Origin of the sequence: Kutzneria sp. NPDC051319 (assembly GCF_040682195.1) — a bacterium.
Classification (GTDB): domain Bacteria; phylum Actinomycetota; class Actinomycetes; order Mycobacteriales; family Pseudonocardiaceae; genus Kutzneria.
The window spans coordinates 1-56,516 of record NZ_JBFBAM010000006.1; the positions used below are offsets into that span (position 1 = coordinate 1).

The 56,516-nt window shown below is 69.3% G+C and carries 53 protein-coding genes and 1 pseudogene; 23 read left to right on the top strand and 31 right to left on the bottom strand.

Annotated elements, in window-relative coordinates; translation table 11 throughout:
* Window positions 1–92: 92 nt before the first annotated feature.
* Entirely contained in the window at window positions 93–386 is a 294-nt protein-coding gene (locus AB0M73_RS07355; RefSeq protein ID WP_363888052.1) for an MGMT family protein, read from the bottom strand.
* A gap of 87 nt (window positions 387–473) precedes the next feature.
* On the opposite strand from AB0M73_RS07355, the gene AB0M73_RS07360 reads away from it, so the two are divergent.
* Window positions 474–1,916, top strand: a complete 1,443-nt coding sequence (locus AB0M73_RS07360) for a M1 family metallopeptidase (protein ID WP_363888053.1) — start codon at window positions 474–476, stop codon at window positions 1,914–1,916.
* A gap of 38 nt (window positions 1,917–1,954) precedes the next feature.
* On the opposite strand, the gene AB0M73_RS07365 is transcribed toward AB0M73_RS07360, so the two are convergent.
* A complete protein-coding gene (locus AB0M73_RS07365) occupies window positions 1,955–4,204 on the bottom strand; it encodes a M64 family metallopeptidase (RefSeq protein WP_363888056.1) in 2,250 nt (749 codons plus the stop codon).
* A gap of 125 nt (window positions 4,205–4,329) precedes the next feature.
* Between AB0M73_RS07365 and AB0M73_RS07370 the strand changes: the two genes are divergently transcribed.
* Entirely contained in the window at window positions 4,330–5,196 is an 867-nt protein-coding gene (locus tag AB0M73_RS07370) for a GNAT family N-acetyltransferase (RefSeq protein WP_363888058.1), read from the top strand.
* A 15-nt stretch (window positions 5,197–5,211) separates the two neighbouring features.
* Window positions 5,212–6,927, top strand: a complete 1,716-nt coding sequence (locus tag AB0M73_RS07375) for a prolyl oligopeptidase family serine peptidase (RefSeq protein ID WP_363888060.1) — start codon at window positions 5,212–5,214, stop codon at window positions 6,925–6,927.
* Here AB0M73_RS07375 and AB0M73_RS07380 read toward each other — a convergent pair.
* Together AB0M73_RS07380 and AB0M73_RS07385 are read right to left on the bottom strand one after the other, a co-directional pair.
* Window positions 6,924–7,439, bottom strand: coding sequence for a protein phosphatase (locus AB0M73_RS07380; protein ID WP_363888063.1), 516 nt, complete (start codon window positions 7,437–7,439; stop codon window positions 6,924–6,926). The two genes, AB0M73_RS07375 and AB0M73_RS07380, sit on opposite strands and share 4 nt — an antisense overlap.
* A gap of 32 nt (window positions 7,440–7,471) precedes the next feature.
* Window positions 7,472–8,365, bottom strand: coding sequence for an SDR family NAD(P)-dependent oxidoreductase (locus AB0M73_RS07385; RefSeq protein WP_363888065.1), 894 nt, complete (start codon window positions 8,363–8,365; stop codon window positions 7,472–7,474).
* A 64-nt stretch (window positions 8,366–8,429) separates the two neighbouring features.
* Between AB0M73_RS07385 and AB0M73_RS07390 the strand changes: the two genes are divergently transcribed.
* On the top strand, window positions 8,430–8,990 hold the full coding sequence (locus AB0M73_RS07390) for a TetR family transcriptional regulator (RefSeq protein WP_363888068.1): 561 nt from the start codon (window positions 8,430–8,432) through the stop codon (window positions 8,988–8,990).
* A gap of 1 nt (window position 8,991) precedes the next feature.
* Entirely contained in the window at window positions 8,992–10,293 is a 1,302-nt protein-coding gene (locus AB0M73_RS07395) for a bifunctional 3-(3-hydroxy-phenyl)propionate/3-hydroxycinnamic acid hydroxylase (protein ID WP_363888070.1), read from the top strand.
* Here AB0M73_RS07395 and AB0M73_RS07400 read toward each other — a convergent pair.
* Complete coding sequence (locus AB0M73_RS07400; protein WP_363888073.1) at window positions 10,275–10,862, bottom strand: SDR family NAD(P)-dependent oxidoreductase; 588 nt, start codon at window positions 10,860–10,862, stop codon at window positions 10,275–10,277. The two genes, AB0M73_RS07395 and AB0M73_RS07400, sit on opposite strands and share 19 nt — an antisense overlap.
* On the opposite strand from AB0M73_RS07400, the gene AB0M73_RS07405 reads away from it, so the two are divergent.
* Entirely contained in the window at window positions 10,843–11,193 is a 351-nt protein-coding gene (locus AB0M73_RS07405) for a LysR substrate-binding domain-containing protein (RefSeq protein WP_363888076.1), read from the top strand. The genes AB0M73_RS07400 and AB0M73_RS07405 overlap by 20 nt on opposite strands.
* Window positions 11,194–11,224: 31 nt before the next feature.
* Window positions 11,225–11,431: an HTH domain-containing protein gene (locus AB0M73_RS07410; RefSeq protein ID WP_043725848.1), complete on the top strand. Its 207-nt coding sequence runs from the start codon at window positions 11,225–11,227 to the stop codon at window positions 11,429–11,431.
* On the opposite strand, the gene AB0M73_RS07415 is transcribed toward AB0M73_RS07410, so the two are convergent.
* Window positions 11,394–12,173: a S1 RNA-binding domain-containing protein gene (locus AB0M73_RS07415; protein ID WP_363888079.1), complete on the bottom strand. Its 780-nt coding sequence runs from the start codon at window positions 12,171–12,173 to the stop codon at window positions 11,394–11,396. The two genes, AB0M73_RS07410 and AB0M73_RS07415, sit on opposite strands and share 38 nt — an antisense overlap.
* Window positions 12,174–12,262: 89 nt before the next feature.
* Here AB0M73_RS07415 and AB0M73_RS07420 point away from each other — a divergent pair, with 89 nt between their 5' ends.
* Window positions 12,263–13,033, top strand: a complete 771-nt coding sequence (locus AB0M73_RS07420; RefSeq protein ID WP_363888081.1) for an SDR family oxidoreductase — start codon at window positions 12,263–12,265, stop codon at window positions 13,031–13,033.
* On the opposite strand, the gene AB0M73_RS07425 is transcribed toward AB0M73_RS07420, so the two are convergent.
* The 9 genes from AB0M73_RS07425 to AB0M73_RS07465 form a co-directional block, all read right to left on the bottom strand.
* Entirely contained in the window at window positions 13,030–14,193 is a 1,164-nt protein-coding gene (locus AB0M73_RS07425) for an acyl-CoA dehydrogenase family protein (protein ID WP_363888084.1), read from the bottom strand. The genes AB0M73_RS07420 and AB0M73_RS07425 overlap by 4 nt on opposite strands.
* Before the next feature lie 14 nt (window positions 14,194–14,207).
* Window positions 14,208–15,260: a hypothetical protein gene (locus tag AB0M73_RS07430; RefSeq protein ID WP_363888086.1), complete on the bottom strand. Its 1,053-nt coding sequence runs from the start codon at window positions 15,258–15,260 to the stop codon at window positions 14,208–14,210.
* Between the two features lie 44 nt (window positions 15,261–15,304).
* Window positions 15,305–16,963 (bottom strand): glycosyltransferase family 39 protein, encoded by a 1,659-nt coding sequence (locus tag AB0M73_RS07435; RefSeq protein ID WP_363888088.1) that lies wholly within the window; start codon window positions 16,961–16,963, stop codon window positions 15,305–15,307.
* A 181-nt stretch (window positions 16,964–17,144) separates the two neighbouring features.
* The gene (locus AB0M73_RS07440) at window positions 17,145–18,098 is read right to left on the bottom strand and encodes a PHB depolymerase family esterase (RefSeq protein ID WP_363888091.1); all 954 of its coding nucleotides are present in this window, start codon (window positions 18,096–18,098) and stop codon (window positions 17,145–17,147) included.
* Entirely contained in the window at window positions 18,098–18,862 is a 765-nt protein-coding gene (locus AB0M73_RS07445; RefSeq protein ID WP_363888094.1) for an amino acid ABC transporter ATP-binding protein, read from the bottom strand. Before AB0M73_RS07445 ends, AB0M73_RS07440 begins: the two co-directional genes overlap by 1 nt.
* On the bottom strand, window positions 18,859–19,599 hold the full coding sequence (locus tag AB0M73_RS07450) for an amino acid ABC transporter permease (protein ID WP_363888097.1): 741 nt from the start codon (window positions 19,597–19,599) through the stop codon (window positions 18,859–18,861). The genes AB0M73_RS07445 and AB0M73_RS07450 overlap by 4 nt, the downstream gene beginning before the upstream one ends.
* Window positions 19,599–20,450 (bottom strand): transporter substrate-binding domain-containing protein, encoded by an 852-nt coding sequence (locus tag AB0M73_RS07455; protein WP_363888099.1) that lies wholly within the window; start codon window positions 20,448–20,450, stop codon window positions 19,599–19,601. The genes AB0M73_RS07450 and AB0M73_RS07455 overlap by 1 nt, the downstream gene beginning before the upstream one ends.
* The gene (locus tag AB0M73_RS07460; RefSeq protein ID WP_363888102.1) at window positions 20,447–21,274 is read right to left on the bottom strand and encodes a creatininase family protein; all 828 of its coding nucleotides are present in this window, start codon (window positions 21,272–21,274) and stop codon (window positions 20,447–20,449) included. The genes AB0M73_RS07455 and AB0M73_RS07460 overlap by 4 nt, the downstream gene beginning before the upstream one ends.
* Entirely contained in the window at window positions 21,271–21,957 is a 687-nt protein-coding gene (locus tag AB0M73_RS07465) for an FCD domain-containing protein (RefSeq protein ID WP_363888105.1), read from the bottom strand. The genes AB0M73_RS07460 and AB0M73_RS07465 overlap by 4 nt, the downstream gene beginning before the upstream one ends.
* Before the next feature lie 73 nt (window positions 21,958–22,030).
* On the opposite strand from AB0M73_RS07465, the gene AB0M73_RS07470 reads away from it, so the two are divergent.
* Together AB0M73_RS07470 and AB0M73_RS07475 are read left to right on the top strand one after the other, a co-directional pair.
* The gene (locus tag AB0M73_RS07470) at window positions 22,031–22,984 is read left to right on the top strand and encodes an aldo/keto reductase (protein ID WP_363888108.1); all 954 of its coding nucleotides are present in this window, start codon (window positions 22,031–22,033) and stop codon (window positions 22,982–22,984) included.
* Between the two features lie 51 nt (window positions 22,985–23,035).
* Window positions 23,036–23,629 carry an RraA family protein gene (locus AB0M73_RS07475; RefSeq protein WP_363888112.1) on the top strand — a complete coding sequence of 198 codons (594 nt, stop codon included), beginning with the start codon at window positions 23,036–23,038 and terminating at the stop codon, window positions 23,627–23,629.
* Here AB0M73_RS07475 and AB0M73_RS07480 read toward each other — a convergent pair whose 3' ends face one another.
* Genes AB0M73_RS07480 through AB0M73_RS07500 form a run of 5 tightly spaced genes read right to left on the bottom strand, consistent with a single transcriptional unit; the run spans window position 23,630 to window position 30,171 of the window.
* Window positions 23,630–24,121 (bottom strand): hypothetical protein, encoded by a 492-nt coding sequence (locus AB0M73_RS07480; protein WP_363888115.1) that lies wholly within the window; start codon window positions 24,119–24,121, stop codon window positions 23,630–23,632. It lies immediately after the preceding gene.
* A 17-nt stretch (window positions 24,122–24,138) separates the two neighbouring features.
* Window positions 24,139–25,635 (bottom strand): glucoamylase family protein, encoded by a 1,497-nt coding sequence (locus AB0M73_RS07485; RefSeq protein WP_363888118.1) that lies wholly within the window; start codon window positions 25,633–25,635, stop codon window positions 24,139–24,141.
* Complete coding sequence (locus tag AB0M73_RS07490) at window positions 25,632–27,602, bottom strand: glycosyltransferase family 2 protein (protein WP_363888121.1); 1,971 nt, start codon at window positions 27,600–27,602, stop codon at window positions 25,632–25,634. The genes AB0M73_RS07485 and AB0M73_RS07490 overlap by 4 nt, the downstream gene beginning before the upstream one ends.
* On the bottom strand, window positions 27,599–28,945 hold the full coding sequence (locus AB0M73_RS07495; RefSeq protein WP_363888124.1) for an HlyD family efflux transporter periplasmic adaptor subunit: 1,347 nt from the start codon (window positions 28,943–28,945) through the stop codon (window positions 27,599–27,601). The genes AB0M73_RS07490 and AB0M73_RS07495 overlap by 4 nt, the downstream gene beginning before the upstream one ends.
* The gene (locus AB0M73_RS07500) at window positions 28,945–30,171 is read right to left on the bottom strand and encodes an NAD-dependent epimerase/dehydratase family protein (protein ID WP_363888127.1); all 1,227 of its coding nucleotides are present in this window, start codon (window positions 30,169–30,171) and stop codon (window positions 28,945–28,947) included. The genes AB0M73_RS07495 and AB0M73_RS07500 overlap by 1 nt, the downstream gene beginning before the upstream one ends.
* Before the next feature lie 374 nt (window positions 30,172–30,545).
* Between AB0M73_RS07500 and AB0M73_RS07505 the strand changes: the two genes are divergently transcribed.
* The 10 genes from AB0M73_RS07505 to AB0M73_RS07550 all read left to right on the top strand — a co-directional run bounded on the left by AB0M73_RS07505 (window position 30,546) and on the right by AB0M73_RS07550 (window position 41,437).
* On the top strand, window positions 30,546–31,253 hold the full coding sequence (locus tag AB0M73_RS07505; protein WP_363888130.1) for a phosphoadenylyl-sulfate reductase: 708 nt from the start codon (window positions 30,546–30,548) through the stop codon (window positions 31,251–31,253).
* A gap of 53 nt (window positions 31,254–31,306) precedes the next feature.
* Window positions 31,307–32,224 (top strand): sulfate adenylyltransferase subunit CysD, encoded by a 918-nt coding sequence (cysD, locus tag AB0M73_RS07510; RefSeq protein ID WP_363888133.1) that lies wholly within the window; start codon window positions 31,307–31,309, stop codon window positions 32,222–32,224.
* Entirely contained in the window at window positions 32,224–33,489 is a 1,266-nt protein-coding gene (locus AB0M73_RS07515) for a GTP-binding protein (protein ID WP_363888136.1), read from the top strand. The genes cysD and AB0M73_RS07515 overlap by 1 nt, the downstream gene beginning before the upstream one ends.
* Entirely contained in the window at window positions 33,486–34,511 is a 1,026-nt protein-coding gene (locus AB0M73_RS07520) for an ABC transporter substrate-binding protein (RefSeq protein ID WP_363888139.1), read from the top strand. Before AB0M73_RS07515 ends, AB0M73_RS07520 begins: the two co-directional genes overlap by 4 nt.
* Window positions 34,508–35,272 (top strand): ABC transporter ATP-binding protein, encoded by a 765-nt coding sequence (locus AB0M73_RS07525; protein ID WP_363888142.1) that lies wholly within the window; start codon window positions 34,508–34,510, stop codon window positions 35,270–35,272. Before AB0M73_RS07520 ends, AB0M73_RS07525 begins: the two co-directional genes overlap by 4 nt.
* Complete coding sequence (locus AB0M73_RS07530) at window positions 35,259–36,125, top strand: ABC transporter permease (RefSeq protein WP_363888145.1); 867 nt, start codon at window positions 35,259–35,261, stop codon at window positions 36,123–36,125. Before AB0M73_RS07525 ends, AB0M73_RS07530 begins: the two co-directional genes overlap by 14 nt.
* A gap of 176 nt (window positions 36,126–36,301) precedes the next feature.
* Entirely contained in the window at window positions 36,302–37,237 is a 936-nt protein-coding gene (locus tag AB0M73_RS07535) for a ricin-type beta-trefoil lectin domain protein (RefSeq protein WP_363888148.1), read from the top strand.
* 168 nt (window positions 37,238–37,405) lie between these two features.
* Window positions 37,406–39,334 (top strand): hypothetical protein, encoded by a 1,929-nt coding sequence (locus tag AB0M73_RS07540; RefSeq protein WP_363888151.1) that lies wholly within the window; start codon window positions 37,406–37,408, stop codon window positions 39,332–39,334.
* On the top strand, window positions 39,331–40,344 hold the full coding sequence (locus AB0M73_RS07545; RefSeq protein ID WP_363888154.1) for a right-handed parallel beta-helix repeat-containing protein: 1,014 nt from the start codon (window positions 39,331–39,333) through the stop codon (window positions 40,342–40,344). Before AB0M73_RS07540 ends, AB0M73_RS07545 begins: the two co-directional genes overlap by 4 nt.
* A gap of 79 nt (window positions 40,345–40,423) precedes the next feature.
* The gene (locus AB0M73_RS07550; protein ID WP_363888156.1) at window positions 40,424–41,437 is read left to right on the top strand and encodes a right-handed parallel beta-helix repeat-containing protein; all 1,014 of its coding nucleotides are present in this window, start codon (window positions 40,424–40,426) and stop codon (window positions 41,435–41,437) included.
* 6 nt (window positions 41,438–41,443) lie between these two features.
* Here AB0M73_RS07550 and AB0M73_RS07555 read toward each other — a convergent pair whose 3' ends face one another.
* The 8 genes from AB0M73_RS07555 to AB0M73_RS07590 form a co-directional block, all read right to left on the bottom strand.
* Window positions 41,444–42,904, bottom strand: a complete 1,461-nt coding sequence (locus tag AB0M73_RS07555; RefSeq protein ID WP_363888159.1) for a serine hydrolase domain-containing protein — start codon at window positions 42,902–42,904, stop codon at window positions 41,444–41,446.
* Between the two features lie 341 nt (window positions 42,905–43,245).
* Window positions 43,246–44,346 carry a DUF222 domain-containing protein gene (locus tag AB0M73_RS07560; RefSeq protein ID WP_363888161.1) on the bottom strand — a complete coding sequence of 367 codons (1,101 nt, stop codon included), beginning with the start codon at window positions 44,344–44,346 and terminating at the stop codon, window positions 43,246–43,248.
* 203 nt (window positions 44,347–44,549) lie between these two features.
* Window positions 44,550–46,079, bottom strand: a complete 1,530-nt coding sequence (locus AB0M73_RS07565) for a bifunctional 3-(3-hydroxy-phenyl)propionate/3-hydroxycinnamic acid hydroxylase (protein ID WP_363888164.1) — start codon at window positions 46,077–46,079, stop codon at window positions 44,550–44,552.
* 14 nt (window positions 46,080–46,093) lie between these two features.
* Complete coding sequence (locus tag AB0M73_RS07570) at window positions 46,094–46,837, bottom strand: SDR family NAD(P)-dependent oxidoreductase (RefSeq protein ID WP_363888166.1); 744 nt, start codon at window positions 46,835–46,837, stop codon at window positions 46,094–46,096.
* On the bottom strand, window positions 46,834–48,132 hold the full coding sequence (gene hisD, locus AB0M73_RS07575; RefSeq protein WP_363888169.1) for a histidinol dehydrogenase: 1,299 nt from the start codon (window positions 48,130–48,132) through the stop codon (window positions 46,834–46,836). Before hisD ends, AB0M73_RS07570 begins: the two co-directional genes overlap by 4 nt.
* Window positions 48,117–48,449: an SMP-30/gluconolactonase/LRE family protein gene (locus AB0M73_RS07580; RefSeq protein WP_363888172.1), complete on the bottom strand. Its 333-nt coding sequence runs from the start codon at window positions 48,447–48,449 to the stop codon at window positions 48,117–48,119. Before AB0M73_RS07580 ends, hisD begins: the two co-directional genes overlap by 16 nt.
* Window positions 48,450–48,806: 357 nt before the next feature.
* Window positions 48,807–49,820, bottom strand: a complete 1,014-nt coding sequence (locus tag AB0M73_RS07585) for an alpha/beta hydrolase (RefSeq protein WP_363888174.1) — start codon at window positions 49,818–49,820, stop codon at window positions 48,807–48,809.
* 96 nt (window positions 49,821–49,916) lie between these two features.
* The gene (locus AB0M73_RS07590) at window positions 49,917–52,541 is read right to left on the bottom strand and encodes an AAA family ATPase (RefSeq protein ID WP_363888176.1); all 2,625 of its coding nucleotides are present in this window, start codon (window positions 52,539–52,541) and stop codon (window positions 49,917–49,919) included.
* A gap of 548 nt (window positions 52,542–53,089) precedes the next feature.
* Between AB0M73_RS07590 and AB0M73_RS07595 the strand changes: the two are divergent.
* Window positions 53,090–53,206 (top strand): annotated as a pseudogene (locus AB0M73_RS07595) (excalibur calcium-binding domain-containing protein); the annotation flags it as partial.
* Window positions 53,207–53,351: 145 nt separating this feature from the next.
* Window positions 53,352–54,212, top strand: a complete 861-nt coding sequence (gene ppk2, locus AB0M73_RS07600; RefSeq protein ID WP_363888584.1) for a polyphosphate kinase 2 — start codon at window positions 53,352–53,354, stop codon at window positions 54,210–54,212.
* Here ppk2 and AB0M73_RS07605 read toward each other — a convergent pair.
* From AB0M73_RS07605 to AB0M73_RS07615, 3 genes are all read right to left on the bottom strand, one after another.
* On the bottom strand, window positions 54,209–54,868 hold the full coding sequence (locus tag AB0M73_RS07605) for a peptidylprolyl isomerase (protein WP_363888178.1): 660 nt from the start codon (window positions 54,866–54,868) through the stop codon (window positions 54,209–54,211). The two genes, ppk2 and AB0M73_RS07605, sit on opposite strands and share 4 nt — an antisense overlap.
* A gap of 105 nt (window positions 54,869–54,973) precedes the next feature.
* Window positions 54,974–55,390 carry a DUF6194 family protein gene (locus AB0M73_RS07610; protein ID WP_363888181.1) on the bottom strand — a complete coding sequence of 139 codons (417 nt, stop codon included), beginning with the start codon at window positions 55,388–55,390 and terminating at the stop codon, window positions 54,974–54,976.
* A gap of 74 nt (window positions 55,391–55,464) precedes the next feature.
* The gene (locus tag AB0M73_RS07615; protein ID WP_363888182.1) at window positions 55,465–56,031 is read right to left on the bottom strand and encodes an isoprenylcysteine carboxylmethyltransferase family protein; all 567 of its coding nucleotides are present in this window, start codon (window positions 56,029–56,031) and stop codon (window positions 55,465–55,467) included.
* A gap of 31 nt (window positions 56,032–56,062) precedes the next feature.
* On the opposite strand from AB0M73_RS07615, the gene AB0M73_RS07620 reads away from it, so the two are divergent.
* Window positions 56,063–56,506 carry a GyrI-like domain-containing protein gene (locus AB0M73_RS07620; RefSeq protein ID WP_363888185.1) on the top strand — a complete coding sequence of 148 codons (444 nt, stop codon included), beginning with the start codon at window positions 56,063–56,065 and terminating at the stop codon, window positions 56,504–56,506.
* Window positions 56,507–56,516 lie beyond the last annotated feature (10 nt).

The window sequence follows — 56,516 nt, forward strand, 5'->3', positions numbered from 1 at the left end:
CGCGTTCGTCGTCAGTGAGCACGATCGGGACCGCTACCGGGTAAGGCATAGATCTCGTGTACCCACTGACAACGAACTAACAACTCAGGACACTAGTCCTCCGGCTGCCACCGGTACTGCCGGAGATTGACCCGCTGGCCGTCGGCCAACACACCCTCGGCCCGCAGCCGCGCCAGCTGCTCGTGCGCGATGTGCGGCGAGGGCGTGCCGTTGGCCCGCAGGATCCGGTGCCAGGGCAGGTCGTGGCCGTCCTCGGACAGCAACGCCCCCACCATGCGCGGGCTGGGCGCGCCGACCATGGCCGCGATGTCGCCGTAGGTCGACACCTTTCCCGGCGGCACGTCCTTGATCGCTTCCCGCATCCGCTCGTGCAATGCCTCGTCCATGTGCCGATTATGCCCGCCCGGTGACAGCTTCTTGACCGTTCCCCACGGCGACGCCCTGGGCGCGTCGGCGTGGCTAGCGTCGCGGGCATGCGACGAAGCATCACGGCCGCGGCGATGTCCGCGGCACTCAGCATCGGGGTCGGCGTCCCGGCGTTCGCCAATCCCACGCCGGGGGCCGACCATCTGGGCGACCGGGTGTTCACCAACCTGGGCAACGGCGGTTACGACGTCGGGCACTACGACGTCGCCTTCGACTACCGGCCGGGCACGCCGCTGATGGACTCGGGGGTGCGGATCGACGCGACGGCGACGCAGGACCTGTCGTCCTTCAGCCTGGACTCCACCGTCCGCAAGATCAATTCGGTCCGGGTGGACGGCCGGCCCGCCCAGTTCCGGACACAGGACAGCACCGAGAAGCTGTACGTCACACCGGATCGACCGCTGGCCAAGGGAAAGCGGTTCACGGTGGAGATCTCCTACGTCTCCGACCGCACCTACGACCCGGTGTCGCCGGCCCCGGCCGATCCGCGGAACGTGCACTGGTTCGAGAAGCCGGACGGGTTCGTCACCTTCGCGCAGCCGGACCGGGCGCACGAGTTCTTCCCCGGCAACGACCATCCCAGCGACAAGGCGACGATCACCTCGCACATCACGGTTCCCAGCGACGTGCAGGCCGTGTCCAACGGCACCCTGCGGGACAAGAAGGCCGAGGGCGGCCGCACCACCTACACGTTCGGCACCAAGGACCCCATTCCCACCGACACGGCGGTGTTCGCGGTCGGCCACTTCACCGAGATCGACGCCAAGGGGCCGAACGGCCTGCCGCTGCGCAGCTACGTGGCCACAGCCCAGGCCGATGCCAGCAAGACCTTCGTGGACGACATCCCGAGCCAGGTCGCGTGGGTGGAGAAGCAGCTCGGACCGTACCCCTTCGAGACCTACGGCGTGCTCGGCGTCGACGGCGGTTACTTCGCGGCCATGGAGAACGCCACGCTGTCCACGTTCGACGCCAAGTCCGGCCTGCAGGGGGACATCGCGCTCACCGCGACGATGGTGCACGAGCTGGTGCACCAGTGGTTCGGCGACGCCGTGTCGGTGAACCGGTGGAGCGACGACATGTGGCTCAGCGAGGGCCACGCCAGCCTCTACAGCTTCCTCTACCAGGGCGACAAGGGTTTCCGGCCCACGGAGACCGGCCTCAAGCAGTGGTACGAGCAGGACAACAGCTTCCGCGCCTCGGACGGCCCGCCCGGGCGGCCGAAGGACACGATCAGCGTGCTGGGCACCACCAACAGCGCCGCGCTGATGCTGTACGGCCTGCGCACCATGGCCGGCTCCGACACGTTCCAGCGCATCGAGCAGACCTTCTTCCGGCAGTTCCGCAACCGCGCGGCGTCCACACAGGACTACGTCGACGTGGCGAACCGGGTCTCCGGCAAGGACTACACCGCGTACTTCAAGGACTGGCTGTACGGCGACCACACGCCGCCGATGCCCGGCCATCCGGACTGGGCGCCCGGCCAGGTGTGATGAGAGGGGGCGCTGCCGACCGGCGGCGCCCCCTCACGTCAGCACTGCCCGAACGAGCCGCCGCGCACGGTGTTCGGCGCGGCGATGTTGCTTGGGGCCGGCGTGTTGCCGACGCAGCTGAGCGCGCCGGCGACCGTGATACCGGCCACCACTGGCTGCCGCGATCCGGTGTGGCTGCCCGAGACGCTGAGCGCGCCGGTGACGCTGCCGCCGACGATCGTCAGGTCCTGCGCGGTGCCGGCGATGCTCGCCGCTCCGCGCACGGTGGTGTCCAGCAGTTCGACCGCGTTGGCCGCGGTCGCGGTGACGCCGCCGGTGATCGTCGAACTCGTGGCTACGAGCGAAGCACCCGGCTGCACCACGATCGCGCCGTTCAGCTGGGCGTGGTCGAGGCACGTGACGCCGTCTCGGACCACCAGTGCACCGTCGTGGCGGCCGGTGATCGTCGTCGTGCAGGCCGGCGGCGCCGGCAACAGGTTCACCTGGAAGCTCTTGGCCGCCGCGGTGTTGCCGGCCGCGTCCGTGGTGCGGTACTCGATGGTGTGCTGGCCGTAGCTCGGTGTGGCATCGTCCCAAGGGGACAGTCGCGGCTTGCCCAGCTTCCCGTAGACGAGATGGTCGATCTCGGTGCCGCTCGGCGTGAAGTGCCACGGCTGGCTGGAATCGGTCGGCCAACCGAAGTAGTTGAACCAGCCGTCCCCGTCGGTGCGGAACTCGCTGACCAGGGAGCCGGTGCGGTCGTCGGCCGCGGTCAGCTTCATGGTGAACGGTCCATTGTAGACGTACTCATTGGTGCCGTCGGCCCTGTGCACGGTCACCAGCGAGTCCGACAGCTTGTAGTCGGTGGACGGATCGGTGGCATCGACGGTCCAGCTGCGGGTCTTGCCGCCGACCTTCGCGGTGACCGTGTGCGAGCCGGTCAGCTTGAGGCCCTTGAGGTCCACGTCGTTGGCCGCGGTCGGCAACGCCTTGCCATCCAGCGCCCACTGCACCGGCACGACCTGGTTGGTCGGGTGGGTGGTGTCGGCGAAGACGACCTCGTCCCCGCCGAGCGGGCGGTCCGTCTCGGTGGTGTCCGCGAAGTCCAGCGCCGTCGTCGTCGGCGGCGTTTTCACCGTGGTGTCGACGTTCCAGCTGCGGGTGGCGGTCAGCGCCTGGCGGATCGCCGGGTCCCGCACGAAATCGGTCGGGTCGGCGACGGTCGCCGTCACCTTGTGCCTGCCCGCCTTGAGGTTCAGCTGGCGCAGGTCCAGCTGCTGGCCGTTCGCGGCGAGCGCCTTGCCGTCCACGGTCCAGGTGATGGTCAGCTGGTGGCTGTTCGGGTGCATGGGCACCACCCACACCACCCGGTCCGCGCCGATCGTCTTCGTGGTCGGCGTCGAGTCCTGGACGATGCTGGTCTTGGCCGAGATCGACTTGACCATGTCCTCGCGGCCGACCTGGTCGTAGTAGTAGCCCAGCGTCTTCATGATCGAGTGCGCGCTCGGGCGCCACACGCCGGTGCCGCTGTACATGCCGGACTCGTAGCGGCCGATCGTGCCGCCGGACTCGCTCGGCTCGCCCAGCCAGCGCCACCACTTCTTCTGCTGCTGGGTCATCTGCTGCTCGGTCAGCAGCGTGTGGTGCACCGAGTCCGGCTCGCCGTCGGTGTACGCGTCGCCGCGCACGCCCCGGGCGTAGTAGTCGTACTCGTCCTGGAGTCCGCCCAGCGAATGGCCCAGCTCGTGCGGCGTGATCAGCGACGACATCGCGTTGCCGCCCGATGCCGTCGCGTACGTGCCGCCGACGCCGCCGTACGTCGTGCTGTTGGCGATGGCCAGGATCTGCCGGTTGGACGCGGTCGTGCCCGGCACCAGGTTGGCGTAGGTGGTGGCGGCGCTGTCGTCCAGCACCAGCGCGCGCTGCACGCCCTGCGGGTCGCAGCCCTCCCAGAACGCCATGTGCAGCGGCGTGTTCCGCTTGGGCGAGGTCAGGTCCGGGTCGCAGCTCACGCCCGACTCCGGCGACGGGATCTCCACCGAGTACACGTTCATGTAGTTGCGGTACGACTTGTACGGCTCGATCGTGAACAGCACGTTCATGTGCTTGTCCACGTCCGCGCGGAACTTCGGCATGTCCGCCGCCGTGTAGCCGTCGCCGAGGATCACCAGGTTGAAGCGCTTCGCCGGGTCGCCCGTCACCCGGATCGGCACCACCGTCGCAGCGGCCGTGTCCGCCTGTGCCGTGATCGGCAGCGGCAGGAGGGCCAACGCCGACACCATGCCGGCAATGAGGATTCGTCTCAACACCGGCCTGACGCTAGGAACCGGCCATTCCACCCGCAAGGGGCCGAAAGTCGGCTTGTTTCACCGGATTTCCCGCTAATTAGCGAAAACCAGATGCCGTTGGTCGCGCGATCGTGTGTGATTGGGCCATGGGGATCACGCTGGGCCGGCCCGGGGTCGACGAGCTGGGCGAGGCCGTGGGCGCGCTGCGGGAGTGGCAGCGCGAGGGCGCGCCGATGCAGCTGCATCCGGGGGATCTCGGCTGGCACTGGCGGTTCGGTCCACAGGCGATGTCCACGTCGGTCGTGACCTGGAGCCGAAACGACCAGATCCTCGCCGTCGGGCTGCTCGACACGGCCACGATATTGCGGCTGACGATCGCGCCGGAGGCCCGCCAGGACGAGGAGCTGGCGCGTCAGCTGGTGGTGGACGTGAGCGACCCGCAGCGCGGTGTGCTCCCTGAGGGCCCGGTGAACATCGAGTCGCCGGCGGACGCGCTGTTCCGCCAACTGCTGGCAGACAAGGGTTGGGGCACCGACGAACCGTGGACGCCACTGCTGCGCGACCTCACTGAGCCGGTGCCGGATCCTGGCGTGCGGATCGAGGTGGTCGGGCCGGAGCAGGCGCGGGTGCGGGCCGCCGTCCATGCGGCGTCGTTCGGCCGGGCGACGTTGACGGCCGACAGCTGGCCGGTGATGGCTGCCGGCTTGCCGTACGCCGACGCCCGGTGCCTGGTCTCCTACGACGGACAGGACAACGCGGTGGCGGCAGTGACGGTGTGGTCGGCCGGTCCGGGCAAGCCCGGCCTGCTCGAACCGCTGGGCACACATCGGGATCACCGCGGTCACGGCCACGGCCGGGCGATGAGCATCGCTGCGGCGGCCGCGCTCCGCGAGCTGGGCTCGTCGAGCGCGCTGGTCTGCACCCCCAGCGCCAACGTCGCCGCCGTCGCCACCTACGCGTCAGCCGGCTACCGGCCCCTGCCCGAGGTCTGTGACCGACGCCGGGATGCCTAGTTAGTGTCAGCGATCGTGCTGACCGCCGAGATGATCGTCGACGCGCTGGACGCGGCCGTTCCCCGTGTGTCGCCGGACGGGCGGTGGGTGGCCTACGAGCTGCGACCGGCCGGCGAGGTGTGGCTGGCCGGCGTGGACAGCCCGCCCCGGTTCCTGACCATGGGCGCGAACCCGCGCTGGGCCGGGGATTCGGTCTACGTGGTCGTCGACGGCACGTCGCTGCACCGGGTGGAGCTGACCGGATCCGCCACGGTGGTGGTCACCTGGGCGGCCGGCATCGACGACCACCTGCCGTTGGCCGAGGGCGTGCTGTTCATCGCCCCTGACTCGGTTTCCGAGGGCATCGAGGTTCGGGGCGTTCCCCGGCCGTCACGGCTGCGTCTGATCGACTCCGACGGAATCCGTGTGCTGTACGGGGATCGGCACGTCGTCGAGGTCACCCGGCAGCCCGGCGGCGGCCCATTGGCGGTGCTCACCTGGTCCAGCCACGAGTTCGATCCCGGGCTGCTGGAGCCGGAGCTGCACGTAGTGTCGCTGGACGGCTCGGTGCGGGACCTCGGGCCGGCGGTGGCCGGGGCGCACTCGCCGGTGTGGCGCCTCAAGGGGTCGTGGCGGATCGCCTATCTGGCCTCGACGCCGCCCGGCCTCCAGTCCGGGACGGCCGTGCACGATGTGGTGGACGGCAACGTCACTTTCGGGCTGCCGGCTTGCCCGTTCGAGCTGGTGCAGACCGAGGACGGCGACCCGTTGATGGTCGTCGCCGAGGGGCTGGAGACCGCGGTGCACCGGCTCTCGGCCGGGCCGGTGTCCCGGCATACCGGCCTGGTCAAGCAGGTCAGCGTCGGCGGCGATTCCCTCGCGGCGATCATCAGCACCGCATACGAGCCGCCGAACGTGCACCTCGACGGCGTGCGGATCACCGACACCCGGCCGTGGGCCCGTGACATCGCCTGGGGCGTCCAGTCGCGGCTGCCGTATCGGGCTTCGGACGGTCTGGCGCTGGAGGGTCTGGTGGTCGTGCCGCCGACCGGGACCGGCCCGTTTCCGCTGGTCACGATCGTGCAAGGCGGTCCGTACGATCGGCACAGCGACAAGTTCTCGCTGCACTGGGCCCCGTCGGCGCAGTGGTTCGCCCTGGCCGGCTACGCCGTGTTCCTGCCCAATCCTCGCGGCGGCCAGGGCCGTGGGCACGAGTTCGCCGCGGCCGTGGCCGGTGCCGTGGGGCAGGAGGAGTGGACCGACATCCTGACCGGCATCGACCTGCTCATCGCCGACGGCGTCGCCGATCCTCAGCGGCTCGGCATCGCCGGCTGGAGCCACGGCGGCTTCATGGCCGCGTGGGCCATCGGGCACACCGACCGGTTTTCCGCTGCCGTCATGGGCGCCGGCGTCACCGACTGGGGCATGCTCGTCGGCAGCGGCGAGTACGGGCGCATCGAGGCGGCGCTGGGCGGCAGCACCGGGTGGGAGGGCGTCGGTCCGCACCGGCACGACGAGCTGAGCCCCATCTCGTACGCCTCGGCCGTGCGGACTCCCGTGCTCATCGTGCACGGCGCCGCCGACACCAACGTGCCGCTGGCCCAGTCCGAGTACTTCCACCGGGCCTTGCGGCACTACGGGGCCACGCACGAATTCGTCGTCTATCCCCGTGAGGGCCACTCCCTGCGGGAACGCGGCCACCGGCTCGATCTGCTCAACCGGATGCGGGCCTGGTTCGACCGCTGGCTCTAGATCGGCGCCTCCAGCCCGCTGAGCAGCGAGGCGACGCTCAGGCCGGTGGTCAGGTAGTCGACGAAGGTCGCGTTGTTCAGCGCCTGGTCGGAGCGGGCCCGGCGCACCATCCCGATCGCCGTGCGCGCGTCATGGCCCAGCTCGATCAGCGTCTGCGCCGTCAGCAGCCCCGACCGGTTGTGGCCCACCCGGCAGCGGACCAGCACCTTCCGTCCCGCCGTCAGCTCCTCGGCCGCCATCACCGCCAGCTCCGCCACCCGGTCGATCTGCGCCGGCAGCAGCGGCGCGTCCGGAATCTCGTGCACCACATGCCTTTGCCCCGTCCCCGGCCCGTGGTTCGGCCGAGTGAACAGGCTGAACACCACATCGAACTCGTCGGTCACCACCGCTGCTTGCAGTTCCCCGTGGTCGTCGATCCACTCGTGGCCGCCCATCCACAGCCGCTCCGCGACCTCGTTCCACGGCGCCCGTGGCGGCGGTGTGTCCCGATCTCCTTCTCGCGTCCTGCGCACCTGGCCCTCCCCTTCCAGCGACGCCCCTGACGCTACTTCAGTCCGTGGGGGCTTGGACGCCTTGCGCTGCGCATCGCCGCCCACGGATCAAGGCCGGTGAGCTCGATGCTGCGCTCCCACACCGACTTGGCCAGCTCCTCATCGGCCAGGATGCCGCGAACGGGCTCAAGCCGGGGAACGCCCCTTAGCCCGAACATCCGCGGGCCCCAGAGTTGACCGCTGTGAACTTCAGGATCCAGCACGCACCGCACGGCAGGCCAAGCCCCGGCGTCCTTGCCCTGCAAGAGAAGTCGCTGAGGGTGCGGCCCGCCGGGACGGGTGTGCACGGGTGGGCGGGAAGGCGTGAGGGTGTCGAGGGCGCCGCCGGGATGGTTGACGACGCTGACCACACCGCCCCGCCGGGCCAGCTCGAAGCCGAAGAGCATCTGGGCGAGCTTGGAACGGGCGTAGGCGCGCTTGCCCTCGTGTTCGTGGGCGGGGAACGACGCGGACTTGGCGACGAAGCTGCCGGTGGTGACGACCCGGGACGTGGGGGACAGGTACGGGGCGAGCAGGGCGGTCAGGGCGAAGTGGCCGAGGTGGTTGATCGCGAACGTGCGCTCGTCGGGATCGGGGCCCTCGATCATCACGCCGGCGTTGAGCACGACGGCGTCGAGGGGAGCCGTCAATCGATCGACGGAGCTCGGCAGCGAAGGACGGTCGGCCAGGTCCAGCGGCAGAAAGCGCAGCGACGCCGAGGGGTGGACGGAGCGGATGGCGGTCATGGCGGCTTCGGCGCGGGCGGCGTCGCGGCAGCCGAGCAGGACGGTCGCGCCGGCGCCGGCCAGCTGCTCGGCGACGAAGTAGCCGATGCCGGCGTTGCCGCCGGTGACCAGCACGGTGCGGCCGTCGGCCCGTGGCGGGTGGTGCACGTCCCAAGAAGTCATATCGACACCGTAATCGGAATGGCTCCGAGTTTGCAATGGCTTCGGTCACGGGTACGGTGGCCCCATGACGCAGGGGCGGCGTGAACGCAAGAAGGAGGCCACGCGGCGGGCGCTGGCCGACGCGGCCAGGCGCCTGTTCCTGGAGCGCGGCTTCGACAGGGTCACCGTGGCGGAGATCGCGGAGGCGGCCGACACGGCGGTCTCGACCCTGTTCGTGCACTTCCCGGCGGGCAAGGAGGCGCTGATCCTCGGCGACGGCGCGGAGCGCGAACGGTCGCTGACCGAGGCGGTGCGGGAGCGCGGCGACAAGTCCGTCCTCGACGCGTTGCGGGACTTCCTCGCCACGCGCGGCCCCTTCGAGGCCGACCCGGAGACCCAGCCCGTCGTCGACCTCGTCACCACCACGCCGGCGCTGCGGGCCTACGCCCGTCTCATGTGGACGAACAACGAGGCGGCGCTGGCCGAGGTGATCGCGGCGGAGACCGGCCGCGAAGCCGATGTGTCGCTCCGGCTGCTCGCTCGCTACGTGCTGGAGATCCCGGACCTGGCCGGCACCGCGCCGAACGCCCCGGCGGCGCTGGACATCGCGTTCGAGCACCTCAAGCGCGGCTGGCCGGGCCTCTGACATGGCGTCGGTCATCGTGGTCGGGGCGGGGCCGACGGGCCTGACCGCCGCCGCGCTGCTGGCCCGGCACGGCGTCGACTGCGTGGTGCTGGACCGTCGACCCGAGCCGCACCCGCAGCCCCGGGCCGTGCATCTCGACGACGAGGTGCACGCGATCCTGGCCGGCATCGGCGTCGACCTCGGCGCCATCTCCCGGCCGGCCCTGGGACTGCGGCTGCTCGACGCGGACCTGGGCGTCCTGGCGGAGTTTCGCCGCGGCTCGACGCCCGGCCGGCACGGCTTCCCCGAGGCCAACATGTTCGACCAGCCCGACCTGGAGCGGTTGCTGCGTGAGAAGGTCACCGTTCTCGACGACGTCGAGGTCACGGAGATCACCCAGCACGGCGATCATGTGCGGGTGAACGGCGAACGGGCCGACTACGTACTGGGTTGCGATGGCGCGAACAGCTTCGTGCGCAACGCGATCGGCGCGCGGATGCGGGATCTCGGCTTCGCGCAACGATGGCTGGTGGTCGACATCGAGACCGAGGCCGAGCTGGGGCAGTGGGAAGGCGTGCACCAGGTCTGCGACACCCGGCGCGCGGCGACGTACATGCGGGTCGGAAAGTCCCGCTACCGCTGGGAGTTCCGGCTCCGTGACGGCGAGACCGCCGCCGACTACCAGGACCTCGGCGCGGTCCGGGAGCTCATCGCGCCGTGGACCCGGATCGCGGACCTGAAGTTGCGTCGGGTCGCCGAGTACACCTTCCGGGCCCAGATCGCCGACGAATGGCGTCAGGAAAGGGTTTTCCTGCTCGGCGACGCCGCCCACCTGACGCCGCCGTTCATCGGTCAGGGCCTCGGGGCCGGCCTGCGGGACGCGGCGAACCTCGCCTGGAAGCTCGCCGCGGTCCACAAGGGAGAGTTGCCGGCTTCGGTGCTCGACACGTACCAGATCGAGCGGATGCCCCACGCGCTGACGATGATTCGCCTGGCCAAGCTGCTCGGCGCGACCATGACCGAGGGCGGCGAGCTAGGCAACCTGCTTCGCCGCGTCGTCATGCCGCGCCTGCATCTGGTACCGGGGTTGAGGAATCGGGTGCTCAGCAGCGAGACGCCCGCCCTGCACCGGTCGGAACTCGTGCAGCGGCCCCGATTCCGTCGCGGCCTGGCCGGAACCCTGTGCCCCGGCCTGATGCCCGACCGGATGACCGTCGTGACGCCCGAGACACACCCGGAACTCGCCGACTGGCTGCGTCAGGGGCGAGCGCGCGCGGCGATCGTCCGTCCTGATGGGATTGTGCTTCAGGCGTCGAGCATCTGACGCGACAGTTCCCGCAACCGGTGCGCATTCTCGGGATCCACCGCGTAACGGGCCACACCTTGCAGCCGCGCGCCGCGACGATCCAGCGTCTCGGCTTCGTTGCAGTCGGCGAAGTACCGGCCGCCGACACCCTCCAACAGGGGAGAAGTGGCCACCAGCACGGACGTCGCCGCGCCCTGCTCGACCGTCTTCACCAGCTCCGGCGGGATCGTCCCGCTGCCGCCGCCTCCGGTGTGCCGTTGGAGGTTGGTGAAGATCGCGCCGGGCATCACGGCATTGGCGGTGACGCCGTCCGCGGCCCAGCGCCGCGAGGCCTCGACCGCGAACAGCACGTTCGCGGTCTTGGACTGACCGTAGGCCAGCCACGGATCGTAGCGGCGGAACGCGAAGTCGGGGTCGTCGAAGATGAACGGCGACAACATGTGCGCGGTCGAGCTGACCACGACGATTCGCGCGTTGCCGGCGGCCTTGAGCGCCGGGTGCAGTGCGGTGGCGAGGGCGAAGTGGCCGAGGTGGTTGGTGGCCAGCTGCGTCCCCGCCTCACATCCCTTGGCCCGCAAGGACTTCATCGAACTGTCCGACCTCCACGGCCAGCCTTGGATCGCCGGTTCCGGCACCGCCATGGGCGTCTGGCCCGGCCTCGACGAGCGTCCCGTCATCGCCCACTCGGTTCGCGACTGGTTGGCCAAGCTGCACCTGGTCGCCGCCGGCTGCGGGCTCACCACCGTCGGCGACTCCCTCTCCGACGCCGTTCCCCCGGGCGTTCGCGTGCTGCCCGTTCGCGGCGGTTCCCACGAGCACCGCCGCATCCTCCTGGCCAAGCTGCCCCGCCCCCTGTCCGAGCCCGCCGCCCGCGTCGCCGACGCCCTCCGCGCGGCCGCCGTGACAACTGGGGGTTGACACGACAACCCCCGGTTGTCATGCTCGTGTCATGACCACCGACCCGCACCGCGAAACCTTTGACCGCATCAAGGAAGTCCGCGCCCAGGCCATCCACCATGCCCGCCTGGCCCAGCAGCTCGCCGCCGAACGCCGCGACCTCATGCAGTCCCTCATTGCCCAGGGAGTCACCCAGTCCGACATCGCCCGCGAACTCGGCGTCACCCGCCAGGCCATCCAGAAGATGCTGTCGGTCTGACCTGGAGGCGTCGCCATACGGAATCCATCTCGGTGACCGTCACCATCAGCTCGTCGCCGACCGCCGGCCAGGCTTCGATGTCGTCGGCGTGGAGCAGACCGGCCACCCCGTCCGTGATCTCCACGACTGCGCCGAACGGCAGTAGTTTCAGCACCCTGCCGCGGAATTGCTGGCCGACCGCGATGCCGTCGTGTGGATCCGGTTGCCGGGCCTTCAGCGACAGTCGGGCCTCGCCGTTGGTCGTGTCGAATTGGAGAAACTCGCCCTCCACCCGCTCGCCTACTCGCACGACGTCCTCCACCGCGTCGAAATGACGCCAGGACAGCTCCGGATACGTGACGAAGCCGACGCCCGGAAAGACCGGGTGCGGCGGCTCGTCGTCCAGCCTCACGAACACGCCGAACTTCTCGATCGACGCCACCGTGCCGGTCAGCACCTCGCCAAGGTGTCGGGCCTTGAGAAACGCCCACAGTTCCGGATGTCGGGTCGCGGCCGAGGAGAGGCGCACCTCGCTCCGTTCGTGATCGACCCCGATCACCTCGCCCGTGATCCTCTCGCCGACCACCGGCTCCACACGCCGTCCCCACCCGGCGTCCAGTGATCCCACCACCCCCAGCGGCCGACCGGGAAAGCCGTCCAGTCTCACTGTCGTGTGGCGGTCGATGCCCGCCACCGTGCCGCCCAGGATGTCGCCCACTCGTATTCTCGCCAGGAACTCCCGTTCGCCCGATCCGCCCGTCACCCGTCGATCATGCCAGGAGATGTTGCTGGCTTCCGGCGGGTGTGGATAGCTTGCGGGGCCGTGGCTTCGACCCGATGGGAGCGCTACCGATGGACCTTCAGTTGCGAGGGAAGACCGCGTTGGTCACCGGGGCGAGCCGGGGGATCGGGCTGGCGGCTGTGCGCGCCCTCGTTGACGAGGGGGTTCGGGTTGTGGCGGCGGCGCGTCACGTTGAGGGCGAGCTGGCGTCTCTGCCGGTGGAGGCGGTGGCGGTCGACCTGTCGACCGCCGACGGCGCGGCTCAGGTCGTGGACGAGGCGGTGTCGCGGGTCGGCGGCATCGACGTTCTGGTCAACAACGTCGGGTTCGTGCACCCGCGCCCGGCCGGCTTCGCGTCGGTGACCGATGACGACTGGTTGGAGACGTTCAACCTTGACCTCATGTCCGCCGTACGCACCACGCGGGCCGCCCTGCCCTCCCTCCTCGATCGAGCCGGCTCGATCGTCACCGTGTGCTCGGTCAACGCCACCCTCCCCGACCCGCTGGTGGTCGACTACAGCGCCGCCAAGGCCGCCTGTCTCAGCTTCTTCAAGTCACTGTCCAAGGAGCTGGGTCCGCAGGGCATTCGGGTCAACACCGTCAGCCCGGGCCCTGTCGCGACCGACCTCTGGCTCGGCACCGGTGGCGTCGCCGAGACTGTCGCCGGCGCCGGCGGTGACGCCGGCGCTGTCGCCGACAGCGTGGCCGCCGGTGCGGCCACCGGCCGCTTCACCCAGCCCGCGGAGGTCGGCGCCCTCATCGCGTTCCTGGCCAGCCCACTCGTCGGCAACCTCACGGGCGCCGACATCATCCTCGACGGCGGCATGACGCCGACCATCTAACGCCCCGAGTCGGGGGTGAGGCCGCCGCGACGGATCAGCTGGCGGATGATGACGTCGCGCTGGATCTCGTTGGTGCCCTCGCCGACGATCATGAGAGGGGCGTCGCGGAAGTAGCGCTCGACGTCGAACTCGGTGGAGTAGCCGTGGCCGCCGTGCACGCGGATGGCGTCGAGGGCGACGGTCATGGCGGTCTCGGAGCAGAAGAGCTTGGCCATGCCGGCCTCGAGGTCGGCGCGGGAGCCGGAGTCGTAGCGGTGGGCGGCGTGGAGCAGGAGCTGGCGGGCGGCGGTGAGGCGGGTGGCCATGTCGGCGAGGAGGTGGCCGACGGCCTGGTGCTGCCAGACGGGCTTGCCGAAGGAATGGCGCTGCTGGGCGTAGGAAAAGGCGTCGTCGAAGGCGGCGCGGGCGACACCGGTGGCCCGGGCGGCGACCTGGATGCGGCCGATCTCCAGGCCACGCATCATCTGGGCGAAGCCGGCGCCCTCGACGGAGCCGAGCAGGGCGGTCGTGGGCACGCGACAGTCCTGAAAGGACAGTTCGCAGCTCTCGACGCCCTTGTAACCCAGCTTGGGCAGGTCACGGGCGACGGTGAAGCCGGGGACCTTCTCCATGAGCAGCACGCTGATGCCACGGTGCGGAGGGTCGGCCTCGGGATCGGTCTTGCACAGCAAGGCGACGAGCCCGGCCCGACGGGCGTTGGTGATCCACGTCTTGCTGCCGTTGACGACGTACTCGTCGCCGTCGCGCCGGGCGACGGTGCGCAGGGCCTGGAGGTCGGAGCCGCCGTCGGGCTCGGTGAGGGCCATGGCGGCACGGAGCTCGCCGGTGGCCATGAGGGGCAGGTAACGGCGCTGTTGCTCGGGGGTTCCGTGCTGGAGAAGGAGTTTGGCCACGACGGTGTGGCCGCCCATGGCGCCGGCGAGGCTCATCCAACCACGGGCCAACTCCTCGGTGACGAGGGCGAAGCACGGGGTGGACACGGCGGATCCGCCGAACTCCTCGGGGATGGCCAAGCCGAAGACGCCGAGCTGCTTCATCTGCTCGATCAAGGCTTCGGGATAGGTGTTGTCATGCTCCAGCTGCCGCGCGACAGGTCGCACATCCCGGTCCACGAAGTCGCGCACGGTGTCGACGATCGCCTGCTCGGTGCTGTCCAACATCTCCCAGTCCCCTCCTAGCGGCAGTCCAGGACGCGGCCGTCGACGGTGCCGATCAGCAGCCCGGAATCGGCACTGGCCAATGACGATCCTACGGTCGGCTGGCCGTGGACGCTGAGTTCTTGTTGCCACACCACGGCTCCGGCGTCGAAGTCGACGCCGAGCAGTGCGCCGGAGTTCAAGGTGACGTAGAGGAGCGAGCCGTCGAAGTGGAAGGCGGTCACCGGATGGTCGAAGGCGAGGTGCCACAGGATCTCGCCGTCGGGGCGGTGCCGTGAGATCTCGGGGCCTTTGCACGCCAGGGTGCCCTCGACCTCGACGACCGGATCGAGTGACCACTCCAACTCGTCGGTGGGAAGCCGGGATTCGAGCCGGGGACCATCCACAGTGGCCAGAATGCGGCCGTCGGGGAGTGGGGCGACGGCCCGGATCAGACCGCGATGCGACCAGTCGGGCGACAGCGCCTCGACGGCGGCGCGGGCCTGGTCGGGGGTGACGATGTCGCTGTCCCGCAACGGACCGTCCAGCTCGTCGAAACCGATCTCGCCGTCGCCGACGGCGAGCCAGTCGTCGCGCGTGACCATGGCGTCGAAGCCGATGGTCATGGCGGCGTTGCCGAACTCGGACTCGCTGAACGGGGCCAGAGCGAGGTCGAGTACGCGGCCCTGCCGCCAGGTCCGCCACCGTACGGCCCGAACCTCGCGGCTGTCGGCCAGCGCCGACACGACTGTGCCGGTGTCGAGGTGTAGGAGCAGCAACTCGCCGTGGAAGCTCCAGCCGCCGTCGTAACTGCCGGTCCCGACGGCCAGCAGCGGTTGCCGAGGATGGAAGTCGACGGAGCGGACGGGGTAGCGCAGGCGGAGCAAGGTCCGGCAACGCAGGTCGGACCGGTCGTAGAGGCCCAGCACGTGAGGTCGCCAGCCCTCGGCGCCGCGCTGGTGCAGCCAGCCCTGATGCCCGCCGATCGCGATCAACCCGCGGTCCGGGTCGACGGCGACGGCCCGCGGCTCGCCGACCTCGGCGAACGGGTGATCACCCAGCACGCGGTGCACGGTGAGGGACTGCGGCACGACCAGACCTTACGCCCGCGAGCAGCAGGAGAGCGCTCTCCGGCCTACTTTCCTGCACAGTCGTACAGATGCGGGCGGACCTGCGGACAGTGCTCGGCGGCCCAGGCCACGTTCTTCTGCGCCACTGTCTTCGCCGGCTTCTTGACCTCGCCCTGCACGTACCGGAGCTGCCCGGTGTGGATCAGCGACCGGAACTCCGAGGCCGTCGGGAACGGCGTCTTCGCGCTGAAACCGCCCATCGGCAGCACGCTCGCCCCGGCCTGCGAGATCAGCGTGGCAGCGGGCCCGGCGCCGTCGACGGCGAGCACGTACCGGGCGTTGCCGCTGCCCCGCTGCACGTAATCCAACAGCGAACGGTCCTCTTTGGACAACAGATGGGGTTTACGGGGCTTGGCCCCCACCGAAGGGTTGGCGGCATTGGCCTTCGCCACGGCCTGATCCGTCGACAAGGTCCAGGCGGTGGGGGTGATCAACACGGCGACGAGCCCGACGACGGCGCCCAGTGCTACCAGCCGTGACGAGCGGGCGGCCAGCAGGGCCAGCACGGCGAACAACGCCAACACCGCGACCGCCGCGGTCAGTGATCGGTGGGGGAGCACCAGCGCCCAACCGGCGGAAACGAGCACGACCATCGGCAACAACCACGGGCGACGGGCGCGTTCCCGCCAGAACAACACCAGCCCGGCCCCGGTCAACGCGGCCACGGCCGGCGCCAGCACGACCACGTAATAGGCGTGACGGAACTGCCCGAACCCGAAGGCCAGCAGGTGCACGGCCAGCCACATGCCCCACATCGCGTACCCGCCGCGCTCACGCGTCCACAACAGACCGAGCACGATGGCCAGCAGACAAATCGGATACATCCAGCCGATCTGCACGAAGGTGTGCTCCGACAACAGATCCCGCCAGCCGTTGCGGCCGCGCAACCGGCTCGCCGCGTTGTAGCCGAGGACCATGCTCAGGGGATTGTTGTCGCTGGTCGCGTCGATGTACGGGCGGTCGGCCGCCGGGGTCAGCAGGGTGATCACCACCCAGACCGACGACACCGCCAGCACCACGCTGCCGGCCACGCACAGCCGCCCGAGACGCCGGCGCGCGAACACCAGGTAGCAGAGGGCGAACACCGGCAACACCAGCCAGGCCTGCACCATCTTCACGTGGAACGCCAGGCCGATCCACACCGCGCACGGCCACAGCGGCTTGTCGTCCAGCACGCTGCGCTGCCACGCGCCGGCCGCGCACACCAGCAGCAGGGTCAGCAGCGTGTCCGCGATCTGGGCCTTGGCCAATGCCGCCGCGATCGGCGTCAAGGCCATCACCAGCGCCGCCAGCAGTCCCGCCGCCGGCCCGGTCCAACGCCGCACCACCTTATACAGCACCAGGACCGTCGCCACGGCTTCGAGCACCGACGGCAGCGCCACCGACCAGTCGTGAAAGCCGAACACCCGGACCGACAGCGCCTGCAACCAGAACGCGCCGGGGATCTTGTCGATGCTGATCGAGCCCTGCGGGTCGAACCCGCCGAAGACGAACGCCCGCCAGCTGCCGGCCATGCTCCGGACCGCGGAGGCGTAGTAGTTGTGCACCGGCCGGACCGTGATGCCCCAGGCGTAGATGACGGCGGCCAGCACGCCGATCACTGCCAGCGCTGACCGGATCAGCGTGGTCTGGGTGAAACGAGGATATCTGGACGGACTGGGCACAGCTTCTGTTCCGGCCAGGCCCGGGGCGGATCCGGTCAGTGTCCGTCCGAACGACATGGTGAAGCCCCCAAGGAAGACGGGCTGCCCGGCGGTCGGCGGAGTGAGGTCGGTGCCGTGCTCATGCTACCGGCAAAGGCAAGGGATGCTCGCCCCCCGACAGGGCGAGCATCCCCGGTGCCGGTCAGAGGTGGGCGGTGAGCGGGTGGGCGTTGAAGAAGTCCCAGATCACCTGGGTCGCCTTGACGGTCTGGGTCGCCGAGCCGGGGCCGCTGTCGACGAGCTCGCCGGGCCAGGTGTGGCCGGCGCCGATGATGCGGTAATGGGTGACGTCGGCGTGCTGGGCGCACGACGACCAAGAGAACTGGAGGACGTCGGTGCCGATGGCGGTCTGCGTGGGGCCGGTGGCGCAGTGGTTGTGGGTGGCCCAGTTCTGGGCCCAGTCCATCAGCGCCGGGGTGGGCACGCCGTGGCTGACGTCACCGGTGTACACGATGGTCGGGTCGGCGGTGCCGTGGAAGTCGACGATGGGCGCCGGGGCGCTGGTCGAGCAGCCGGTGGTGGTGCCAGGGTAGAAGGCGCCGGCGATGGTGCCGAAAGCGGCGATACGGAAGGGAAGCTGGCAGGCCAGCAGGGACACGAAGCCAGCCCCGTTGGACTTGCCGGTGGCGAAGATGCGGTTGGGGTCGACGCACAGCGTGGCCTGGAGCTTGTCCAGCAGGTCGCTGACGAACTTGACGTCGTCGACACCCTCGGCGGCGTACGGCGCGCTCTCCCACGCCCGCTGGTCGGCCTCGCCCTTGACACCCACGGGATACACGGCGATGGCGTCCAGGTTGTCGATGCCCGAGAAGGCCTCGATGTCCGAGCCGTCGCCCTTGCGGCCGTGGAAGGCCATGACCACCGGGGTCGGGTGGAAGGGCTGGTAGCCGGCCGGCAGGTGCAGCAGGTACTCGCGTTCCAGGCCACCGGAGGTGACGGTCTCGTGGGTCGTCACGCCGGTGGCCGGCGCCTGCCGGGACAGGCAGCCGAGGGACAGGATGGGGTAGTTGTGCACGGCCGGCGCGGCCGAAGCCGTTGCCGGCACGAGGAAAGCGGCGGCGACCGCGGCGGCGGCCGCGAGAGGGACGAGTCTCATCACAGAACCTGCTTCAGGAAGGACCGGAGCCGGTCGGATCTGGGGGAGTCGAAGAACTCGGCGGGACGGGCGGCCTCCAGCAGTCGTCCCTGGTCGAGGAACACGACCTGCTGCGCCACCTCACGCGCGAACCGCATCTCGTGCGTGACCACGATCATCGTCATACCGCGGTCGGCGAGGTTACGCATGACCGCCAGGACCCCCTTCACCAGCTCGGGGTCCAGGGCCGAGGTGGCCTCGTCGAACAGCATGACCTCGGGGTCCATCGCCAACGCGCGGGCGATGGCCACCCGCTGCTGCTGCCCGCCGGACAGCTGCTCGGGCCGTCGATCCTCCAAACGGGACAGACCGACGGACTCCAGGTGCCTGCGGGCCACCTGCACCGCTTCGTCCCGTGCGCGCCCGAGAACCCGTTGCTGGGCCAGGGTGACGTTGTCCAGCACGGTGTGGTGTGGGAACAGGTGGAAGTTCTGGAACACCATGCCCACGCGGGTGCGGATGCGGTCGACGTCCGCGCCGGGATCGGTGATCGCCTCGTCGCCGATCAGGATCCGCCCGGAACTGGGCACCTCCAACAGGTTCGCGCACCGCAGCAGCGTGGACTTGCCGGAGCCCGACGGGCCGACGATGCACGTGGTGGCGCCGCCGGGCGCCTCCAGCTCGATGTCGTGCAGCACCTGGTTCTGCCCGAAGCTCTTGTCGATGTGCTCGAACCGGACCGCGGTGCCGGCGCGGGTCCTGCCGTTGGGCGTCATGGTGGTCATGCGGCGGCCTCCACGGGCGGCAGGGCGGAGACCGGGCGGCCCTCGCGCATCCGCCGGTCCCACGCGTTCACGGCGTAGGTCAGCGGAATGGTGATCACGAGGTAGAACAGGCCGGCCGCCACCAGCGGGGACAGCGAGGCGTTGTTGCTGGAGGTGTCCTGGGCGATGGCGAACATCTCCCGCTGCCCGGTGGCCAGCCCCAGCAGGTACACCAGGGCCGTGCTCTTGATGACGAGGATGAGCTGCCCGGTCAGCGCCGGCAGCACGCGCCGGAACCCGATCGGGACGATGATCAGCCGCATGGTCCTGGATCGGGACAGGCCCAGGCTGCGCGCGGCCTCCACGATGCCCCGCTCCACGCTCTGGAAGCCGGACCGGAAGATCTCCGCCATGTACGCGCCCTCCATCAGCCCGATGGCCAGCGCGGCGTAGCCGTACGTCCAGCTGCCGAACACGTTCAGGCCGGCCAGCGGCAGGCCCTGCCCGATGAGGTAGATGGACAGGATGTGCGGCAGGCCGCGCAGGATGTCCACGTACCAGCGGCAGGGGTAGCGCAGCACGGCCCGCCGCGACATCAGGCCACCGGCCAGGAAGATTCCGACGACCAGGCCGATGGCGCTGGCCAACACGGTCAGGAACAGCGTGTTGAGCAGGCCCTCCCGCAGCAGCGTCGGCAGCGTGCCGAAGATCAGCGGCAGGTCGAAGAACGTGTCGAGGACATGCTGGAGACCGTCCATCAGGAACCTGCCCCCGGGCGCTGCCGCATGCCGGGATAGGCGGCGATCATGTCGGCCGGAATGGCCACGCCCTTGGGGTTCCACTTGTCGAACAGCTTGGTGTACGTGCCGTCGGTGATCACCGACTTGAGCGCGTCGTCAAGGGCCTTCTTCAGCTCCGGCCGGTCCTTGGCCACCGGCAGCGCGGTCGGGCCGCTGGTGATGGACGGCGAAGCGGTGTAGTCCGGGTGCTTGCTCACCAGGTCCAGCGCGGTGGTGTCGCCGGTGAACAGGCCGTCGACCTGGCCGGCGGTCAGTGCGTTGGCGCTGGCGGCGATGTTCGGGAACTCCTTGACCGTGACCGTCGCAACCTTGGCCTTGAGCAGGGGAATCAGCTCGCTGCCCCGGGTGATCGCGACCGTCTTGCCGGCGGAGGCATCCACAGTGGACAATGCGGCGTCCTTGCGGCTGACCATCTTCGCCTCGCCGAAGGACACCGGGCTGGTGAAGTCGGTGACCTGCTTGCGGGCGTCGGTGGCCAGCGTGCCGAACGCGGCCGTGTCGTACTTGTGGTTGCGCACGTTGGGCAGCATGGACGCGAAGTCGGTGGCCGTGTACTTCGGCGTCACCTTCATCCTGTCGGCCATGGCCTGGGTCAGCTCGATCAGGAAGCCGGCGGGCTTTCCGTTGTCCACGAAGGAAACGGGCTTGTCGTCGGAGCGGAACGCGAACGAGATCGTGCCGGCTTCGACGGTGTTGAGCGAGTTGCTGCCGGCGCCGGCGGGGGCGCCCCCGCAGGCCGCCAGGGACATCCCGGCGGCGAGCGCGACGGCGGCCACTCCGATACGGCGTCGGGTCGGGGCGGCGGTCATGAGGTCTCCAGTGCGATGTGGGCGGGTGGCGGGGCGGGGCTGCGGTCCGGCAGGCCGATCAGGCCGGTCAGGAAGTCGCAGACGCGGTCGACGACGGCGTCGACCAGTAACGCGCCGAGCTCGGCGGTGGCCAGGCGCGGGTCGCCCAGGTTGCCGGTCCGGCTGAGGGCGTCGTAGCCCTGGGGGAACTGGATGCCCGGATGCGATCGGGCCAGCCGTCCGGCCGGGTCCAGATCGTCCAGGGTGGCGCTGCCGCGCACGAGCCGGTCGGGCAGCACGAGCTCGGGATCCACGTACAGCGCCTGCGAAGTCTCGATCTCGCAGGAGTGGCCGCGGACGGGGCTGTCGGAGTTCTGCTTGACCAGATCGGACACCACCGGGGTGACGCCGCTCCACGCGATGTGCGTGTCGGTGAACTCGGCGCGCAGCCGGGACACCGCGACGTCGACCGCGGCGTTGTTGCCGCCGTGGCCGGTCAGCACGAAGATGCGGCGCCAGCCGTGCCGGTGCAGGCTGGTCACCAGCTCGACCACGATCTGCTGCAGTGTCACCGGGGACAGCGTGAGCGTGCCCGGGAACGCCATGTGGTGCTCGGACATACCCACCGGGATCGTCGGCGTGACAACGACTTGCGGCGACATGCGGCGGGCCACCATGTCGGCGACGGCCTCGGCCCGCGCGGTGTCGGTGCGCTGCGCCATGCCCAGACCGTGCTGCTCGGTGGCGCCCAGCGGCACGATCGCGACCGGCGCGTGCGGCCGGAGCTCGTCGATCTCGGGCCACGTGAGGTCGGCCAGCCGGTGAGTGCGGGGTAGGTAGGTCATTCGGGGGTCCCCAGGTGGTCGGTGACGGTGGTGCGCAGGTCGCGCAGGTGCTGCTCGGTCAACAGCCGGGCCTGCTCGACGTCGCCGGACTCGACGGCAAGGAAGATCGCCACGTGCTGCTCGTAGTCGCGGCCGCGGTTCTCGATCTGCGCCCGCAGGGCCCTCTGCTCCCGGCTTCTCGCCGCGAGCAGGGAGTCGACCACTTCGAACAGGACCTGGTTGCCGGAGGCGGCGGCCAGCTCGCGGTGGAAGTTCAGCTTGGGCCGGTTGTCGTCGGCCGAGCGCTTGGCGGTGTCCACCGCGCGGGCCAGGCGCTCCAGGTCGTCGACGGTCCGGTTGGCCGCGGCCATCGCCGCGATGCCCGGCTCGATGGTCAGCCTGGCCTCGACGAGCTGGATGATGTGCTCGTCCTTGAGCGGCGTGGAGTTCGGGTTCGGCATCAGCATCCGGTGGATGCCGTCGCCGACGTAGATGCCCGAGCCGTGGCGCATCCGGACCGCGTCGGTGGTCTGGAGTCTTCGCAGGGCTTCCCGAATGGTCGGCGTCGTCACGGCGAATCGCGCGGCCAGCTCGCGCACGGTGGGCAGGCTGTCGCCCGGGCCCAGCGCACCCGCGCTGATCAGCTCAAGCAGGCCGTCGACCAGTCGGTCGGACAGTCCGCCGGACTGCGGCGCCTGTGACATGCGGCACTCCTCTCGGTCGAAGTGACTAAATCACTTGCTCAATCCATCGTCAAGCCCTGAGTACGGTATTGGTATGCGCTACGAGACGTTGGGGGCGGCCGGACCGCAGGTGCCGGCGCTGATTCTCGGCTGTGGCAACTTCGGCGGCATCGGCTCCCCGATCCAGTTCCGGGGCAAGGGCGACAGCCGGGACGCGGCCTTCGGGACCATGGACGCCGCCCGGGACAGCGGCATCACGATGTTCGACACGGCCGATGCCTACGCCGGCGGCATCTCCGAGCAGTGGATCGGGGAGTGGTTGGCCGACCGCAAGGCACATAACGACATAGCCGTTACAACGAAGGTCGGCGGGCCCACCGACGCGGGCAGCGGCCTGTCCCGCGACCACATCCGCGGCCAGATCGACGCCAGCCTGGCCCGACTGGGCGTGGAGCGCGTGGCGCTGTACCTGGCCCACGGTCCCGATGAGACGGTGCCGATCGAGGAGACGATCGGGACCTTCGACGAGCTGGTCGCGGCCGGCAAGATCGGGGCCTACGGCGTCAGCAATGTGACGGCCGCCCAGTTGTCGGCGGCAACGGCGGTCGGGCGGCCGGTGAACGTGCAGAACGGGTACAACCTGTTCGACCGGCTGACCCAGCAGGACCTGTGGCCGGTGTGCCGGGCCGGGGGCGTCGGGTTCTCCGCCTACAGCCCGTTGGCCGGCGGCCTGCTGACCGGCAAACACCGGGCCGGCCAGCCCTATGCCGCCGGTTCGCGGATGGCGCTGCGGCCGCCGGAGTTGACGGATTTGTCGGTGGACAGCGCTTTCCGTGCGCTGCCCAAGCTGGCCGAGCTCGCCGACGGGTACGGCGTGCCGCTGACGACGCTGGCCCTGGCCTGGGTGCTGACCGACCCGGGCGTGACGTCCGCGGTGGTGGGGCCGCGCTCGCCCGAGCACCTCAAGCCCCTGGTCGCGGCCGTGGATCTCGACCTGACGGCCGACCAGCGGACGGAGTTGGCGACCGTCAGCAATTCCAACGCATAGGGACACCTAATCGGGGGCACCGAATCGGCGGTGCCTAGTAGCGTCCGAGGCATGTTCCACGAGATCCCCACCACGACCCTGGCCGACATCCTCGGCAAACAGCAGGTGATGGACTTCGGCATCCGGCGGCTGTGGTCGTCCGACCGCGTCGCCGGGCCGGCGTTCACCGTGCGCTGCCCGCGCGGCGACAACCTGATGCTGCACGCGGCGATCTACCGGGCCGAGCCGGGCGCGGTGATCGTCGTCGAATCGGGTGACACCGATTTCGCCCTGGCCGGCGGCAACGTCTGCGCGACCGCGCACCGACGCGGGGTCGAGGCGTTCGTGCTGGACGGCGTGATCCGCGACATCGGCGAGATCCGCGAGGACCGCTTTCCCGTGCACGCACGGGGAATCGTGCCGATCCCGGGCGTGAAGAAGGCCGTGCTGCCACTGAACGAGGCGATCACCTGCGGCGGCGTGACCGTCCATCCGGGAGACGTCGTCGTCGCCGACGAGGACGGCATTGTCGTGGTGCCGCAGGCGAAAGCCGACGAGGTGTTGGTGAAGGCGCGGCAGGTGCTCGCCCGCGAGGCCGAGGAGACCCTCGACCAGTGGCAGGCCCGCCACCGCGCCACCGTCGACAAGCTGCTCGACGCGGGGTGATCAGTCGAAGTCGTGGAAGACGCCGTCCGGGTGCGCCTTCGCGGTCTGCGCCCAGTCGGTGAAGTCCATGTTGGCCAGCGCCAGGTTGACGTGCACGCCCGAGGCCTGGCGAGGCACGATCCGGAACTGCCGCCCGAACGCCGAGCCCTCCTCGTCCAGGAAGTTGGGCTCGTCGTCCAGGTTCACCGCGAGCAGCGCGTGGTGCGGCGCCCGCATGGTCTCCTCGTCGGCGATGAACACCACCGACAGGTACTCGTCGATGCTGGCCAGGGTGTCGCGCAGCTGGTCGAGCGGCACGCCGGCGAGGCTCGGGTCGTCCACCGGATAGGTGGTCGACTCGAAGCCCTCGTCCTCCTGGTCCTCGTCGTCGCCCCACGCCTGCGCGGCGGCGGAGAGCACCGCCGCCCACGCCTGGTCGTCACCGAAATGGGTGCGGACCACGACCTTGTCGAATTCCTCGCGCTCCGCCGCCGCCCTGGCCAGAGAATCCATGGGCGGGAGCGTACCGGTCAGCCCGGACCCACCAGCCCGTGGATCGAGTACCGCTCCATCGACAGGTACGGGAACAGGACCTTGGCGTACGGGCTGGCCGCGAAGCAGCCCTGCAGCCAGTCCTGGTTCACGGCGTTGTCGATGGCCATCAGGATCGCCATCTGGCTGATGGCCATGAAGCGCGGGGCCAGTGTGCCGGTCCGCACCTCGACGGCGTCGAGCAGGCCGTACTGGTTGTAGATCAGCGGGAACTTGGCCAGCAGCTGGCTGACGTTGGCGTAGGCCTGCTCGGGGATGATCGGCAGGGCCAGGAACGCGGCCGACGGCGTGATCACGTCGTTCGGCACGTCGCCCTGGTTGATGGCCAGGTCGGGGGCGCCGTAGTTGGTGTACCGCTGCTTGCCGGTCGGCGAGGTCGCCGCGGACCAGCCGAAGACCGAGGTCGCGGCGCCGACCTGCCCGTACGCGCCCTGGGCCAGCGCCGTGTTGCGGTTGTTCATGCCGAGGCTGCTCGGCGCGACGGCCTGCTCCGGCACGACCATGGCCGGCGCCAGCGCCTGGTACATGCTGCCGCCGAAGGTCGGCACAAACTTGATCCGGTCGTAGACGTAGTGGCCCTCGAAGATGGTGTACGCCTTGCCGTCCTGGGGATCGGTGTACGTCCGGTTCTGGCCGACCGGCACCTGCCGCTGCCGGTGGTCGGCCGGCGGCGTGCGGGCCAGCCCCCACCACAGCGCGCCCGGCACCTTGCCGCTGCCGATGGCCAGGTAGTCGGCGATGCGCGGGCCGGAGTACATGTTGTCGTAGGTGTTCGCGGAGTAGCCCTGGCCGACCTGGTATCCGTTGTACAACACGTTTCCCGCGGCGTTGTACAGGAAGCCCCACTGCATGGCGTCGAGCTGGGCCTGGAATCCGGCGGCCAGCGCCGGAAACGCCTGCCCGGCGGTGAGCATGCCCTGGGCCAGCCAGCCGTTGTCCACAGTGGACACGTAGCCGTTCTTGACCGGACGGCCCTGCGGCGACTCGATCGCCTGCCCGCTGGTGGTGCTGTACCAGCGGAACAGGAAGCCCTTGTACTTGGCCAGGGTCTGGATCTCCGCCAGTACCGCGGCCGCGCGGGCCTGGGCCTTGTCCGCCGGTTCGAGCCCGAGGTCCTTGGCCACCGCGATCGCCGAGAGGTAGTTCCCGATCAGCGCCGGATTGGTGTACTGCTGTGCCGAGGTGGCCGGGCTGAGCTGGACGGTGGCCGCCGGGTCGCCGGTGATCATGACGCTGGACAGCGGCAGGCTCGTCGTCCGATCCACGCCCGGGCCGGACACCAGCCGCCAGGTCCGCGCCGCGACCTCGCGCAGGACGGTGATCTGGTCGGCGGTCAGGTGGGTGGTGGGATTGGTGATGACAGTGTCGTCCGCCGCGACCGTCTGCCACGGGTCGTCGACTCTCGGCTCGGTCGTGGCGGCGCAGGCGGCGGTGAGGGCCACGGCTGCAACGAGCAGGCGATGCAGTCGGTTCACACGTCTCCATTCGTCAGGTAGCGCGGTGCGAGCACCGGCCAGGCGATGTCCGGGTTGGGCACGGCCCGGTGGGCCCGGCGCCAGACGGGCCGGACCGGGCGGGTTCTCAGCAGCAGCAGGGCCTCCACGTTGGCCAGCCGCTTCACGATCACGAAGCCGAGGAACAGGGGCCACCACAGCAGGGAGCGCCACAGCTTCCGGTAGAACAGCGCGCAGACCGTCACCAGCAGCATGGGCAGCTTGGCCAGCACGAAGAACGCCAACAGGTGCACCAGGTTCTGCCGGTTGTCGGGTTGCAGCAGCGCGCCCTGCAACGCGAACAGATAGGCGGCGAACTGCATCGGCTGCACGATTCGCCGCGCCCCCTTGAAGAACTCGGCGAACCAGAACCGCGGGCCGGCCGAGCCTGCGGCCAGCGGCACGAACCGCGCGAAGTTGTATATCGAGCCCTGACTCCACCGCCGCCGCTGCAACCGAAGCTGTGCAAGGGATTCCGGCACGTCCTCGTACGCCCAGATGCGCCGGTCGTACACGGCCCGGTAGCCGATGCGGGCCAGGCTGCACGTGAAGTCGATGTCCTCGCCGAGCATGCCCTCGGGCCAGCCGCCGATCTCCAGCGCGGCCTTGCGCCGCACTGCCGTGTAGTTGCCCGGCACGCACGGCTGCATGTCGACCACCGCGTAGGCCAGCCGGGGCAGGCCGAAACCCGCCGCCAGCTCCAGTGCGCGCATCCGGTCGACCCAGGTGTGGAACGGGAACTTCGGCAGCATGAACGCCCCCACCAGCCCGATCCGACGATCGGACTGGAACCAGGGAATGCTGTAGCGCAGGACGTTCGGATGCAGCTCGCAGTCGGTGTCGTGGCGCACCACGTAGTCCGCGGTGCACCGGGTCAGCGCCAGGTTGAGGGCGGTTGCCTTGCCGGTGTGGGAACCGGCGATCACCGTGCCCTGTAAGGCGGTCGCACGCGCCATCGCCTCCTCGGCCAGTCGTCGGGTGTCGTCGGTGGAGCCGTCGTCGCACAGGATCAGGTGGACCGGGCCACCGTAGGCCGCCGCGGCCCGGTCGACGCTGTGCACCCAGGCCACGATGTTGGTCTCCTCGTTGAACGCCGGCCCGATCACGTCGACCGGCGGCGGGTTGGGCCCCGGCTGCGGCAGCCGGCGCCGTCCCACCACCCGCAGGATCGACAGCATGATGTAGAGGCCGAACTTGAGGTAGACCGGAATCGCCAGCAGCAGGAAGGTGTACGCCACCGGGTCGTCGCCGATCAGGCTGACCACGTAGGCCGCGCCGGCGGCGACGAACACCGACACCGCGGCCAGCGAGACGATGGTGATCACGGTGTCGAAGGTGTCGCCCTCGCGGCGGATCGGCACCTGCGTCGGCCGTGGCAACAGATATGTGGTCAGGGCCAGCCGCATCGCCATCACGTAGGCGACGCCGTAGTGCATGAGGATGCTGATCAGCGGGAATGGCCCCAGCGGCAGGTTCAGCTCGATGCCGACCACGCCGAGGGCGGTGTCGGCGGTGATCGAAGCGAAGATCGCCAGCGGGGCGTGCAGCACGATCAGCAAGCGCCGCAACGGACTGGCCTTCACGCACAGCGCCAGCGCGACCGTGAAGGCCAGGAAGCTGACCGGGATCACCGGCCGCAGATGGGTCGCGTAGTCGGCGACGACACCGGGCAGCGGCACCACCGACGTGACGGCCCGGCCGATCACCCAACGGTACGCGGTGGACAGATCCGGGGTGCGGATGCTGTTGAGCACCACGCTGCCACCGAGGCTGAGCACCACGAACGCGGCGACCCGCCGTAGCGACGGCGGGTGCGGCTTGGGCAGCCGCACCACGTTGCCGACGCCGCGGTCGGAGTCGTCGAACTTGCGCCGCAACGCATGCGCGACCAGCACCGCGATCAGCCCGATGTTCAGCGCCAGCAGGACAAGGCCGGGCAGACGGATCACGGGAAGACCACGCTGAGGCTCATGCCGGGGGCGGTGCCCTCGGGCCAGTGCTCGACGGTCAGCCGGACCGCGTACTCCACCGCCCCGGACTGGTCGATGGGCATCGGAATGACCTGGTCCACGGTCCCGTCCACGGTCTGCCGCAAGGCATTCACGGTGACACTGGCCTTGGTGCCCGGCTTGAGCCTGGGCATCGCCGACTCGGCGACCTGGGCCACCGCGTCGCTCTCCGAGCTGACCAACGTGACCAGCGGATGCTGGTTGGCGGTGCCGGTGTTCTGCGAGGAGTCGGTACCGGCTGCCGGCGGGAACAGGCTGAACGCCGGCGCCTGCGCCGGCTGCATGGACTGCGGCCCGGCGAACCCGTGCACTCCCGTGGTGCCGTCGAGTTCGCCGGGCACGCCGCCGACATTGGCGATCACGCCGTCGATCGGAGAGGTCAGCGTGAGCTGATCGACGGTGTGCTGCGCCTGGTCGACGTCCGACTGCGCGGACGCCACCGACGACTGGGCGGACGAGACGTCCGCCGGCGACGCCGGTTCTCCCGCGGCCGCGCGCTGGTTCTGGGTCAAGGCCAAAGTGGACTGGGCCGACGTCACGGCGTTGGCCGCGGTGTCGCGCAGCTGGGCCGTGGATGCCTTGGTGTGCGTCAGGTTCGCGTTGGCCGTGGCGATGGCCGACGAGTCCTTGCGCACCTGCGCCTGAAGGTTCGCGCAGAAGGTCTTGTCGGTGGTGGAATCCGTGCCGCACAACGTGGCCAGCTGCCTGTTGTCGGCGTCGTATGTGGACTGTGCGTCGGTGACGGCCTGCTGCGCCTGTGCCACCTCGGCATTGGCCGTCACGGCCGCGTCCGAGGAGGCCTTCTGCGCCCCCGTCAACTGCGCGTTCGCCTTGGCCACCTGGAGATCCAGGCTCTGCTTGGCCGAGTCGGTCAGCGCGGGGGACTGCAATGCGGTGAGCTTGGCCTGCGCCGCGACGAGCACCGCCTTGGCGTCGGCCAGCGTCGCCTTGGCGATGGTCTGGTCCTGCGTGGCCAGCGGCTGCCCCTTCCTGACGTGCTCGCCGGCCCGCACCATCACGTCCTGGATCCGCCCGGTCTGGGTGAAGTCCAGGTTCAACGCCTGTCGCGGCTGCACCGCGCCGACGAAGCTGCTGCGCGCGGACACGTCCGCGTAGGTGAAGTACGCCAGGACCGAGCCCCCGGACAGGATCGCCACCGCGACCAGAAGTTGACGTACCGACGAGTGCGGGAACTCCTTTTTCACCAAGGGATGCCCGCCTGCGGACGGGGTGAGGTCGGCCGCCGCGTTCATGCCGCGGACCCGGGCCTGGACGCGGGCCATCAGTCGATCGCCACCGGCTGACGGACCGGCAACTCGGTCAGCAGGTCGTCGGCGACGGCCATGCCCTCGCGCCACACCGACCGGCAGACGATCTTCGACGGGTCGACGCGGCCCTTGAACCGGGTGGCGATGTCGGTGCACTCCTCCAGCAGGCCCTCGGACAGCGTCGTCGGCTTCAGCCCGAGCGCGAGGAACCGGTCATTGCGCACGACCAGGTCGTTCTCCACCGCTTCCTGTCGGGGATTGGGCAGGTTGGCCACCTCGACGCCGGTCATCGCGCTGATCAGCTCGGCCAGGTCGCGGACGCGGTGGGTCTCGGTGATCTGGTTGAACACGGTCGGCTTGGCGCCCGGCTCCGGAGGGTTGTTCAGCGCGATCTCTATACAGCGCACGGTGTCGCGGATGTGGATGAACGCCCGCGTCTGCCCGCCGGTGCCGTGCACGGTCAGCGGGTGGCCGATGGCCGCCTGCATCAGGAACCGGTTGAGCACGGTGCCGTAGTCGCCGTCATAGTCGAAGCGGTTGATCAGCCGCTCGTCCCGCGCGGTCTGCGGGGTCTGAGTGCCCCACACGATGCCCTGGTGCAGGTCGGTGACGCGCAGCCCGTCGTTGTGCGCGTAGAACGCGAACATGAGCTGGTCCAACGTCTTCGTCATGTGGTAGACCGAGCCCGGGTTGGCCGGGTGCAGGATCTCCCGCTCCAGGTCGCCGTCCGGGGTCGGCACCTTGACGGTGAGGTAGCCCTCGGGGATCGGGGCGGAGCCCGACCAGCCGTAGCCGTAGACGCCCATCGTGCCCAGGTGGACCAGCGCGGTCTCGCCGCCGGTGGCGACCAGCGCGGCCAGCAGGTTGTGCGTCGCCCGCACGTTGTTGTCGACGGTGTAACGCTTTGCGCCGGTGGAGCGCATGGAGTACGGAGCAGCCCGCTGCTCGGCGAAGTGGACCACCGCGTCCGGCCGTAGGCGCGTGAGCACGGACACCAACCGGTCGTATTCGGTCGCGAGGTCCAGCCGGACGAAGCCGATGTCCCGGCCGGAAACCTGGCGCCACACCCGTAACCGCTCACCCAGCGGGCGGATCGGGGTCAGCGAGTCGACCTCGAGTTCGAGGTCGATGGCTCGTCTGCTCAGGTTGTCGAGAATGGTCACGTCGTGGCCGTTGTCGGACAGATGCAGGGCCGTCGGCCAGCCGCAGAATCCGTCTCCGCCCAGAACAAGTACACGCATGCGAGATGCACTCCTCGAGTTCCAGTACAGGGTCCGCCGTGGCGCGGCAGTGGCAGGGGGCCGCGCAGGCGGGGAGGACGTCGGCGAGGAAGCGTCAGGGTCCGCCGGCCAGATGCGAGTTATATAGGAAACTTTCTTAACTCGGACACGGAGACTATTCGCATACGTGGACCTCGTCAAGCCGACGGCGCGGCGGCCGATGCCCGCTCACATGCCTTGGCTGCAAACGGTTTCAAGCTCTGACCTGCGGAGTGTCACCGCGGCGGGTCACCCCAATGGCGGGGCTTGACGGCCCGGGCCGGGCGGGCCTACGCTCCGCCGCACAGTAAGGAAAGTTTCCTAACAAATTGGTCACTCCCGGTGGAGGAGGACCCATGATGGACGCTCGCCCGCCCGCCGAACTCCGGCGCATCGCCGACCGAGCCGCCGCCGAACTGCACGACGCCACCGCCGAAGAGGTCGTCGGTTGGGCCGGCCGAACCTTCGGCCACCGCCTCGCCGTGGCCTCCTCGATGGCCGACACCGTGCTCGTCGACCTGGCCGCCCGCCACGCCCCCGGCGTGCACGTGCTCTTTCTCGACACCGGCTACCACTTCCCGGAGACCATAGGGACCCGGGACGCGGTCGCCGCGACCTATCCGATCACGCTGGTCACGGTCGTGCCCGAACAGACCGTGGCCGAGCAGGACCGGTGGTACGGGCCGCGACTGTACACCCGCGATCCGGACAAGTGCTGTGCCCTGCGCAAGGTCGCGCCGCTGGCCGGCGCCCTCAAGCAGTACGACGCCTGGGTGACCGGCATGCGCCGGGACGAGTCGCCGACGCGGGCGGACACGCCGGTGATCGGCTGGGACGAGCAACACGGCCTGATCAAGATCAACCCGCTGGCCGCGTGGACCACGACCGAGGTGGCGGAATACGCCGTACGGCAGGGAGTTCTGCTCAACCCGCTGCTGTCCGACGGCTATCTGTCCGTCGGCTGCCGGCCGTGCACCACTCGCGTCTCGCCGGGGGCCGATCCGCGCAGCGGCCGCTGGGCCGGCCGCGCGAAAACCGAGTGCGGCCTGCACTTGGCCAAGTAACGGAAACCATTCCGGCGGAACCGCCGCCCGCCGCGACCGAAAGGGGTTTCGGTGTGAGGGCGACGACCCGAACACGGCACATCCTCTCGCATCTCGACGCCCTCGAGGCCGAGTCGGTGCACATCCTCCGCGAGGTCGCGGCGGAGTTCGAACGGCCGGTGCTGCTGTTCTCCGGCGGCAAGGACTCGACGGTGATGCTGCACCTGGCCCGCAAGGCGTTCCTGCCGGCGCCGATTCCGTTCCAACTGTTACATGTGGACACCGGGCACAACTTCCCGGAGACACTGGACTTCCGGGATCGCATGGTGGACCGGTTCGGCGTGCGGCTGCTGGTCGCCGACGTCCAGTCCTACATCGACGCCGGCGATCTGCGGGAACGGGCCGACGGCACCCGCAACCCGCTGCAGACCCTGCCGCTGCTGCGAGCCATCGAGGCCAACAGGTTCGACGCCGTGCTCGGCGGCGGCCGCCGCGACGAGGAGAAGGCCCGGGCCAAGGAACGGGTCTTCTCGCTGCGTGACGACTTCGGCCAGTGGGACCCGCGCCGGCAGCGGCCGGAGCTGTGGCGGCTGTACAACGGCCGGCACCGCCCGGGCGAACACATGCGCGTGTTTCCCCTGTCGAACTGGACCGAGCTGGATGTCTGGGACTACATCCGGGCCGAGGACATCGAACTGCCCTCCCTCTACTACACCCATCGGCGCACGGTCTTCCTGCGCGACGGAATGTGGCTCGCGCCGGGGTCGTGGGGCGGGCCCGGCGACGGGGAGCCGGTGCAGGAGCGGATGGTGCGCTACCGCACCGTCGGCGACATGTCCTGCACCGGCGCCGTCGACTCGCCGGCGTCCTCGGTTGACGAGGTGATCGCCGAGATCGCGGCGTCCCGTGTCACGGAACGGGGTTCCAGCCGCGCCGACGACCGCATGTCCGAGGCCGCCATGGAAGACCGCAAGCGGGAGGGCTACTTCTGATGACCACGACCGACGAGATCGCCGTCGGCGATCTGCTCCGGCTGGCCACCGCCGGCAGCGTGGACGACGGCAAGTCCACGCTGGTCGGGCGGCTGCTGCACGACACCAGCGCGGTCATGCCCGACCAGCTGGAGGCCGTCCGCCTCGCCTCCCGCAACCGGGGCCTGGCCGAGACCGACCTGGCGCTGCTGACCGACGGGCTGCGGGCCGAGCGGGAACAGGGCATCACCATCGACGTGGCCTACCGCTACTTCGCCACGTCCAAACGGCGGTTCATCCTGGCCGACACCCCGGGACACGTGCAGTACACCAGGAACATGGTCACCGGCGCCTCGACCGCGGAGCTGGCCGTGATCCTGGTGGACGCGCGGCACGGCTTCGTCGAGCAGACCGGCCGGCACACCGTGGTCTCCGCCCTGCTGCGGGTCCCGCACCTGGCGCTGGCCGTGAACAAGATGGACCTGGTTGGCTACGCCGAGGAGGCCTTCGCCGAGATCGCCGAGGAATTCACCGAGTACGCAAGGAAACTCGGCGTGCCGGACGTGGTGGCGATCCCGATGTCCGCGCTGTGCGGGGACAACGTGGTCGAGCCGAGCGCCAACATGACCTGGTACGCCGGGCCGACGCTGCTGGAGCATCTGGAGACCGTCGCAACGGTGGGTGAGCCCGAGGCCACTCGACTGCCGGTCCAGTACGTCATTCGAGCGACCGATTTCCGTGGCTACGCCGGACAGTTGGCCTCGGGCTTGCTGCGCGTGGGCGATCCGGTGGCCGTCTCGCCGGCCGGCCACCGCACCCGGATCACCGGCATCGAGGTCGGGGGAGTGGCGGTGGACGAGGCCTTCGCGCCACAGTCCGTGGTGGTGCGGGTGGCCGACGCGGTGGATGTGGCCCGCGGCGACCTGATCACGCCCGTGTCGACCATGCCGACGGCGACCGACCGGCTGATGATGGTCGGCTGCCAGCTGGCGTCGCGACCCCTGCGCACCGGCGACCGGGTGTTGTTGCGGCACACCACGAGGACCGTGCGGGCCTTCGTGGAGGCGATCGACGAGCGCCTGGACGTGCACTCGCTGAGCACCGACAGCCCGATGGACACCTTGTACACCAACGAGATCGGCCTCGTGTCCCTACGCTGCGCGGAACCGGTTGCGGTCGACCCGTACGAGTTCAACCGGCACTGCGGCGCCGTGCTGCTCATCGACGAGGCCAGCGGCGACACGCTGACGGCTGGGATGGTGGGCGTGCCGCCGTGGTGGCCATGAAGAGATGGCTGCCGGTCGCAGCCGTCGGACTGCTCCTGGCCGGCTGTGCCTCCGCGGTCACCGAGAACGGGCTGCGACTGGGATATCTGGGCAACCTCACCCATGCGACGGCGATTGTCGGCGTGGCCAACGGTCTTCTTGCCAAGTCCCTCGGCGACACCCGACTCACCACGCAAGTCTTCAACGCCGGGCCGGCAGAGATGACCGCGTTGCTGGGAGGACAGCTCGACGCCGCCTACGTCGGGCCGTCCTCGGCCCTGAACGGCTATGTGCGCAGCCACGGCCAGGCGCTGAAGATCATCGCCGGCGCGACCATGGGCGGGGCCGAGCTCGTCGTGCGGTCCTCGATCGACAGCGTGGCCCAGCTCAAGGGGAAAACGCTTGCCACGCCTCAGCTCGGCAACACCCAGGACGTCGCCGTGCGCTACTGGCTCAGCCAGCACGGCCTGAGGACCAGCACCGACGGCAGCGGCGACGTCGCCATTCGCCCGCAGGACAACGCCACCACGCTCGACCAGTTCCGCGCCGGCAAGATCGACGGCGCCTGGCTGCCCGAGCCGTGGGCCTCTCGGCTGGTGGTGGAGGCGCAGGCCAAGGTCCTGGTCGACGAGCGGGACCTGTGGCCGGACGGCCGTTTCGCCAGCACCGATCTGGTGGTGTCGACGAAGTTCCTGCGTGAGCATCCGGAGACCGTGCGGCGGCTCATCGCCGGGGAACTGGCCACCAACGACTGGATATCCGACAGTGCCGTACAAGCCGCGAAAACCGTGAACACCGAGCTGCAGCGCCTGAGTGGGGCCAAGCTCACCGACGAGGAGATCGCCCGGGCCTGGAGCCAGCAGCAGGTCACGGACGATCCGCTGGCCTCGACCCTCGGCGTGCAGGCCGACCACGCCGTCACCGTCGGCCTGATGTCCGCCATCGACCTGAGGGGCATCGTGGATGTCGGACCGCTCAACGAAGCCCTGACGGCCGCGGGCAAGCCGAAGGTCGACGACGCCGGCTTGGGGGCCACGCAATGACCGTCACCACCGCCAAGTCCACCCGCCAGGCCGTCACCCTGCACGGGGTGGGCAAGGCGTTCGACAGCGGGCCGCCGGTGCTGGAGGACATCTCACTGTCCGTGCGGGCCGGCGAGTTCGTCTGCCTGCTCGGCGCTTCCGGCTGCGGCAAGTCCACCCTGCTCAACCTCATCGCCGGCCTGGACACGCCCACAGCCGGTCAGGTGGAGCTGCCCGGCGGCCACGCGGCGCTGATGTTCCAGGAGTCGGCGCTGTTCCCGTGGCTGTCGGCGACCCGCAACGTGGAGCTCGCGCTCCGCCTGCGGGGCATGCCGCGCAAGGAGAGACAGGCCGAGGCCCGGCGGCTGTTGTCCTTGGTACGCCTGGAACAAGCCCGAAACAAACGGGCGCACGAGCTGTCCGGCGGCATGCGGCAACGGGTGGCGCTCGCGCGGGCCCTGGCCCAGGGCAGCGAGGTACTGCTGATGGACGAGCCGTTCGCGGCGCTCGACGCCATCACCCGCGACGTGCTGCACGAGGAGCTGATCCGGCTCTGGGAGACCACCGGGTTCAGCACGGTCTTCGTCACGCACAACGTCCGTGAGGCGGTGCGGCTGGCCGAACGGGTGGTGCTGCTGACCTCCCTGCCGGGCCGGATCGCGCGGGAGTGGACGGTCGACATCCCGCACCCCAGGCGGATCGAGGACGCGGCGGTGGCCCGGCTGTCCGTGGAGATCACCGAGCACCTGCGGGAGGAGATCCGCCGACATGGCCAGACCTGAGCAGAACGGACTGGCCCGGCTGGAGGCGGGCCTCGACTCACTGGCCGGCGCGCGGGCCGCGCCCAGACGGAGGCTGCGCCAGCAGCTGTTGCCCCCGCTGGTGGCGATCGCCGTGGTGCTGCTGGGCTGGCAGGGCCTGTACCTGGCCGGAGTGGAGCCGGACTGGGTGCTTCCCGGGCCGACCGAGGTCTGGCAGTCGCTGGCCGGCGCGGCCGGGCAGGGCTACGTGTGGTCCAGCATCGGGAACAGCCTTTCCCGCGGTGCGCTGGGCTTTCTGGTGTCGGTGGTGATCGGCACGCCGCTGGGTGTCGTGGTCGGGCGCAGCCAGCCGGTGCGCACCGCCGTCGGGCCGATCCTGTCGGGCCTGCAGAACCTGCCCTCGGTGGCCTGGGTTCCGCCCGCGGTCATCTTCTTCGGCGTCACGCCGGCGACGATCTACACGGTCATCCTGCTCGGGGCCGTGCCGTCCATCGCCAACGGCCTGGTCTCCGGGCTGGACCAGGTGCCGCCGCTGTACCTCAAGGTGGGGCGCAACCTCGGTGCGAAAGGCCTTTCTTCGGTCGTGCACGTGCTGCTGCCGGCGGCGCTGCCCGGCTACGTGGCCGGTCTGAAACAGGGCTGGGCCTTCGCCTGGCGGTCGCTGATGGCCGCCGAGATCATCGCGACCTCGGCCTCGCTCGGGCACGGTCTCGGCCAACTGCTCAAGCAGGCCCAGGACACCAACGACATGGCGCTGGCCTTCGGCACCATCGCCCTGGTGCTGGTCGTCGGCATCGGGGTGAACCAGCTGGTGTTCGCCCCGGTCGAGCGGCATGTGCTGCGCTCACACGGTTTGGCCTTCAAACGTCCATAGTGGATCGACACCGGTGACCGGATCCGATCGAGGCGTGACCGGATCCCTCCGTTCGGGCGAATCCCGGGTGAAATTGTTAGGAAGGGTTCTTTACTAAAGCGGGTGGCCGGTCGTAAGCTCGTGTCACCGCCGCCTTCGCAGTCCTGGCGCCCTGCCAGTCAGCTACGGAGGCAACCATGAGGAGACGAGCGATCGTCCCCGTCCTGACGTCCGGTCTGCTCTCGGTGTTCGCCGTCATCGCCATGGTGCTCACCGCAGTCGTGCCGGCGTCGGCGTCGGCCGCAGCCGCCGCCCCGCACGCGTCCCAGCAGACGTTCCTGACCTTCTACGGCTGGTGGGACAACACCCCGCCCGGTGGCGACATCGCCCACCCGGGCAAGCACAAGACGGCCGGCGGCGTCGGCACCTTCGACGACCCGATCACGTTCGCCACCTCCACCAAGGAGGTCAAGCCGGGCGGCAAGATCTACGTGCCGCGGGTGGGCAAGTACTTCATCATGGAGGACGACTGCGACGAGTGCAGCTCGGACTGGAACGGCAAGGGCCCCAACGGCGGACCCAAGCTGGCCCACTTCGACCTGTGGCTCGGCGGCAAGGGTGGCGACCCGTTCAAGGCCATCCAGTGCGAGGTCGCGCTGACCCACTACAACAAGGACAACACGCCGACCATGGAGCCGGTGATCGTCGATCCGGGTTCGGGTGAGAAGGTCAGCAAGGACCCGATCTTCAACACCGGCACCGGCGAGTGCTACGGCGGCGCGACGCCGACGATCACGGTGGGCCCGTACAAGAACGCGGCCTCGGCGGTCTGCCTCGACGCCCCGGCCAAGGCCACCAAGATCGGCGTGAAGGCCTGCGACGGCTCGAAGGAGCAGGACTTCACCTTCGACGGCACCTTCCTGAGCAGCAACAACATGTGCGCCGACTCCAAGGGCGGCGACATCGCGCTCAAGAAGTGCACGGGCGGCCCGACGCAGCAGTGGTCGGCCAACCCGAGCGGCACCATCTCCGACATCCAGACCGGCAAGAAGTGCTTCCGTGCGACGAAGACCGCGGTGACCGCGGGCAGCTGCTCCGGCTCGGCGGCGTTATGGACCTTCCCCACGGCCTGATCTCTCAGGCCAGACAGCCCAGGCAGGGGCGGGACGTCGCCGGCCCCCCACACGCGTCAGGGTGCGTGGCGGGGCCGGCGGCGGACTGGAAGTCCGTTGGCGCTGGTTGATGGGCAACAGCTGCCGCCCTTCTCACCGTTCATCTTCCCTTCGTTCGGAGGAACTCTCGTGAAGCGAAAGCGGGTCGTCGCACTCGTGACGGCCACCCTGTGCGTGGCCGGCGGTCTCGCCGCACTGTCCCAGACGGTCGCCACCGGCGCGACCCCGGGCAGCGCCGCGCTGACCAATCTGGACACCTCGGCCGCGAACCGGCGGTCGCCGGTCGCCGGTCTGTACGACTGGAGCAAGGCGGGCTTCCGCGGCGGGCAGAACCTGCCCGGCTCCGGCGATGTCAACCCCGCCGCCAAGTGCCAGATCAACGCGGCCGCGCTGGCCACCACGTACAAGGTGAAGCCGGACGACAACGTCGACGACACCAACGGCATCCAGGCGGCCATCGACAAGCTGCACAAGGACTGCTCGCCCACGGGCAGCTACACCAAGCTGAGCCTGATCACCTTCCCGGCCGGCACCCTCAACGTCACGCACGAGATCCATGTCGACGCCAACTACCTGATCCTGCGCGGCGCCGGCACGGACAAGACGAAGTTCGTGTACGCGCCGGACAAGAACACCCAGTACGACGTGCTGACGCCCGACGGCGACCAGTGGGACCAGGGCAACATGGGCTTCGACGACGCCAGCGGCGGCTGGCTCTGGCCGGGCCGCGGCCTGTTCCGCGTGCAGTCGCGCCAGGTCGACCCCAGCTACGCCAGCGAGTACAAGAGCGCCCCGGCCAACCGCAAGGACGAGTTCGAGGGCACGATCAACGTGCACTGGAAGGCCGGCGCCAAGCTGCGGGCCAAGCCCGGTGACAAGGGCTTCGCCGCCCGCACCGGCGACAAGGTGGTCTACCTCGACACCGCGGCCAAGACCGCCAACATGAAGGTCGGCGGCTTCATCAACATCCGGGCCGCGAACTCCATCAACTTCTATAAGTCGATGGACGCCTACCCGACCACCTGGCCGCTGGAGAACCTGCACATGCGGCAGCAGTGGTTCACCATCACCGCGATCGACACCAAGAACCACACGGTGTCCATCGACAAGCCGCTCGAGTACGACGTGCCGGTGGACTCCACTTCGGACGGTTCGGCGGCGATCGACGGCACCGTCTACGCGTCCAAGGCCTCGCCGATCGTCGACCCGATCGTCGGTGTCGGCTTCGAGAACTTCTCCTACACCCAGGTGGCCCCGCCCGGCGTGACCGAGGCGCAGGCCAAGGACAACTACGGCAACCTGGCGCCCTCGCTGGCCATGCAGGGCATCGTGTTCAAGTGGGCGGCCAACGACTGGGTGACCGGCATCCACGCGATGATGACGGGCTCGCACCCGATCGTCACCGAGGAGGCCAAGAACCTCCAGATCGTGAACAACGAGCTGGACGGCTCCTGGAACAAGGGCAAGGGCGGCAACGGCTACTTCCGCGGCTCCCGCGTGTGGGACTCGCTCTACGCCGGCAACACCACCCGCGACCTGCGCCACTTCACCTTCCAGTGGTCCGCCTCGGGCAACGTCGTGATCGGCAACGACATCGACTCGGACTTCAACATCCACGGCGGTTACGAGCGCAACAACCTGTTCGAGAACAACACGAACAAGGTGTCCTACGCGCACCGGTCCGGCAGTTGCACCGCGCACTGCGGCGACGAGGGCGGCAGCGGGCCGGACGACTCGACGTGGTTCCCGATCTACTGGTCCACGGGCCAGAAGGCGGTCAAGTGGTCCGGTTCCTCCGGCCCGCGCAACGTCTTCTTCAACAACACCATGAGCAAGCAGGTCACGGACGGCGCCGCGTTCACGCCGTACTACCCGGACCACACCAAGATCTACCAGTTCGGCTGGGACGGCAAGGCGTTCCACCACCTCGACGTGGGCGGCACGCCGATCACGGACTGGGCCCACAACGAGCAGAACGACTACACCAAGGGCCACGGCGTCGACGACACCATGTCCGACAAGGGCCCGTCGATCTTCCTGAAGTCGGTGGCGAAATGATCAGGACTGTCTCCGCGATCGCCCTGCTGGCGCAGTTCGCCCTGCCCTCGGCGGCCGCATCGACCATCAACGTCAGCACCGCGGCCGAGCTCATCGCCGCGCTGAAGGCGGCCCAGCCCGGCGACACGATCCAGCTGGCCGACGGCGACTACGGCGACCAGTTCGTCGCCACGACGCCCGGCACCGCGGCCAAGCCGATCACGTTGGTGGGCAGTGCCAAGGCCGTGCTGCACGACCCGAAGTTCAACCTTGGTGACACCGACTGCCCGTCCGGCCAGACCGGGTACGGCCTGTGGTTGCAGGGTGCGAACTACTGGAACCTCAATGGTTTCACGGTCAGCGACTCGAAGAAGGGCATCGTCCTCGATGGCTCGTCGCACGTCACGATCGACGGCGTGAACGTGCACGACATCGGTTATGAGGGCGTGCACTTCCGCAAGAGCAGCGCCGACGGTGTGATCAAGAACTCCACGGTGACCAACACCGGCACCGAGGAGCCCGGTTACGGCGAGGGCGTGTACATCGGCTCGTCGAACAGCAACTGGTCCTGCTACGGCGCCAACAAGGGCAAGAACCCGGACGCCAGCAACAACGTGCAGGTGCTGAACAACAAGATCGGGCCCAACGTCGCGGCCGAGGGCCTCGACGTCAAGGAGGGCACCACCGGCGGCGTGGTCGACGGCAACACCTTCGACGGGACCGGCGAGAAGAACCAGAACTCGGCCGACTCCGCGATCGACGCCAAGGGCGACGGCTACAAGTTCACGAACAACATCGTGCGCAACGCCTTCCTCGACGCCATCCAGACGCACAACCTGTGGAAGAAGACCGGCTGTGGCAACACGTTCAGCAACAACACGCTGACCGTGACCAACAAGAACGGCTACGGCATCAACTCCACCAACCAGAGCCAGTGCGTGTCGTCGAAGTCGCCGAACATCATCGGCGCGTCCAACAAGAGCACCGGGGGCAAGGGGCTGTCCAAGACCCCGACCACGCCGGGCGCGTAGTGGCTCCAGGGGCCGTCCCGCACATCAGCCGCTGTGCGGGCCGGCCCCGTCGCCATCCCTGCCGAAAGGACTTTTCCCTGTGTTGAAGGCCATTCTCGCAGCTGTGCTCGCGGCCCAGGCCGTGGCGCAGCCGGCCGCGGCTGCGGCCACCATCAACGTCAGCAACGCCGCCCAGCTGATCGCCGCGCTGAAGGCGGCCAAGCCCGGCGACACCATCCAGCTGGCCGACGGCGACTACGGCGACCAGTTCGTCGCCACCACGCCCGGCACCGCGGCCAAGCCCATCACCCTGGTCGGCAGCGCCAAGGCCGTGCTGCACGACCCCAAGTTCAAGCTCGGCGACACCGACTGCCCGTCCGGCCAGACCGGGTACGGCCTGTGGCTCCAGGGTGCGAACTACTGGAACCTCAAGGGTTTCACGGTCAGCAACTCCAAGAAGGGCATCGTCCTCGACGGATCTTCACACGTGACGATCGACGGTGTCAGCGTGCACGACATCGGGTACGAGGGTGTGCACTTCCGTAAGAGCAGCTCCTACGGCGTGATCAAGAACTCCACGGTGACCAACACCGGCACCGAGGAGCCCGGCTACGGCGAGGGTGTGTACCTGGGGTCGGCCAACAGCAACTGGGAGTGCTACGGCGCCACCCCGAGCACGCCCGACGCCAGCAACTTCACCCAGGTGCTGAACAACAAGATCGGTCCCAACGTGGCCGCCGAAGGCATTGACGTCAAGGAGGGCACCCACGACGGGCTGATCTCCGGCAACACCTTCGACGGCACCGGCGAGAAGAACCAGCACGACGCCGACTCCACGATGGACATCAAGGGCGACAAGTACACCATCACGAACAACATCGCCAAGAACGGCTATCTCGACGTGATCCAGCTGCACAACGTGTGGGAGAACACCGGCTGCGGCAACACGTTCAGCAAGAACACGCTGACCGTGAAGAACAAGAACGGCTACGGCATCAACTCCACCAACCAGAGCCAGTGCGTGTCGTCGAAGTCGCCGAACATCATCGGCGCGTCCAACAAGAGCACCGGGGGCAAGGGGCTGTCCAAGACCCCCACCACGCCCGGGGTGTAGGTGTTCCTAGCTGATCGGGCGGCGGAGGGTGGCGTTGACCGGTTCCATCGGCACCGTCCGGTTGGCCGCGGCCACCGTCACCTCTCCGTCGCTCAGGCCGATCAGCAGTGACGCTCCGGCGCCCGGGCCGACGCCGGAGTGTCCGTACAGGTCTCCACCCGGGTTGACCAGCCAGCCCAGGCCCAGCTTGGCCGGCCCCGTTCCCGCTCGGGGCCGCAGCATGTCGTCGACGCCGTGCGCTGGCAGCAGCGTCGTCCAGGTCCGACCGAACCGCACCAGGTCCGGCGCCGTGGTCCACAGACCCCCGGCCGCCGCCATGGTCGAGACGTGGCGTTCCGCCTCCTCGAACGCCCCGTCCTCGGCCAGGTGGTAGCCGGTGACCACGGCGCCTCCTTGTGGCCATGCCGTGGGGAAGTCGGAGTCGTCCATGCCGAGCGGTGCGAGCACCAGGTTCCTTATTGCGTCGGGGTAGGGAACCCCGGTGATGTCGGCGACGATCCTCCCCAGCACGGCGTAGCCGCCGTTGCTGGGGAGGAGCTCGCCTCGTCGGTCGTGGTGGCAGGGGACGGTGCGGTGGTAGACGAATTCCGGTGCTTCCGGGGCGAACTGGACCTCGGGGTCGATGACGCCGGCGGTGTGGGTGAGCAGGTCGCGGACCGTGATCTCGTCGTTGTCCAGTCGGACGCCGCGGAGGATCGTGTTCGCCCGTACGTCAAGGTCCTCGACCAGCGCGACGACGGCGGTCGCCGTGACGACTTTGGCGATCCCGTAGACGGGAAACCGATGCTCGGGCCTTAGCGGCTCGTGGCTGTCGAGATCCTTCCACCCCTGCGCGTACGTCCAGCCCTCACCCGCGAGCACCACCCCCGGCAGCCCGAGATCCTCCACCGCCCGCTGCGCCGTGCTTTGCGCCTTCTGCGGCGGTTCTCCGGTCGTTCTGGTGACGATTGCCCGATTCATCCGGCTGTCCGTGAGCCGCTTCGCGATCGGATACAGCTTCAGCGCCTTGATCCGGTACGGCGCCTCTTCCTCCGTCGAGGCCTCCAGCCTCAGTCCGCCGATCTCCGCCCGGATCGCCGTTTCGTTCTGCGCGTTCACGGTCAGCCGCTCCCGCAGCTGCCCCACCACCGATCGCAGCATCTTCGTCATGACGTCCGCCGGTATCTGCTCCAGCAACCTCGGCGCCACATGCTCGTCGAGTTCTCGCCTTTCGGGCGCCGTCCACCCCTCCGCGTCCGACGTCCGATACCTGTCCACCAGCCACCGAACGTGCGGCAGCACGTTCCCCGCCGCCGTCTCAACGCCCGTTTTCAGCGCCGTCCAGCTGGCAAACCCGTGCTCACGGGCAATGGCCAGCTGCGCTTCATGCAGTGTGCCGAATTCCCCCGCCGCCACTCGCCGCTTCGCTTCCATCTTCAGGAAGCGCAGGCTGGGCCGGTCGGGGAGGGCACGCGAATGCTCGGACATGGCAGTCCTTCCTCACGCCCGTGGGTCCGCGACATCGGGCCGGAAAGACCTGCCGTCGATGGGTGACACTTCAACCCGGTGGGCTTGCAGCCCTGCCCGCGGACCCAGAGGCGGCCGGCACCGCCAACGCGACGGTACTGCGACACAGGAGTTTTGGCAAAGGCATCTCGGGCCACCGACTGCACCACGCGCCTGACGTGACCACGGTTCGGGTGGCAAGGCCGCGACGGCACCGACATCCGTCAACACAGGAGCTTGCCGTCGTGGTCGCGGCAGCGGCCCCTCCCACGCTGAAGCCTCCGACTGTGCCCCACCGGTAAGCCGGGCACCCCCAGTCAGCCTCAGAACGGCGGCTCGTCCAACGGCGCGGGCTTGGTGACGTAGGTCTGCCCCCACCGCGTCTTCACCGTCGCGGTGCCGTCCTCGGCGATGCTCACCTCGGCCTTGGTCGCATGCTTGTACCGATAATGCCGCCGATCCAGGGGCGCGAGGTTGGTACTCGTCGACTCACCCAGCGGCCACGGCGTCGCGTGGTCGATGTCGCACGACCGCGAGGGATGCGAACAACAGGGCATCACACACGTCTGATGCCGTGTGCGGATGAACCGATCCACGCCCACCTTCGGGCGATACAACTTCGGCGTGTACTCCACCAGGTGCCCAGCCGGATCGGTCAGCAGCCGGTGGAACAGGGTGCCCGGGTGGGACATCAGCTCCCGCACCACTGCGGCCGGTATCAGCTGTCCGGCGACCATCTTCCCCGGCCGGTCATCGACACCCAGCAGTGCCGTGATGGGAACTGTTACCTGGATCAAGGGCTTCAGGCCGGCGGTCTTGGGGTCCTCCAGGATCAAGCCGGCCATGACGTCGGCGCGGACGGCGTCGATGGTGCGGCCGTTCTTGGGCTCCTGCTTGGCGATGCGGTCGATCTTGGCGTACATCGCCTGGGCGATCTCCGCAGGCTGCTGGCAGGCGAGGGTGGCCATGCTGTCTTCGTCGTCGTAGAGGACGACTTTGCGGTCGCGGCGGGCTTTTTCACGGCGTTCCAGGTGGACGGCGGGGTCGGCGCGCTGCAACCTGGCCTGGCAGGAGCGACGGAGTTGTTGGGGGCACCGGCCTTCGGCGGTCTCCAAGGTCTTCGTTACGGCCCGCTGGGCGAGGTCTTCGGGGTAGAACTCGGTGGGGTCGACGATGGCGTGGGCGGAGCGCTCGGAGATGGTGCCGGCGGCCATGGCGTCGATCACGTTGGGGAACAAGGACTCCAAGCGTGTGGCAAACTCGCAGTGATCCTGGGCGTTGACGGGGGAGAGCTGCAGGGCTGCGCCGATGTCGACAGGGGCCTCCTCATCGATGCAGAGCTCGGCCGTGAGGTGGAGAACCTCGGCGCTGAGTTGGCGACGGCGGCGCTCACATTCGATCAAGCGAGCGACTTTCTCGTTCATACCTGCGACTCTACCCCCGCAGCAAGATCGATTTCGTCACTCGAAAGGGTGTAGAAATGGGATAGGGAAAGCACTCTAGGTGTCGGAGTGGCTTGAAGCCTATCTGGGACAACGGCTTTGTGCGGTGAGCGCGAGCAAACCCTATGCAGAGCAACGACCCTGGGTGTCCCTCCGAAGCAACACCCAGGCACTGCAGGGACTCCTCAGACCTCGATGTGACCGCGAAGCTCATTGATGATCCCCGGCAGCTCCGCCAGGGAACCGCCACCGAACACGTAGAAGTCGGGACGCGTGACGACGACCTCCCAGCCCTGAGCGGCGAGGTGGGCGGCGTACTTGCCCTCCACGTCAACGACATCGCCGCCGACGTGCACCAGGTGCGCGCCGATGGAGGAGAGGAACGCGAGCTGCTGGGGGTCCAACATCGAAGCGGGATCGGCCACTGTGGACACAACGGTGAACCCGCCGCCGATGACGTCGTCGAACAGGCCCTCGGTGCAACCCCGGCGCACGAGGGCCTGGAGGCTGAGCTCGCCGGCGCCGGGCTGGGAGCGGGCGATGCCGGTCAGGGGCGGGATGGTGGGCATGGCGGGGGCGTTGCCGGTGCGGAACGCCTCGTCGCGCGCGGCGGCCAGCTCGGGGTCGAGCACGGAGGTGACCTTGCCGGTCTCGATGGAAAGGTGGGTCCACGCAAGGAGATTGGGCTCCCGCTCGGACTGGTAGGTGTCGAGCAGGGCGGGGGAGGAGACGCCGCGAAGCACGAGGTCGAGCTTCCATGCGAGGTTGTTGGCGTCGCGAATGCCGGAACACATGCCCTGACCCTGGAAAGGCGGCATGGTGTGGGCGGCGTCGCCGGCCAGGAACACGCGCCCCCTGGACCACTGCGAGGCGATCTTGGCCTCGAAGTTCCACACGTGCTGACGAACGATCGACAGGTCGTCGGCGGTGAGACCGAGGCGGGCCAACAACTCCCACGCGACGGCGGGATCGGACATCTGCTCGGCGGTCTCGCCGGGCAGCAGCCGCCACTCGAACCGACGGTGACGGTGCCCGAGCGGCAGCACGGTGGTGGGGCGCTCGGGGTCGCACCACTGCCCGGTGTCGAGCTCAAGGTGCACGGGACGCTTGCGCCGGCAGTCGGCGTTGAGCCACTCCTCGGAATACCCGAGATCGTAGCGCTCGATGCCCAGCTGCTCACGGGTCTGGCTGCGGCCGCCGTCGGCGGCGATGACGTAGCGGGCCCGCAGGACGATGGACTCGGCGGCGCGGGCGGGACCGAACTCGTCGGCCTCGGCGGCCGGAGAAGTCGCGTGCACCTCGACGAAATCGTCGCCGGGGACGACGTTCTCGATCTCGAAGCCCCGGTACAGCGACACGGTGGGGTCGTCGCACAGCTGCGAGTGGAGAGGGTCCTCCATGGTGGGCTGGTACATCATGAAGTCCGACGGGTAGCCGGAGATTCCCTCGGAGGCCCAAGGGAATTCGGCCAGCAGCTCGCCCTTCCCGTTGCGCATCGTGTAGGTTTCACACGCGATGGCGTCCTTGAGGAACGTGTCGGTGCAGTCCAGCAGCTGCAGGGTCCGCACCACCTCGTGGTCCACATGCCCGGCGCGGGGCAGGTTGTAGAGGTTGGGATGCCTCTCGACGAGGGCGACGTCGCGACCGAGCCGCCCCAGCAGTCCGGCGGCCACCAGACCCACGGGACCGGCGCCGAGAACAACGACATCGTGCACGGGACTCTCCTCGATCATTGGGCGGTGTAGCCGCCGTCGATCACCAGGCTGGCGCCGGTGACGAAACCCGCGGCGGGATCGGCGAGGTACACAACGGCGGCGGCCACCTCGCGGACGAGGCCGAGCCGGCCGAGCGGGATCCGGCGCAGCGTGTCGGCCCGGAAGTCCTCGTCGGCGAAATACGGGGCGGTCAAAGGGGTTTCGACGTAGCCGGGGGCGACGGCGTTGACCCGGATGCCGTGCGGCCCGAGTTCCACGGCCAGCGCCTTGGTCATGCCCTCGACGGCGTGCTTGGCGGCGCAGTACACGGAGCGGTTGGCCGCGCCGACATGGCCCATCTGGGACGACACGGTGACCACCGAGCCACCGCGGCCGGCGGCGATCATGCGGGCGACCACGGCCTGGGTCACGAAGTACGTGGACCGGACGTTGAGGTCGAAGATCTTGTCGTAGGTGGCCGGGGTGACCTCGGTGAACGGCATCGGGTCGTTGGTGCCGGCGTTGTTCACCAACACGTCCACCTCACCGACCCCATCGAGCACGGCCTCGAACCGGGGCAGGTCAAGGACATCACACGTCACAGCCAAGGCCGAACCACCGGCGGCGCGGATCTCCTCGGCGGCGGAGTCGATCTCCGAAGCGGTGCGGCTGAGCAGCACCACCCGGGCTCCGGACGCGGCCAACGCCAGCGCGATGCCCCGCCCGAGACCGCGGCCGGCGCCCGTGACCAGGGCGGTCCGACCGTCCAAAGTGCTCATTCGGCCCACGCGGGCAGCTCGCCCCGCACCCGGCTCGCGCGGATGTCGCCGGAGCGCGCGTGGCCCTCGAAGGACTCGGCCCGCGCGGCCCGGCCGCACAGCTCACCGAGTTCCGCGCTCGACGTGGCGTCGGTGACCTCCTGGTACGTCACCGTGCGCAGGAACTTGCCCACCCACAGGCCGCCGGTGTAGCGGGCGGCGTGCCGCGTGGGCAGGGTGTGGTTGGTGCCGATGACCTTGTCGCCATAGGAGACGCATGTGCCCTCGCCGAGGAACAGGGCGCCGTAGTGGTTCATGGACGTCAAGGCCTGGCGGGGGTTCTCGGTCAGCACTTGCACATGTTCGGAGGCGAACTCGTCGGCCAGCCGGAAGGCCTCGGCCAGGTCGTCCACGACGTGCACCTGGCCGTGGTCGTTCCAGGCCGGCTCGGCGAGGTCCTTTGTGGACATGCCAGGCAGCAGGCGGTCGATGTGCTCGATGACGCCGCGGCCGAGGTCCTCGGAGGTGGTGATCAGGATGGCGGGGGAGTCGGGGCCGTGCTCGGCCTGGCTGAGCAGGTCGACGGCGACCAGCAGCGGGTCGGCGGTGTGGTCGGCGATGACGAGGATCTCGGTCGGCCCGGCGAACAGGTCGATGCCGACCTCGCCGAACAGCTGCCGCTTGGCCTCGGCGACGTAGGCGTTGCCGGGCCCGGCGAGCATGTCGACCCTGCCGACGGTCTCGGTGCCGACGGCCATGGCGGCGACCGCCTGCACGCCGCCGAGCAGCAGGATCTCGTCCGCGCCGGCCAGGTGCATGGCGGCGATGGTGGCGGCGGGGATCTCGCCGCGGATGGGCGGCGTGCAGGCCGTGACCCGCTTGACGCCGGCGACCTTCGCGGTCAGCACGGTCATGTGCGCCGAGGCCAGCAGCGGGTAGCGGCCGCCGGGCACGTAGGCGCCGACGGCGTCGACGGGATTGTGCTTCTGTCCGAGGAAAACGCCGGGCGCCGTCTCCACCTCGAACTCGAGCATCGACGCCAGCTGTTTCTCGGCGAACCCCCGCACATTGGCCTGCACGGTCTTGATGTCCTCGATGGTCCGGGCCGGGACGGTGGCGATGATCCGCTCGATCTCCTCGGCGGACAGGCGGAACTCCGTGGGGGACCATTTGTCGAAGCGGGCCGAGTACTCGCGGACGGCGGCGTCGCCGCGGTCGCGGATGTCGGCGATCACCGCGGACACGGTCGAGGCCACGGCGTCGGAGCCGGTACGGCCCGTGGTGTTCGCTACGGCCTTCTTCAGTTCGAGGGACATGGTCGGCTCCTCATCGGCGGCTGTGGTGGCACATATGCTGCCACACACTGTCGTAAGTTCGCTAGACATTCGAAAGTTGCTCCACGTATCCACGGCTGCGACCCTCGCGCAGCTCGGCCATGGTCGTCTCGGCGGTGCAGCGACCCGCCTTCGAAGGCGCAGGCTACGGCGATCCGGCCGCCGGTGTCGATCTCCTCCAGCACCTCGCCGCCCGCGCTGACGTGCACGAACCGGCCGCCCTGGAACAGTGCGACCCAGAACGAGCCGTCGGCGTCCACGCACAGGCCGTCCGGGAACGGGCCCGGCTCGACCAGCATCCGGTCCGCCGCAGTGTGCCGTCGGGCCGCACCTCGAACACGGAGGCGCGGTCGGCGGTCGACTCGTTGACCACCAATTCACTACCCGTGAGCACCATTCCGTTGGGGAACCAGACGTCCTCGGCAGCAACGTTCAGCCGGCGGTCCAGGGCCGTGGCCAGCAGCAGGTTCCCGTCGGGGAGGAAGCCGCTGCCCGCCGGTCGTCCCGGCACCTCGGTGACAACATCTGTTGTCGCACCCACCGTGACCAGGCGATACGCGTGCACATCGGAGATCCACAGCCGCCCGTCGCAACCACAATGCTCGAACAAAAGGGCGGGGACCGGCCGAGGCCGGTCCCCGCACTGGAGGTCGTGCTCAGAGTCGATCGGCGTCCATGACGGCCTTGGCGAAGCTCTGCGGGTCCTCCTGCGGCACGTCGTGGCCGACGCCCTTGAGGATCCGGTGGTCGTAGCGGCCGGTGAACTTGGACCGGTATGCCTTGCCGTCGATGGCGGCGCCGTCGAAGTCGCTGCCGATGGTGATCGTCGGCACGGTGATCGGCGGCGCGGCCTGGAGCTTCTGCTCGACGGCGTCGTACTGCGCCTCGCCGGGGGCCAGCCCCAGCCGCCATCGGTAGTTGTGGATGACGACGGCGACGTGATCGGGGTTGTCGAAGGCCTGCGCGCTGCGCTCGTAGGTGGCGTCGTCGAACTTCCACGTCGGCGAGGCCTGCTGCCAGATCAGCTTGTTGAAGTCGTGCCGGTTCTGGGTGTAGCCCAGCACGCCGCGCTCGGTGCTGAAGTAGTACTGGTACCACCAGCCGCGTTCGGCGACCGGAGTGAGAGGCTGCTGCTGCGCCTTGAGATTGGTCACCAGGTAGCCGCTGACCAGCACCGCCGCCTTGACCCGCTCCGGCCACACCGCGGCCACGCAGCCCGCGGTCCGGCTGCCCCAGTCGTAGCCGGCGATCACGGCCTTGTCCACGTGCAGCGCGTCCATCAGCGCGATCAGGTCCGAGGCGGTGGCGGCCTGCTGTCCATTTCGGACGGTGTCGGCCGCGAGGAACGTGGTGCTGCCGTAGCCGCGCAGGTACGGCACGATGACCCGATATCCGGCCGCGGCCAGGACGGGGGCCACGTCGACGTAGCTGAAGATGTCGTACGGCCAGCCGTGCAGCAGGAACACCACGGGCCCGTTGGCCGGGCCGTCCTCGGCGTAGCCGATGTTCAGCGGGCCGGCCTGGATCTGCTTGAGGGCGGCGAACTTCGTGTGGCCGGCGGCAGTGGTCACGGCGGCCGGCGCGGCGGCCTTCTCCGACGAGCAGGCGGCCAGCGTGCCCGCCGCCATGACGCCGGCGAAGCCCTGCGCGAACAATCTCCTGCTGATCATCGGAACACTCCTGACGGGAAAGGCGGTCACTGCGTCCTCGACGCTAGTGACCGGATCCCGGCCGAGGCGACCGTCAGATGACGTAGCCGGGGTACGTCATGGTCCGAGCACCTCTCGGAGTTCGGTGCGCGAGGTGATCCCGAGTTTGGGGAAGATGCGGTGCAGGTGCGTGCTCACGGTCCGGTGCGAGAGGTAGAGCCGCTGCCCGATCTCCCGGTTCGTCAAGCCCTCGGCGGCGAGCCGGGCGATGTTCAGCTCATGGGGTGTCAGGTCGCTGAACGCGTCGTCGTGCTGGTCCGGGCTGGCCTCGCCGGCCGCCCGCAGCTCGCGGCGGGCCCGTTCCGCCCACGCCGTCACGCCCAGCGCCTCGAACGTCTCGCGGGCGGCCCGCAGCTGGGGCCGCGAGTCGGCGGGACGTCGTTGCCGCCGCAACCATTCCCCGTAGGCGAGCTGGGTTCGGCTGCGTTCCAGCGGCCACGTCTCCGCGTCCAGCGCCGCCCGGAACAGCTTTTCCGCTTCGGCGTCCGGGGCGAGCGCGGCCCGGGCGTGCCGGAGTCCACTGTGGAGCGCCGGCGACGGGGACCGCATCGCCTGCATCTCGAACTCCTGCATCATCTCGCGGACGACACCGAGCTGGTCGCAGCGCACCGCGGCCTCGGTCAGCTCGGCGATCGTGTAGCAGCGCAAGGCAAGTTGGTACGCCGGGTCGGCCGGATCGTGCAGCCGCATGAGGTTCGCGAACGCGTCGGCGTGCCTTCCCTCGCCCAGCGCGGCAATGCCTCGGGCCAGCTGGACGGTGGCCAGCACCGGCCGTGCCCCGGCCGAGAGGCCGACCCGTTCCGCCTGCGCGGCAAGGCTTTCGGCCTGCGCGAAGTCACCCCTCATGGCGGCGATCTCGGCCTGGGTGGCCAGCGTGAGGCCGTGGATGTACGGCTGTGAGGTCTCGATGGCCAGGCGCAGGCCCTCCTCGGCGGCGGTCATGGCCGTGGCGAGATCGCCCAGCCGCACCGAACTCCATGCCTGCACGCCCAGGGCCCGAGCCAGGAAGGCGAGGCGGCCCTGGGTCCGGAAGCCCGGTTGGGCGCCGGCCGAGAAGCGGGCCGCCAGGTCGAAGGCGCCGATCAGCATCGCCGCGCTGCCAAGGAAACGATCCACCAGGGCGTCCCGGTTCAGCTGTCCGGCGAGGGTGGTGAGCTCGGTCAGCACCGACTGGCTGCGTTCGAACGGCGTGACGTAGGCGTTGATCGCGACCAGGCGCGGGTCGTGGCGGTCGAGCGGCATGAGGTCGGCCGCCCTGATCAGGCGGCGACGGTCGTCCTGCCCCGGCTCGGCCCAGAAGCAGCGCATCGCCGCGCCCCACAGGATCTGCATCGCCAGATCGGTCTTGCCGTCCTCCAGCACGCCGATCGCCAGGTCGGCGAGGTCGCCCGGGCCGGAGACGTCGCCGCGCAGGCCGTCGTCGAAGTTGGTGGGCAGCCAGCGGATCACTGCCCGCTGGTTGCTGGTCAGGTCTTCGGCCGACGCCTGATCGAGGAGGCGGTCGACCAGCTCGCGGTTGCCGGTCTCCACCGCCGCGCCGGCCGCCTTGAGCAGCCGCTCCGCCCGTTTGACGGGGTCGTGCGTCAGCTTGGCCGCCCACTCCAGCGACGTCACCGTGGCATCGATGCCGCCCCGGCGTTCGGTGCGCTCGGCCGACCGTTCCAGCTCGGCGGCGATCTCCTCGTCCGGGCCCGTGGTCGCCGCCGCTCGATGCCAGATCCGACGGTCCGGCTCGGTGATCGTGTCGGCCAGGGCCTGGTGCGCCTGATGGCGTTCCCGCGGCTCCGCGTCCTTGACGATCGCCGAGCGCAGCAGCGGGTGCCGGAAGGTCAGCGTGCCATGGGCGATCGTGACCAGGTGCTCGTCGAGCGCCGGCCCCAACGCGACCAGGTCCGCCTTCGCGGCGTCCAGCGCCTCACCGAGCTCATTGGTGTCGTTCACCGCCGCGATCAGCAAAAACCGCCGCGTCTCCGGCGGCAGCTTCCGCACCCGGTTGGCGAACGTCTGCTCCACGCTCGTCGACGGATCGCCCCGGAACAACTCCTTCAACGCCAGCGGATTGCCCCGCGCCGCTTTCAGCACCCGTTCCCTGGCCGACGGCGGCACGTCTTTCAGCAATTCCCGCGCCGCCTCGTCCGACAGCGGCCCGAGTTCGATCGTCGGCAGATTCGCCGTGGCCAATCGGGAAGGCTCCCCGTCCCTGACGGCCGCCACCAGCGCGATCGGCTCCGATTCCAGCCGCCGGGCCACGAACGCCAGCACGTCCTGGCTGTTCGGATCCAGCCAGTGCGCGTCGTCCACGATCAGCAGCAGGGGTTCCGTCGACGCCGCTTCGGCCAGCAGGTTCAGGACCGCCATGCCCACCAGGTAGATCTCCGGCCGGGGTCCGTCGGCCAGGCCCAGCGCCGTCCCGAGGGCCTCTCGCTGCGTCTTCGGGAGCGCGTCGATCGCGTTACGCAGCGGGAACAGCAGCTGGTGCAGGCCCGCGTAGGGCAGGCGGTGCTCGGCCTCCACCCCCACCGCCGTCAGCGTGCGAACGCCCGGCGCCTCGATCTCCGCCAGCAGCGTCGACTTGCCTATGCCCGCCTCGCCCCGGACGACCAGCGCCCCGCCCCGGTCCCGGATCCCCCCGACCAGCCCCGCCAGCCGCTCCCGTTCCGACTCCCGCTCACCCAGCGCCACGCTTGCAGGCTAGGCCAGTGCCCGGTTCGACGCCGACCGGCCTTATCGGATGTAACGGGCGACGGAATTCGCCGATGTTTCCGGCCGTACGGCAGGGGCAAGGGGAGGGCGTCATGGAATTCCGCAGATGCGGGAAAATCGCCGCCGGCGTGACTCTGGTCGCGATGTTGTCCGCGTGCCAATCCCCGGGATTGGCCGTGACGCCGACAACCACCGCGACCGCCAGCACTTCCGCCTCGGCCATTCCCACCGATCTGGTCGGTAAGTCCGTGCCGGCGGCCAAGGACGAGCTGGCCAAACTCGGCTTTCTGCGCGTCGATGTCGTGTCGGTGGACGGCCGGATGGTCATCGTGCAGTCGAACTGGCAGGTCGTGTCGGCGGACAGCGGCGGCGGCAAGGTCACCCTGCACGTGACCAAACCCACCCCCACTCCGGCACCCACGCCGACGCCCGTGCCGACGACGACCACGCAGGCTCCGCCGCCTCCGCCCCAGACCACCGAGCAGGCTCCGCCGCCGGCCTACACGCCGCCGGCTCCGACCGAGGTCTACTACGCGAACTGTGCCGCAGCACGAGCAGCCGGGGCTGCGCCGATCCACCGTGGACAGCCCGGCTACCGGCCTGCGCTCGACCGTGACAACGACGGTGTTGCGTGTGACAAATAAACACTATGGCTTCAGTGGCAACTGAAGTCCATTCGCCCGTAACCCGCCATTCCTTGTTCTCGCCGTGACCCGCAGGTAAGCCTGAGCCGTGATTCAGCAATCGCCCGAGGTCCTGGCCCGGTTCCCCGAACTGCAGCACGACGACATGGTCGTGGAGTACGAGGACGGGGACGACCCGATCCTGCTCCGCGCCGACGGCTCGGTGGTGGACACCTGGCGGGAGAACTACCCGTACGACTCCCGCATGAGCCGGGAGGAGTACGACCTGGTCAAGCGGCTGCTGCAGATCGAACTGCTGAAGATGCAGTACTCCGTCAAGGAGTCCGGCCGGCGCATGGTGATCCTGTGCGAGGGCCGGGACGCGGCGGGCAAGGGCGGCACCATCAAGCGCTTCACCGAGCACCTCAACCCGCGCGGGGCACGGGTGGTGGCGCTGGACAAGCCCACCGAGCGCGAGATGGGCCAGTGGTACTTCCAGCGCTACGTCAACCACCTGCCCACGGCCGGCGAGATCGTGCTGCTGGACCGTTCCTGGTACAACCGGGCCGGCGTCGAGCGCGTGATGGGCTACTGCACGGACGAGCAGTACAGCCGCTTCATCCACCAGGCGCCCACGTTCGAGCGCATGCTGGTGGACGACGGCGTGACGCTGGTGAAGCTGTGGTTTTCGGTCTCCAAGGCCGAGCAGCGCACCCGCTTCCTGATCCGCCAGGTCGACCCGGTGCGGCAGTGGAAGCTCAGCCCCAACGACGTGGAGTCGCTGGACCGCTGGGACGCCTACACGGCGGCGAAGGTGGCGATGTTCCGCGCCACCGACACCGAGTACGCGCCGTGGACAGTGGTGAAGAGCAACGACAAGAAGCGCGCCCGCGTCGAGGCGATGCGCCACGTGCTCTCACTGGTCGACTATGAGGACAAGGACCACGAGGTGATCGGCAAGCCCGACCCGAACGTGGTGGGCGCGGCGTCCACCCTGCTCGAGACGGGCGAGGCCGACCACCGCTAGCCGAGCGTGCCGCGCAGGATCCTGACGGGCTGGGCCGGTGCGCCGTCCAGCGGGCCGCGGTCGCTGGGGATGATGCCGGCGGCCACGATCCGGTCCAGCACGTCCATGCCCCTGATCACGGTGCCCATCACCGAGTAGTTGGTCGGGATGTGGGCGAACGAGTGCACGATGAACCACTCGCTGCCGTTGGTGCCGGGGCCCTGGTTGCCCATGGCGATCGTGCCCCGGCCGTAGGTCTCGGTGCCGTCGGTCTCGTCGGGGAACTTGTACCCGGGGCCGCCCTTCTCCACCTCGTAGATGTCCCCGCACTGCAACACGCCCAGCCGCGCGCTGTTGGACAGCCGCCAGCACTGGCTGTGGTCGTAGAACCGTTGTGCCACCAGGCTGATCAGGTTCTGCACGGCGCACGGGGCGGCGCCGGCGCGGTTGAGCCGCACGGTCACGGGCCCGTAGTTGAAGTGGAAGGTCACGTCGAACGTGCCGATAGTGGGCGCGATCGGCACCGGCCGCAGCACCGGTCGTGCCGCCGGATTGTCGGGCGTCGGCGTGAAAGTGCAGTGTGTGATGGGCAATCGGGTCGCCGACGCCGTCTGAACGGGCAGGACGAGGGCCGCGACGACCACGGACCCGATCAGGGCAGCGATGCGTGACTTCATGGCTGGCAAGCTATCTCACGCGACGCCCACTCGCCCGGTCGACGTGAGCGCCTTTCCGAACCAGCGTCAGGACAAGTGCCCCTTCGGGCGGTCGTGTGGTGACCGCTAGCGGCGGTTGTTGTGCTTGCGAACGGCGAACTCGTAGGCGTCGGCGATCAGCTTGCGCACGGTGTCGGCGGTGTTCGGGCCAGGGTTGACCACGCAGACCCAGTGCTGGCCGGCGTAGGTCGGGTGCGGCAGCAAAGTGTCCCTCGGCGTGTAGTCGTCCACAGTGGACTCTTGGAGCAGCTCGGCGTAGCCGGCTTTGGTCAGGCCGATGTTGACGCGGTAAGCGCTGTCCCGGTCGAGCCGCGAGTCCTTGTCGTAGTGGTCGCCGGTGACGATCGTGACGAACGGCTGCTGCCGCTGCGGGGGGAGGTCGCCGTCCGGGTCGTAGAGGAAGAAGGAGTCGCCGACGTGCGTCAGGACGCGCACGCCGGCGTAGGTGTCAGTGATGTGCGCGATGAGTTCGGTGATGTCCACCCTTCAAGTGTGTCATTGAACTCCCATGTGAGACTTTTCTCGTTGGAGTTCGGGGATTGGGGCAAAACCCTCAACTACCAGACACCCGGGATGAGCCGGTTCGTCTCCCGCATGTAGGCGGCGTAGTCCGCGCCGAGCCCGTCGAGCAGCATCCGCTCCTCGACCTGGATCCGGTACAGCACGCCGACGATCACCAGCAGCTCGAACACCACCGCCGAGGCGTAGTTGCCGAACAGCAGCGAGATCCCGAGCAGGCCGACCAGCAGGCCGGTGTACGAGGGGTGTCGCAGCACGCGGTAGGGGCCGGCGCGGACGACGTGGTGGTTCTCCTGGATGTGCACCACCGCACGGAAGTAGCGGCCGAGGGTGGCGATCGACCACAGCCGGAAGCCGCCGCCCAGCGCGATCAGCACCGCGGTGGCCAGCACCCAGCCCGGCTCGTGAAACGGGAAGGCCAGGCCCGGCAGCACCCGCCGCAGCAGCCCGGCCGCCACCACCGCCAGGACCGCGGTGATCATGATGCCGCCGTAACTGCCCCATTCGCGCGTTTTGGTCCGCTCGCTGCGCAGCAGTTGCAGGAGCTGGAGCCCGATTTCGCCCAGCGCCCACAGCGCCACGACGATCCACAGCACGACCATCATTACCCCACGGTAGGGCCTTAGTATGTGGTCCGTGCCACATTCCGTGAGCGTGTTGGACGTCGAGTCCCGGCCGACGGCCGTGGTGCCCGCGACCACTACCTGGCCCGAGTACCCGGCGCTGTGGCCCGTGCTGTCCGGCGAGGTGTGGGCTTGCCTGCGGGCCAACAACATCACCCGCGGCTGCCGCAACGTCATGCTGTACCTGGACGACACCCCTCGCGTCGAGGTCGGTGTCGAACTGTCGGCGCCGTGCCCGCTGACCGGCCGCATCGTCTCGTCCTCGCTGCCCGCCGGCCGCGTGGCCAAGACCGTCCACTATGGATCGTACGCGGAGCTCGGCGGCGCCCATGACGCCGTGATCTCTTGGTGTGACAGGGAAGGGCTGGCCCGGACCGGCGTTCGCTGGGAGGTCTACGGGCCGCACAGCGACAACCCGGCCGAGGTGTGGACCGAGATCTACCACCAGCTGGCCTGAACCCCCGCGA

Coding starts and splice junctions, on each gene's coding strand:
- AB0M73_RS07470 (WP_363888108.1), top strand. CDS start 22,031: ATGCGCTACGAGACGTTGGGGGCGGCCGGACCGCAGGTGCCGGCGCTG.
- AB0M73_RS07390 (WP_363888068.1), top strand. CDS start 8,430: ATGACGCAGGGGCGGCGTGAACGCAAGAAGGAGGCCACGCGGCGGGCG.
- AB0M73_RS07460 (WP_363888102.1), bottom strand. CDS start 21,274: ATGACCTACCTACCCCGCACTCACCGGCTGGCCGACCTCACGTGGCCC.
- AB0M73_RS07545 (WP_363888154.1), top strand. CDS start 39,331: ATGATCAGGACTGTCTCCGCGATCGCCCTGCTGGCGCAGTTCGCCCTG.
- AB0M73_RS07555 (WP_363888159.1), bottom strand. CDS start 42,904: ATGTCCGAGCATTCGCGTGCCCTCCCCGACCGGCCCAGCCTGCGCTTC.
- AB0M73_RS07525 (WP_363888142.1), top strand. CDS start 34,508: ATGACCGTCACCACCGCCAAGTCCACCCGCCAGGCCGTCACCCTGCAC.
- AB0M73_RS07355 (WP_363888052.1), bottom strand. CDS start 386: ATGGACGAGGCATTGCACGAGCGGATGCGGGAAGCGATCAAGGACGTG.
- AB0M73_RS07395 (WP_363888070.1), top strand. CDS start 8,992: ATGGCGTCGGTCATCGTGGTCGGGGCGGGGCCGACGGGCCTGACCGCC.
- AB0M73_RS07570 (WP_363888166.1), bottom strand. CDS start 46,837: ATGAGCACTTTGGACGGTCGGACCGCCCTGGTCACGGGCGCCGGCCGC.
- AB0M73_RS07400 (WP_363888073.1), bottom strand. CDS start 10,862: ATGAAGTCCTTGCGGGCCAAGGGATGTGAGGCGGGGACGCAGCTGGCC.
- AB0M73_RS07515 (WP_363888136.1), top strand. CDS start 32,224: ATGACCACGACCGACGAGATCGCCGTCGGCGATCTGCTCCGGCTGGCC.
- AB0M73_RS07520 (WP_363888139.1), top strand. CDS start 33,486: ATGAAGAGATGGCTGCCGGTCGCAGCCGTCGGACTGCTCCTGGCCGGC.
- AB0M73_RS07500 (WP_363888127.1), bottom strand. CDS start 30,171: ATGCGTGTACTTGTTCTGGGCGGAGACGGATTCTGCGGCTGGCCGACG.
- AB0M73_RS07440 (WP_363888091.1), bottom strand. CDS start 18,098: ATGAGACTCGTCCCTCTCGCGGCCGCCGCCGCGGTCGCCGCCGCTTTC.
- AB0M73_RS07445 (WP_363888094.1), bottom strand. CDS start 18,862: ATGACCACCATGACGCCCAACGGCAGGACCCGCGCCGGCACCGCGGTC.
- AB0M73_RS07370 (WP_363888058.1), top strand. CDS start 4,330: ATGGGGATCACGCTGGGCCGGCCCGGGGTCGACGAGCTGGGCGAGGCC.
- AB0M73_RS07580 (WP_363888172.1), bottom strand. CDS start 48,449: ATGCTGGTCGAGCCGGGCCCGTTCCCGGACGGCCTGTGCGTGGACGCC.
- AB0M73_RS07615 (WP_363888182.1), bottom strand. CDS start 56,031: ATGATGGTCGTGCTGTGGATCGTCGTGGCGCTGTGGGCGCTGGGCGAA.
- AB0M73_RS07450 (WP_363888097.1), bottom strand. CDS start 19,599: ATGGACGGTCTCCAGCATGTCCTCGACACGTTCTTCGACCTGCCGCTG.
- AB0M73_RS07475 (WP_363888112.1), top strand. CDS start 23,036: ATGTTCCACGAGATCCCCACCACGACCCTGGCCGACATCCTCGGCAAA.
- hisD (WP_363888169.1), bottom strand. CDS start 48,132: ATGTCCCTCGAACTGAAGAAGGCCGTAGCGAACACCACGGGCCGTACC.
- AB0M73_RS07505 (WP_363888130.1), top strand. CDS start 30,546: ATGATGGACGCTCGCCCGCCCGCCGAACTCCGGCGCATCGCCGACCGA.
- AB0M73_RS07465 (WP_363888105.1), bottom strand. CDS start 21,957: ATGTCACAGGCGCCGCAGTCCGGCGGACTGTCCGACCGACTGGTCGAC.
- AB0M73_RS07385 (WP_363888065.1), bottom strand. CDS start 8,365: ATGACTTCTTGGGACGTGCACCACCCGCCACGGGCCGACGGCCGCACC.
- AB0M73_RS07425 (WP_363888084.1), bottom strand. CDS start 14,193: ATGTTGGACAGCACCGAGCAGGCGATCGTCGACACCGTGCGCGACTTC.
- AB0M73_RS07495 (WP_363888124.1), bottom strand. CDS start 28,945: ATGGCCCGCGTCCAGGCCCGGGTCCGCGGCATGAACGCGGCGGCCGAC.
- AB0M73_RS07455 (WP_363888099.1), bottom strand. CDS start 20,450: ATGACCGCCGCCCCGACCCGACGCCGTATCGGAGTGGCCGCCGTCGCG.
- AB0M73_RS07480 (WP_363888115.1), bottom strand. CDS start 24,121: ATGGATTCTCTGGCCAGGGCGGCGGCGGAGCGCGAGGAATTCGACAAG.
- AB0M73_RS07410 (WP_043725848.1), top strand. CDS start 11,225: ATGACCACCGACCCGCACCGCGAAACCTTTGACCGCATCAAGGAAGTC.
- AB0M73_RS07605 (WP_363888178.1), bottom strand. CDS start 54,868: ATGAAGTCACGCATCGCTGCCCTGATCGGGTCCGTGGTCGTCGCGGCC.
- AB0M73_RS07360 (WP_363888053.1), top strand. CDS start 474: ATGCGACGAAGCATCACGGCCGCGGCGATGTCCGCGGCACTCAGCATC.
- AB0M73_RS07560 (WP_363888161.1), bottom strand. CDS start 44,346: ATGAACGAGAAAGTCGCTCGCTTGATCGAATGTGAGCGCCGCCGTCGC.
- AB0M73_RS07530 (WP_363888145.1), top strand. CDS start 35,259: ATGGCCAGACCTGAGCAGAACGGACTGGCCCGGCTGGAGGCGGGCCTC.
- ppk2 (WP_363888584.1), top strand. CDS start 53,352: ATGGTCGTGGAGTACGAGGACGGGGACGACCCGATCCTGCTCCGCGCC.
- AB0M73_RS07585 (WP_363888174.1), bottom strand. CDS start 49,820: ATGATCAGCAGGAGATTGTTCGCGCAGGGCTTCGCCGGCGTCATGGCG.
- AB0M73_RS07420 (WP_363888081.1), top strand. CDS start 12,263: ATGGACCTTCAGTTGCGAGGGAAGACCGCGTTGGTCACCGGGGCGAGC.
- AB0M73_RS07535 (WP_363888148.1), top strand. CDS start 36,302: ATGAGGAGACGAGCGATCGTCCCCGTCCTGACGTCCGGTCTGCTCTCG.